Source organism: Halovenus amylolytica (genome assembly GCA_004015825.1).
Classification (GTDB): domain Archaea; phylum Halobacteriota; class Halobacteria; order Halobacteriales; family Haloarculaceae; genus Halovenus; species Halovenus amylolytica.
Genome location: SAYS01000001.1, coordinates 53,661 through 110,683, shown reverse-complemented (window position 1 = coordinate 110,683; position 57,023 = coordinate 53,661). Strand labels below are relative to the sequence as shown.

Annotated in this window: 55 protein-coding genes (2 of these 55 cut by a window edge); 29 read left to right on the top strand and 26 right to left on the bottom strand. The window is 61.1% G+C overall.

The features are described 5' to 3' along the window. The 4 genes from coaBC to pdxS form a co-directional block, all read left to right on the top strand. Positions 1–107: the 3' end of a bifunctional phosphopantothenoylcysteine decarboxylase/phosphopantothenate--cysteine ligase CoaBC gene (gene coaBC, locus EOW68_RS02565; protein ID WP_128223612.1), read on the top strand. 1,048 nt of this gene lie to the left of the window's left edge; 107 of the gene's 1,155 nt are visible here — the last part of the coding sequence; its start codon lies beyond the left edge, outside the window; its stop codon occupies positions 105–107. Between the two features lie 149 nt (positions 108–256). Then, complete coding sequence (locus EOW68_RS02560; RefSeq protein ID WP_128223611.1) at positions 257–763, top strand: type IV pilin domain-containing protein; 507 nt, start codon at positions 257–259, stop codon at positions 761–763. 136 nt (positions 764–899) lie between these two features. After that, positions 900–1,469: a hypoxanthine/guanine phosphoribosyltransferase gene (gene hpt, locus EOW68_RS02555; protein ID WP_128223610.1), complete on the top strand. Its 570-nt coding sequence runs from the start codon at positions 900–902 to the stop codon at positions 1,467–1,469. Positions 1,470–1,528: 59 nt separating this feature from the next. Continuing rightward, positions 1,529–2,437, top strand: a complete 909-nt coding sequence (gene pdxS / locus EOW68_RS02550; protein ID WP_128223609.1) for a pyridoxal 5'-phosphate synthase lyase subunit PdxS — start codon at positions 1,529–1,531, stop codon at positions 2,435–2,437. Here the strand turns inward: pdxS and EOW68_RS02545 are convergent. Continuing rightward, positions 2,434–3,057, bottom strand: a complete 624-nt coding sequence (locus EOW68_RS02545) for a halocyanin domain-containing protein (RefSeq protein WP_128223608.1) — start codon at positions 3,055–3,057, stop codon at positions 2,434–2,436. The genes pdxS and EOW68_RS02545 overlap by 4 nt on opposite strands. A 147-nt stretch (positions 3,058–3,204) precedes the next feature. Between EOW68_RS02545 and EOW68_RS02540 the strand changes: the two genes are divergently transcribed. After that, on the top strand, positions 3,205–4,425 hold the full coding sequence (locus EOW68_RS02540; protein ID WP_128223607.1) for a mechanosensitive ion channel family protein: 1,221 nt from the start codon (positions 3,205–3,207) through the stop codon (positions 4,423–4,425). Positions 4,426–4,450: 25 nt separating this feature from the next. Here EOW68_RS02540 and EOW68_RS02535 read toward each other — a convergent pair whose 3' ends face one another. After that, positions 4,451–5,056: a class I SAM-dependent methyltransferase gene (locus EOW68_RS02535; RefSeq protein WP_128223606.1), complete on the bottom strand. Its 606-nt coding sequence runs from the start codon at positions 5,054–5,056 to the stop codon at positions 4,451–4,453. Between the two features lie 42 nt (positions 5,057–5,098). After that, on the bottom strand, positions 5,099–5,524 hold the full coding sequence (locus tag EOW68_RS02530; RefSeq protein ID WP_128223605.1) for an NUDIX hydrolase: 426 nt from the start codon (positions 5,522–5,524) through the stop codon (positions 5,099–5,101). Positions 5,525–5,960: 436 nt separating this feature from the next. Here EOW68_RS02530 and EOW68_RS02525 point away from each other — a divergent pair, with 436 nt between their 5' ends. After that, a complete protein-coding gene (locus EOW68_RS02525) occupies positions 5,961–7,148 on the top strand; it encodes a sugar phosphate nucleotidyltransferase (protein ID WP_128223604.1) in 1,188 nt (395 codons plus the stop codon). Beyond that, complete coding sequence (gene glmS, locus EOW68_RS02520) at positions 7,148–8,965, top strand: glutamine--fructose-6-phosphate transaminase (isomerizing) (protein ID WP_128223603.1); 1,818 nt, start codon at positions 7,148–7,150, stop codon at positions 8,963–8,965. The genes EOW68_RS02525 and glmS overlap by 1 nt, the downstream gene beginning before the upstream one ends. A 478-nt stretch (positions 8,966–9,443) precedes the next feature. Here the strand turns inward: glmS and EOW68_RS02515 are convergent, their stop codons facing one another. The 3 genes from EOW68_RS02515 to EOW68_RS02505 all read right to left on the bottom strand — a co-directional run bounded on the left by EOW68_RS02515 (position 9,444) and on the right by EOW68_RS02505 (position 11,991). Beyond that, positions 9,444–9,872, bottom strand: a complete 429-nt coding sequence (locus tag EOW68_RS02515) for a DUF2391 family protein (protein WP_431358723.1) — start codon at positions 9,870–9,872, stop codon at positions 9,444–9,446. A gap of 240 nt (positions 9,873–10,112) precedes the next feature. Then, positions 10,113–11,069 (bottom strand): succinylglutamate desuccinylase/aspartoacylase family protein, encoded by a 957-nt coding sequence (locus tag EOW68_RS02510; protein WP_128223602.1) that lies wholly within the window; start codon positions 11,067–11,069, stop codon positions 10,113–10,115. 61 nt (positions 11,070–11,130) lie between these two features. After that, positions 11,131–11,991 (bottom strand): DUF63 family protein, encoded by an 861-nt coding sequence (locus EOW68_RS02505; protein ID WP_128223601.1) that lies wholly within the window; start codon positions 11,989–11,991, stop codon positions 11,131–11,133. Between the two features lie 79 nt (positions 11,992–12,070). Here EOW68_RS02505 and deoC point away from each other — a divergent pair, with 79 nt between their 5' ends. Then, positions 12,071–12,715 carry a deoxyribose-phosphate aldolase gene (gene deoC / locus EOW68_RS02500; RefSeq protein ID WP_128223600.1) on the top strand — a complete coding sequence of 215 codons (645 nt, stop codon included), beginning with the start codon at positions 12,071–12,073 and terminating at the stop codon, positions 12,713–12,715. Positions 12,716–12,718: 3 nt separating this feature from the next. Here deoC and EOW68_RS02495 read toward each other — a convergent pair whose 3' ends face one another. Next, on the bottom strand, positions 12,719–13,624 hold the full coding sequence (locus EOW68_RS02495) for a hypothetical protein (protein ID WP_128223599.1): 906 nt from the start codon (positions 13,622–13,624) through the stop codon (positions 12,719–12,721). Between the two features lie 146 nt (positions 13,625–13,770). Further along, positions 13,771–14,040, bottom strand: coding sequence for a hypothetical protein (locus tag EOW68_RS02490; protein WP_431358706.1), 270 nt, complete (start codon positions 14,038–14,040; stop codon positions 13,771–13,773). Between the two features lie 148 nt (positions 14,041–14,188). Here EOW68_RS02490 and EOW68_RS02485 point away from each other — a divergent pair, with 148 nt between their 5' ends. From EOW68_RS02485 to EOW68_RS02470, 4 genes are all read left to right on the top strand, one after another. Then, complete coding sequence (locus tag EOW68_RS02485; protein ID WP_128223597.1) at positions 14,189–14,581, top strand: DUF6276 family protein; 393 nt, start codon at positions 14,189–14,191, stop codon at positions 14,579–14,581. A gap of 59 nt (positions 14,582–14,640) precedes the next feature. Next, positions 14,641–15,273, top strand: coding sequence for a hypothetical protein (locus EOW68_RS02480; RefSeq protein WP_128223596.1), 633 nt, complete (start codon positions 14,641–14,643; stop codon positions 15,271–15,273). A gap of 168 nt (positions 15,274–15,441) precedes the next feature. After that, positions 15,442–16,914, top strand: coding sequence for a globin-coupled sensor protein (locus EOW68_RS02475; RefSeq protein WP_128223595.1), 1,473 nt, complete (start codon positions 15,442–15,444; stop codon positions 16,912–16,914). A gap of 87 nt (positions 16,915–17,001) precedes the next feature. Further along, positions 17,002–18,771, top strand: coding sequence for an excinuclease ABC subunit C (locus EOW68_RS02470; protein WP_128223594.1), 1,770 nt, complete (start codon positions 17,002–17,004; stop codon positions 18,769–18,771). Positions 18,772–18,918: 147 nt separating this feature from the next. On the opposite strand, the gene EOW68_RS02465 is transcribed toward EOW68_RS02470, so the two are convergent. Further along, positions 18,919–19,293 (bottom strand): hypothetical protein, encoded by a 375-nt coding sequence (locus EOW68_RS02465; RefSeq protein WP_128223593.1) that lies wholly within the window; start codon positions 19,291–19,293, stop codon positions 18,919–18,921. Between the two features lie 98 nt (positions 19,294–19,391). Then, positions 19,392–19,859, bottom strand: a complete 468-nt coding sequence (locus EOW68_RS02460) for a pyridoxamine 5'-phosphate oxidase family protein (RefSeq protein ID WP_431358705.1) — start codon at positions 19,857–19,859, stop codon at positions 19,392–19,394. 105 nt (positions 19,860–19,964) lie between these two features. On the opposite strand from EOW68_RS02460, the gene rimI reads away from it, so the two are divergent. The 6 genes from rimI (at position 19,965) to EOW68_RS02430 (ending at position 25,228) form a co-directional block, all read left to right on the top strand. Beyond that, the gene (gene rimI / locus EOW68_RS02455; RefSeq protein ID WP_128223591.1) at positions 19,965–20,432 is read left to right on the top strand and encodes a ribosomal protein S18-alanine N-acetyltransferase; all 468 of its coding nucleotides are present in this window, start codon (positions 19,965–19,967) and stop codon (positions 20,430–20,432) included. Between the two features lie 84 nt (positions 20,433–20,516). Then, on the top strand, positions 20,517–21,752 hold the full coding sequence (locus EOW68_RS02450) for an MFS transporter (RefSeq protein WP_128223590.1): 1,236 nt from the start codon (positions 20,517–20,519) through the stop codon (positions 21,750–21,752). Positions 21,753–21,830: 78 nt separating this feature from the next. Further along, positions 21,831–22,682, top strand: coding sequence for a YihY/virulence factor BrkB family protein (locus EOW68_RS02445; RefSeq protein ID WP_128223589.1), 852 nt, complete (start codon positions 21,831–21,833; stop codon positions 22,680–22,682). A 124-nt stretch (positions 22,683–22,806) separates the two neighbouring features. Continuing rightward, positions 22,807–23,910 carry a pyridoxal-phosphate-dependent aminotransferase family protein gene (locus EOW68_RS02440; RefSeq protein ID WP_128223588.1) on the top strand — a complete coding sequence of 368 codons (1,104 nt, stop codon included), beginning with the start codon at positions 22,807–22,809 and terminating at the stop codon, positions 23,908–23,910. Between the two features lie 95 nt (positions 23,911–24,005). Beyond that, a complete protein-coding gene (locus EOW68_RS02435; protein ID WP_431358704.1) occupies positions 24,006–24,644 on the top strand; it encodes an SOUL family heme-binding protein in 639 nt (212 codons plus the stop codon). Between the two features lie 53 nt (positions 24,645–24,697). Continuing rightward, positions 24,698–25,228, top strand: a complete 531-nt coding sequence (locus EOW68_RS02430; protein WP_128223587.1) for a Mov34/MPN/PAD-1 family protein — start codon at positions 24,698–24,700, stop codon at positions 25,226–25,228. Between the two features lie 4 nt (positions 25,229–25,232). Here the strand turns inward: EOW68_RS02430 and EOW68_RS02425 are convergent, their stop codons facing one another. Continuing rightward, positions 25,233–25,787, bottom strand: a complete 555-nt coding sequence (locus EOW68_RS02425) for an NfeD family protein (RefSeq protein WP_128223586.1) — start codon at positions 25,785–25,787, stop codon at positions 25,233–25,235. Positions 25,788–25,998: 211 nt separating this feature from the next. On the opposite strand from EOW68_RS02425, the gene EOW68_RS02420 reads away from it, so the two are divergent. Next, entirely contained in the window at positions 25,999–26,490 is a 492-nt protein-coding gene (locus tag EOW68_RS02420) for an RNA-binding protein (protein ID WP_128223585.1), read from the top strand. 224 nt (positions 26,491–26,714) lie between these two features. Continuing rightward, positions 26,715–27,407, top strand: coding sequence for an imidazole glycerol phosphate synthase subunit HisH (gene hisH, locus EOW68_RS02415; protein WP_128223584.1), 693 nt, complete (start codon positions 26,715–26,717; stop codon positions 27,405–27,407). Positions 27,408–27,412: 5 nt separating this feature from the next. Here hisH and EOW68_RS02410 read toward each other — a convergent pair whose 3' ends face one another. Further along, positions 27,413–28,651 carry a TrkA C-terminal domain-containing protein gene (locus EOW68_RS02410; protein ID WP_128223583.1) on the bottom strand — a complete coding sequence of 413 codons (1,239 nt, stop codon included), beginning with the start codon at positions 28,649–28,651 and terminating at the stop codon, positions 27,413–27,415. After that, on the bottom strand, positions 28,648–29,868 hold the full coding sequence (locus tag EOW68_RS02405) for a cation:proton antiporter regulatory subunit (protein ID WP_431358703.1): 1,221 nt from the start codon (positions 29,866–29,868) through the stop codon (positions 28,648–28,650). Before EOW68_RS02405 ends, EOW68_RS02410 begins: the two co-directional genes overlap by 4 nt. A gap of 87 nt (positions 29,869–29,955) precedes the next feature. On the opposite strand from EOW68_RS02405, the gene EOW68_RS02400 reads away from it, so the two are divergent. Continuing rightward, a complete protein-coding gene (locus tag EOW68_RS02400) occupies positions 29,956–30,981 on the top strand; it encodes an AI-2E family transporter (RefSeq protein WP_128223581.1) in 1,026 nt (341 codons plus the stop codon). On the opposite strand, the gene lpdA is transcribed toward EOW68_RS02400, so the two are convergent. The 5 genes from lpdA to EOW68_RS02375 form a co-directional block, all read right to left on the bottom strand. Next, positions 30,975–32,387: a dihydrolipoyl dehydrogenase gene (gene lpdA / locus EOW68_RS02395; RefSeq protein WP_128223580.1), complete on the bottom strand. Its 1,413-nt coding sequence runs from the start codon at positions 32,385–32,387 to the stop codon at positions 30,975–30,977. The genes EOW68_RS02400 and lpdA overlap by 7 nt on opposite strands. 18 nt (positions 32,388–32,405) lie before the next feature. After that, the gene (locus EOW68_RS02390) at positions 32,406–34,040 is read right to left on the bottom strand and encodes a dihydrolipoamide acetyltransferase family protein (protein ID WP_128223579.1); all 1,635 of its coding nucleotides are present in this window, start codon (positions 34,038–34,040) and stop codon (positions 32,406–32,408) included. 2 nt (positions 34,041–34,042) lie between these two features. Beyond that, a complete protein-coding gene (locus EOW68_RS02385) occupies positions 34,043–35,047 on the bottom strand; it encodes an alpha-ketoacid dehydrogenase subunit beta (protein WP_128223578.1) in 1,005 nt (334 codons plus the stop codon). Next, a complete protein-coding gene (pdhA, locus tag EOW68_RS02380; RefSeq protein ID WP_128223577.1) occupies positions 35,047–36,162 on the bottom strand; it encodes a pyruvate dehydrogenase (acetyl-transferring) E1 component subunit alpha in 1,116 nt (371 codons plus the stop codon). The genes EOW68_RS02385 and pdhA overlap by 1 nt, the downstream gene beginning before the upstream one ends. 251 nt (positions 36,163–36,413) lie before the next feature. Continuing rightward, entirely contained in the window at positions 36,414–36,659 is a 246-nt protein-coding gene (locus EOW68_RS02375; protein WP_128223576.1) for a DUF8151 family protein, read from the bottom strand. A 115-nt stretch (positions 36,660–36,774) separates the two neighbouring features. On the opposite strand from EOW68_RS02375, the gene EOW68_RS02370 reads away from it, so the two are divergent. Beyond that, positions 36,775–37,224 carry a pyridoxamine 5'-phosphate oxidase family protein gene (locus EOW68_RS02370; protein WP_128223575.1) on the top strand — a complete coding sequence of 150 codons (450 nt, stop codon included), beginning with the start codon at positions 36,775–36,777 and terminating at the stop codon, positions 37,222–37,224. 3 nt (positions 37,225–37,227) lie between these two features. On the opposite strand, the gene EOW68_RS02365 is transcribed toward EOW68_RS02370, so the two are convergent. Further along, positions 37,228–37,512 carry a DUF7967 family protein gene (locus tag EOW68_RS02365; RefSeq protein WP_128223802.1) on the bottom strand — a complete coding sequence of 95 codons (285 nt, stop codon included), beginning with the start codon at positions 37,510–37,512 and terminating at the stop codon, positions 37,228–37,230. Positions 37,513–37,654: 142 nt separating this feature from the next. Between EOW68_RS02365 and EOW68_RS02360 the strand changes: the two genes are divergently transcribed. Both EOW68_RS02360 and EOW68_RS02355 read left to right on the top strand, forming a co-directional pair. After that, positions 37,655–38,200: a diadenylate cyclase gene (locus EOW68_RS02360; protein WP_128223574.1), complete on the top strand. Its 546-nt coding sequence runs from the start codon at positions 37,655–37,657 to the stop codon at positions 38,198–38,200. Between the two features lie 61 nt (positions 38,201–38,261). Then, positions 38,262–39,065, top strand: coding sequence for a TrmB family transcriptional regulator (locus EOW68_RS02355; RefSeq protein WP_128223573.1), 804 nt, complete (start codon positions 38,262–38,264; stop codon positions 39,063–39,065). On the opposite strand, the gene mptA is transcribed toward EOW68_RS02355, so the two are convergent. Continuing rightward, a complete protein-coding gene (mptA, locus tag EOW68_RS02350) occupies positions 39,062–39,991 on the bottom strand; it encodes a GTP cyclohydrolase MptA (RefSeq protein WP_128223572.1) in 930 nt (309 codons plus the stop codon). The two genes, EOW68_RS02355 and mptA, sit on opposite strands and share 4 nt — an antisense overlap. 126 nt (positions 39,992–40,117) lie before the next feature. Here mptA and EOW68_RS02345 point away from each other — a divergent pair, with 126 nt between their 5' ends. Genes EOW68_RS02345 through EOW68_RS02335 form a run of 3 tightly spaced genes read left to right on the top strand, consistent with a single transcriptional unit; the run spans position 40,118 to position 43,071 of the window. Next, a complete protein-coding gene (locus EOW68_RS02345) occupies positions 40,118–41,053 on the top strand; it encodes a rhomboid family intramembrane serine protease (protein WP_128223571.1) in 936 nt (311 codons plus the stop codon). Further along, positions 41,053–41,781, top strand: coding sequence for an endonuclease V (locus tag EOW68_RS02340; RefSeq protein WP_128223570.1), 729 nt, complete (start codon positions 41,053–41,055; stop codon positions 41,779–41,781). The genes EOW68_RS02345 and EOW68_RS02340 overlap by 1 nt, the downstream gene beginning before the upstream one ends. A gap of 51 nt (positions 41,782–41,832) precedes the next feature. Further along, positions 41,833–43,071 carry a site-2 protease family protein gene (locus EOW68_RS02335; protein ID WP_128223569.1) on the top strand — a complete coding sequence of 413 codons (1,239 nt, stop codon included), beginning with the start codon at positions 41,833–41,835 and terminating at the stop codon, positions 43,069–43,071. Here the strand turns inward: EOW68_RS02335 and EOW68_RS02330 are convergent. From EOW68_RS02330 to EOW68_RS02315, 4 genes are all read right to left on the bottom strand, one after another. After that, the gene (locus tag EOW68_RS02330) at positions 43,068–44,972 is read right to left on the bottom strand and encodes a S9 family peptidase (protein WP_128223568.1); all 1,905 of its coding nucleotides are present in this window, start codon (positions 44,970–44,972) and stop codon (positions 43,068–43,070) included. The two genes, EOW68_RS02335 and EOW68_RS02330, sit on opposite strands and share 4 nt — an antisense overlap. A gap of 105 nt (positions 44,973–45,077) precedes the next feature. Then, positions 45,078–46,955 carry an asparaginase domain-containing protein gene (locus EOW68_RS02325; protein WP_128223567.1) on the bottom strand — a complete coding sequence of 626 codons (1,878 nt, stop codon included), beginning with the start codon at positions 46,953–46,955 and terminating at the stop codon, positions 45,078–45,080. Between the two features lie 389 nt (positions 46,956–47,344). Continuing rightward, positions 47,345–48,457 (bottom strand): OBG GTPase family GTP-binding protein, encoded by a 1,113-nt coding sequence (locus EOW68_RS02320; RefSeq protein WP_128223566.1) that lies wholly within the window; start codon positions 48,455–48,457, stop codon positions 47,345–47,347. Positions 48,458–48,517: 60 nt separating this feature from the next. Continuing rightward, positions 48,518–49,333 carry an AAC(3) family N-acetyltransferase gene (locus EOW68_RS02315; protein WP_128223565.1) on the bottom strand — a complete coding sequence of 272 codons (816 nt, stop codon included), beginning with the start codon at positions 49,331–49,333 and terminating at the stop codon, positions 48,518–48,520. A gap of 439 nt (positions 49,334–49,772) precedes the next feature. Here EOW68_RS02315 and ileS point away from each other — a divergent pair, with 439 nt between their 5' ends. After that, positions 49,773–52,994, top strand: coding sequence for an isoleucine--tRNA ligase (gene ileS, locus EOW68_RS02310; RefSeq protein WP_128223564.1), 3,222 nt, complete (start codon positions 49,773–49,775; stop codon positions 52,992–52,994). Positions 52,995–53,316: 322 nt separating this feature from the next. Then, positions 53,317–56,028: a phosphoenolpyruvate carboxylase gene (gene ppc / locus EOW68_RS02305; protein ID WP_431358702.1), complete on the top strand. Its 2,712-nt coding sequence runs from the start codon at positions 53,317–53,319 to the stop codon at positions 56,026–56,028. Here ppc and EOW68_RS02300 read toward each other — a convergent pair whose 3' ends face one another. Both EOW68_RS02300 and EOW68_RS02295 read right to left on the bottom strand, forming a co-directional pair. Further along, the gene (locus EOW68_RS02300; protein ID WP_128223563.1) at positions 56,029–56,709 is read right to left on the bottom strand and encodes a MinD/ParA family ATP-binding protein; all 681 of its coding nucleotides are present in this window, start codon (positions 56,707–56,709) and stop codon (positions 56,029–56,031) included. After that, positions 56,706–57,023 carry the final stretch of a DUF7857 domain-containing protein gene (locus tag EOW68_RS02295; protein WP_128223562.1) on the bottom strand. It continues 450 nt past the right edge of the window, so only the last 318 of its 768 coding nucleotides appear in the window; its start codon lies off the right edge, out of view; it ends in the stop codon at positions 56,706–56,708. Before EOW68_RS02295 ends, EOW68_RS02300 begins: the two co-directional genes overlap by 4 nt.

Genomic DNA, 57,023 nt, shown 5'->3' with positions numbered 1-57,023 from the left:
CCGAAACCCGGGCCGTGGTCGTTGATACTGGGACCGTCGAACAGTTCGACGGTTCGAAACGAGAACTGGGGGGGATCGTCGCAGACCGACTCGTTGCCGAGCTGTAGCGGAACTAACCATTATCAGATTCAAGAAATCGAAGAATGCATTTATATGTTAGTATGGTATTACTACGAATAACGAGCATCCTACTTCTGCCAGCACCGGTAGCTAAGACGGGGTGAGGCAGCCAGAGAGGGTGCCGTCAGAGGCAAACATGCAACTAAAACAGCTACTCAACGACGACGACGCGGTCAGCCCAGTTATCGGGGTTATCCTGATGGTGGCGATTACGGTCATTCTCGCGGCAGTAATCGCAACCTTCGTGCTGGGTCTGGGGGAACAGGTCAGCCAGACGACGCCGAACGCGAACTTCGGAGTGGATTACGAGAACAACAGCGCCGATCTCGTAGACGAAACCGATTCGTGGGATCACAACGAGACAGGCGATAGCGATAACAATGCCGACGGCCTGTTGACGATCAGTCACACCTCTGGACCGTCGATTGAAACGAGCAAATTAGGGCTGTCAGGAAGTAGTTACAATAATGCAACCGGCAATTATACTGACTGGTCGACCTCGAATGTTGGGTTCAATAACTCGGAAATGAGTGCTGGTGACAGCATCGACGTCTGGATCTCTGTCGACGATAGCGTCAGTGTGATCTGGGAGAACGAAGGCGATTCGGCGACCCTCCGGAACTACGACGCACCTGAAGCATAACGCCGTCGAATACCTTTTTTATTTTTGAGTCTCGGTAGCCACGGCTGTCTTCGACCCCGAGTAATCGTCCGAAGAGCACAGTCCACGACAGGATGGGAAAGGCAAATTTTTCTACGACGCTGCAAGTAGCAACCACATGGAGAAACTCACGGAGTCGTTGCACGAGGCTCCGATCGTAGAGAAAGACGGCTATCACTACTTCGTCCACCCGATCAGCGACGGTGTTCCAATGTTGCGCCCGGAGCTGATGCGGGAGATCGTCATCCGGATCATCCGGAAGGCCAACCTCGAAGACGTCGACAAGATCGTCGCACCGGAAGCGATGGGGATTCACATCTCCACCGCCGTCTCGCTGATGACCGACATCCCCCTCGTCGTCGTCCGGAAACGGAAGTACGGTCTCGAAAACGAGGTGTCGATCTCGCAGGTCACCGGCTACTCGAAAACCGAGATGTACATCAACGATATCCAGGATGGAGACCGGCTGCTCGTCTTAGACGACGTGCTCTCGACGGGCGGAACCCTCCGGGCACTGCTGACCGCGCTCGAAGATATGGGCGCGGAGGTCGTCGATACCGTCGCCGTCATCAAGAAAGTTGGCGGCGAGAACAAACTCGATTCGGTCGATTTCCAGGTCAAGACGCTGGTCAACGTCACCGTCGAGGACGGCGAACTCGTCATCGTCGACGAAGACGGCGACGGATAGAGGGGCCCCCGAGTCGCGGGGATAGCACCCGTTAAGTAATTCCACACCTATGGATAGATATGAGTGAGGCGACCGATCTCGAAGAGCTAGAGCGCGGGACTGAACTGGTCAAGCGCGGGTTCGCGAAGATGCAGAAAGGCGGCGTCATCATGGACGTCGTCAACGAAGAGCAGGCCCGAATCGCCGAGGACGTCGGTGCTGTCGCGGTGATGGCACTCGAAGCCGTCCCTGCCGACATCCGGAAACGCGGCGGTGTCGCACGCATGGCTGATCCGGCGGACGTCTCGGATATTATCGATTCTGTCTCGATTCCGGTGATGGGCAAATCCCGGATCGGCCACACCGCAGAAGCACAGATTCTCGAAGCGATCGGCGTGGACATGATCGACGAATCCGAAGTGCTGACGCCCGCCGACGACCGGTATCACATCGACAAACGTGACTTTACTTCGCCGTTCGTCTGTGGCGCGCGCAACCTCGGCGAGGCACTCCGCCGGATCGACGAGGGCGCAGCGATGATCCGGACGAAAGGCGAGGCCGGAACCGGCGACGTGAATCAGGCAGTCCACCACCAGCGCAACATCAGAGGCTCGATCCGGAAACTCGAAGGGATGAGCCACCAGGAACGCGAAAAGTGGGCCCGCGAACACGAAGCCCCGGCAGCACTCGTCCACGACGCCGCCGAACGTGCCCGGCTGCCGGTCGTCAACTTCGCAGCCGGCGGGATCGCAACTCCGGCCGACGCAGCGTTGATGATGCAACACGGCTGTGACGGGATCTTCGTCGGCTCGGGGATCTTCGGGGCCGAGAACCCACGCGAGATGGGCGAGGCGGTCGTCGAGGCAGTCAACAACTGGGACGATCCGGAGACACTCGCAGAGATCGCCTCGAATCTCGGCAAGTCGATGAAAGGCGACGCGAACGCGGATCTGCCAGAAGAAGAGAGACTGCAGGACCGCGGCGTCTAGTACTCCGACTCTTCGTCACCGAACATATCGCGGTAGGCCGCGACACCCAGCAGCGCGGCCACGCCGAACACCGCCGAGCCACCGAAGATAGCGCCGAGTCGAAGACTTTCCTCGGTTTGACCGAACGGGAAGGTGGCACCATCGACGTTATCCTCACCGACGGCGATCACACCTTTCATGCCCAGTGTCTGGTGGGGTTGACAGACGTAGGGGTGCGCGCCAGCATCCCCTTCCTCGAACGTGAAGCTGTAGTCGACACCCTCGGTATCGACCGCACTGCCACTGCTGAAAAGCGGCTCGTCTCCCTCGGTGTTGTGGACGTTGTGTGCACCACCGGCACCGGTCCACGACCAGTTGATCGTCGTACCCGGGTCGACGACAACGGCTGGCGGATCGAAGAGCAGCCCCTGGTTGCCAGCACCGACAGTGACAGTAACTTCCTCCATACCCGTCGCGTCGGCGGTTTCGCCATCGAAGTTGGACGCATCGCTGAGGAAGCCGCCGTACTGGTCCTGTGCGCTGGCCGAGCCAGTTGTCGCGGCCGCGACTGTGCCTGCCGCCCCGACACTCGCGCCTGTTTTGAGGAGTCCGCGCCTGGTGTACGTCTCTCCAGAGTCCATTATACTTCTACTCACAGTTTTGGAACTATAAATCCGACTGTTCGTGATCAGAGCGGAGAGACAGTTCCACTGGATCGACTGTCGGAACAGTGTTCTCAGGTGGAAGATTGGACAACGATGAAGTTAATCGATACCTAGAGCGAGAGTATGAGCGCGGTCGCGGCAGCTGTTGGACAGATTTCCTTCGGCGAGTTTCAAAGCTATATCGAGGAGTTAGCGACCACAGAGGGCCGACTCGTTATCAGTGGGGCCATCCTGTTTCTGACACTGCTGATCGCGGTGCTGATTGCGCCGACTATTATCCGGTGGACTGGAACCCAGTTTCGCAGCCGGTTCCCGGAGGGGCGAGCAGTCACCGCGATCGATCTGATCAGCGAGTACGTCCCGACGACCATCGGCGGATTCATCCTCCGATTGATCCAGGTCACGCTGTTCGGTGTGGCACTGCTGGCCTTGCTCGTCATCTGGGGGCTGATCGACGTCGCCGGCTCGGTACTGGAGTTCGTCGGCATCTCGATTCCAGTCGTAACACGAACCGGGCTCACAGGACTCATCGTTCTGTTTGCCTACATCGCGTCTGACCTGCTCAAAAACAGTATCAAAGAGCTCAGCAACGGCGCAAACCGGGTCACAGACCACCAGCAGGAGATCGTCATCCGACTCGGTACGCTTGCCGTCTTTGCTTTCGCCATCACCGCATCGCTCACACTGTGGGGGCTGGATCTGTCGGGGCTGCTCGTCGGGGCGGGCTTTCTGGGGATCGTCGTCGGGATGGCAGCCCGGCAGACACTCGGCTCGATGATCGCCGGCTTCGTGTTGATGTTCTCCCGACCGTTCACCATCGGCGACTGGGTCGAGATCGAGGGCGATCAGGGAATCGTCACCGATATCACGATCATGAACACGCGGATGCGCAACTTCGACGGGGAGTCGATCGTCATGCCCAACGACCGGGTGAGCAACGCGGCCGTGACGAACCGGAGCGAGCAGGGCCACCTCCGGATCCGCGTCGAGGTCGGCATCGACTACGACACGGATCCGGCGTTCGCGGAGGAAATCGCACTCGAAGAGATCGAGTCGGTCGATTCGGTCACGAACTCCCCGCCGCCTGCGGTCGTCCCGACCGGGTTCGGCGATTCCGCAGTAGTGCTGGAGATGCGGTTCTGGATCGACCGCCCGTCACCGCCGCGGCGGTGGCGGGCGACACGGGCCGTGATCCACAACGTCAAAGAACGGTTCGAAAAAGAGGGAATCGGGATTCCGTTCCCACAGCGAACGTTGTCGGATCGGTCCGAGGGCAGCAGTGTTCGGATGCCCGAGACCGAGACAGACATCGTGGCCCCAGGAGAACCCAGCACGGAGGATTGACGACACCGGGGGGTCGCCCGCTCCGCTAGATCGTCCGAAAGACCCGGACTGTGTCCCGGGACGTGGGTTCACAGATCAGCTCTGCGAACCCGATCCCGGTGAACACGTCCTTCCAGTCGCGGTGATACAGTGGAAACTCGTCGTCGACGTAGCTGACACCGTCGCGGTCCGGACTGTTCCCCTCGTTTTCGGCAGTGATGAGCAGATCGTCGGTGACGCGAGCGAGTTCTTCGAAGACCCACTCGTCGTCGGGATGGATGTGCTGGAGTGTCTCCACCGAGTAGATAGCGTCGAACTCGCCGTCGGCGAAGTCGGGAACGATCTCCTCGATCGCGCCGGTGTGAAAGGTACCGGTGTCCGCGAGTTCGGGATACTGGTCGGCCATCACATCGAAGGAGTCGTCGTTGATATCGATCCCGGTGAGATTCTCGAACCCCTGATCGAGGAGGGCTGCGAGATGGCGTCCGGAGCCACAGCCAACTTCGAGTACGGAAGCGTCGTCGTGGAGGTAATGCGAGAGCGCACTGGTGATCGTCTCGGTAACCTCGTTTGGACCGATGTGGGCGTAATAGGTCGGCGAGAACCGCCCGGAGCGTTCGGCCCAGTCCTCTCGGACGTCGTCCGGATTCATACCTCGTTCTCAGGACTGTGGCTCGTATAAACTACCGCATTGTCAGCGACAGCAGGTTTCGACGACGTGTCGGACCTGCAACAGCGTCGAGGCCGGCAGTTCTCCGGGCCGAGCCCACTGCATATCGTAGATCCCTTCTCCCAGATTCGGTGTCAGCGACGACAGCAACGAACAGTCGAAGACGGTACACAGCGTGAACTTGTCGACGCTAGTATGTGAGTACCAGAAGTGCGTGATCGATTGCCCGACTGTGGCCTGACAGCGTAGTTCCTCGGCCAGTTCCCGACGGAGCGCGGTCACCTTCGATTCGGCTCCTTCGACGCCACCGCCCGGTAACGTCCAGAACGGAGCGCCATCCGAGTGGCGCTCCTTGACGAGAAGAACCCGACTTCCTGCGGTGATCAACGCTTTCGCACCGCGTCTGAACGGCACCGCGTTTTGCGCCGGGACGGCAATCTGGCTCGACATGAACTTACTATTCCGGGTCCTGTAACATTAGTAAATACTGTATACTCCTCCGAGACGTGGGCCCGGATCTACTTCCAGAACAGACGAGAGGATACCGGTACTCCACAGAAAAGATGGCCACCAATCAGTCACTGGGGATTTTCTGGACGCAAAATACGATTTCTGGCGTGCGAGGATAAACATTCGTAGTATTTCTTAGGATATATATTCCCTTACAATTACTTTTTAGGAGTTTAGAACCTATATCGTATCATTTTTGATCGTTTCAATTCATTTTGTCCAGTGATAAGAAGAGTATAACAATAGTTACGCACAGGAATGGCCGGTGTATGAGAGAGACGAGAACCGAGCGGACATACGACACTGCTGGTCGGCGTGCAGTCGGAGAGAGTGCACGTAGCGACCAGCAGCGTGGGGATATCCCCTCCGGTTACCCATGACAGCACCCACAAGTGCAGTCGTGCTCGCGGCAGGAGAGGGGAGTCGGTTGCGGCCGCTGACGGAGTACCAGTCGAAACCGATGTTACCGGTCGCGAACCGACCGATTATCGACTACGTCGTCGATGCCCTCCGGAACGTCGGCATTACGAACGTCGTCGTCGTGGTCGGTCACCAGCGCAGACGGCTGCAGGACCATCTCAACAGACAGTATCCGGAGCTGGAGTTGAGCTACATCTACCAGCACCACCAGCTCGGGAGCGGCGACGCGCTCAAACAGGCTGTTGGCGAGGTCTCCGGTGAGTTCGTCGTCGTCAACGGCGACAACATCATCGACGCGGAGATGATTACAGGGACGATCGAACGGTACCAGCGTGCGGACGTCACGGCCGCCGTCGCGGTCGGACAGTCGGACAGATCGAGCGACTACGGGACGGTCTGTCTGGAAAACGACCGGGTAACGACGATCCTCGAACATCGGAGTGACGACGACCAGGCCCGGATCAACGTCGGTGTCTACGTCTTCGACGAGGAGATCTTCGATGCCCTGGAGCAGACGTCGATGAACGGTGGCGAACTCTCGCTGACGGACGCCATCCCGCATCTGTCGGGAACGGTCGCACCGGCAGTGCCCGACGGTGTGTGGTTCGATCCCGCCTACCCGTGGGATCTACTCGCGATCTGTGAACGACTCCAGTCGGCACACCCCGAACTGGTTGCTGGCTCCGAGAAGACACCGCTGGTCGCCGAGACGGCTCGGATCCACGAGACGGCGGTGGTCGGCGACGATACGATGATAGGCCCGGGCTGTGAGGTCGCGGCCGGCGCCGTGCTCCGAAACGGCGTCTGTCTCCAGTCGGATGTCAGAGTCGGCGCGAACACGGTGGTAAACCGGTCACAGATCGGTTCGGACAGTCGGATCGGGGCCAACGCCGTGGTTCGTGATACGGTCGTCGGCGCGGAGGTATCGGTCGGTGAAGCGGCGGCCGCACCGGGTGGCGCTGCGGATTTCGCGGTCAACGAACAGATCTACCGGAACAAACAGCTCGGCAGTGTCGTCTCCGATCGAGCGACGATCGGTGCGAACGTAACGCTGACGCCGGGGACGCGTATCGGGCCGGACGTGACCATCAGTCCCGGTACCACCGTTTCCGGCAGTCTTCTCGAAAACGGAGTGATCAGATAATGTGTGGAATTACCGTCCGGGTCGGCGACGGGAGTGCGGTCCCCGACCTGCTTTCCGGACTCGAAAACCTGGAGTATCGTGGCTACGACTCGGCCGGCATCGCGCTGCAAAACGGCACCGGCATCGACGTCGTCAAAAGTGAGGGCAAAATCGACAGGCTCCAGGAGGCACTCGCCGGGAAAGACCTCCACGGAGCCGTCGGCATCGGTCACACCAGATGGAGTACACACGGGCCACCGACCGACGAGAACGCACACCCCCACACTGACTGCACCGGCAAGGTTGCCGTGGTTCACAACGGGATCATCGAGAACTACCGGGAGCTACGCGAGGAGTTAGCTGCCGATGGCCACGTGTTCACGAGCGAAACGGATACAGAAGTGATCCCGCATCTCATCGAGTCACACCTCGCGAACGGCGCTGATTTCGGATCGGCGTTCCGGGAGGCAGTCGACCGACTGGCGGGTAGTTACGCGGTCGCAGCCATCGCTGCGGGAACGGACGCCGTCTACGCGACTCGAAACGGCTCACCGCTCGTACTCGGGCAGGACACCGACCGGTACTTCCTCGCCAGCGACGTGCCCGCCTTCCTCGACCAGACTGACGAGGTGGTCTACCTGCAAGACGGGGACGTCGTCCGCGTGACAGAGACTGGCTACACCGTGACCGATACGACCGGTACCGTGGTCGACCGCGAGGTCGAGACGGTCGACTGGAATGCAGAAGACGTCGGCAAGGCGGGCTACGACCACTACATGCGCAAGGAGATCCACGAGCAACCAACCGCGTTGCGACAGACGATCCGGGGTCGTATCGACTCCTTCAGCGGTGACGTCGATCTCGAAGGGTTCCCGCCGGGGACGTTTACCGGGATCGATCGGGTGCATCTGGTCGCGATGGGGACCTCGATGCACGCGGCGATGTACGCGGCAGCCCTGCTGACAGAGAACGGCGTCGATGCGGAGGCGTATCTCTCCGGCGAGTACGCGGTGTCGCCGCCGCCAGCCGACTCGAACACACTCGTGATCGCGGTCACCCAGAGCGGCGAGACGGCCGATACGCTGGGTGCGATCCGGGCCATTCAGGGCACCAACGTCCGGACGCTCGCACTGACGAACGTCGTCGGCTCCTCGATCACACGAGAGTGTGACGATTCGCTGTACATCCGTGCCGGTCCCGAGATCGGTGTGGCCGCGACGAAATCGTTCTCCTCACAGGTCGTTACCCTCTCGATGCTCACTCAGCGACTCGTACAGGATATCACAGGAACGTCCGTCGAGAACGCGGGGAGTCTCCTCGAATCGGTCTCACAGATCCCGGGGGACGTCCAGCAGATACTCGACAACTCGACCGCGGCAGCAGTCGCCGAAAAGTACCTCGACAGTGATGCGTTTTTCTTCCTCGGTCGCAACACCTGCTATCCGGTCGCACTCGAAGGTGCACTGAAGTTCAAGGAGATTACCTACGAACACGCCGAAGGCTTTGCTGCCTCGGAGCTGAAACACGGCCCGCTTGCGCTCGTCACCGAGAACACGCCCGTGTTCGTTCTCTTTACCGGCGAGGACGATCAGAAAATCATAAGCAACGCCAAGGAGGTCCAGGCCCGCGGTGCACCCGTGATAGCGGTTGCAAGCGAGGCATCGAGTGCAGCGATCGACCAGGCCGACGACGTCTTGTCGATTCCAAAGACCACCCCCAAAATGAGTGGGGTGCTCGGCAACGTCCAGCTCCAGCTCGTCGCCTACCACGCGGCGAAGGAACTCGGTCGGGAGATCGACAAACCACGGAACCTCGCAAAGAGCGTCACCGTCGAATGACATCCTCCTCGGCGTAAACGCCGAGGTTTCCACGCGGTTGGGGTCGGGCGTTCCGACACCAACGGTGGCAACATTCCCCTCGCGGGTACTCCGGTTTGCACGCAAGCCGTCAGTCCCGTGAGGGAGTGAGATGCTTGGGTATCTGCTTGGCCCGTGCGGGCGGTGCCATCCGCCTGACTGCGCCTTGCAGCGGAGTCTGACTCGGGCAGGCTCGCGTGTTTGATATCGGGTGAACGCCAACCCACACCCACTTTTCCCGAGTTATTGTCGTACTGTACGACCCCACCGAGAATAAATCCGGGGGTTTGCGGCACCAATCTTACGCGATTCACGCCCGCCGTGAACGGCGAGATTCTCTCGCTGTATCAAGATAGTGTCGAGTCCGATACGTCTAGTGTGACAAAGTGTGAATCTGCTGGGATTGGCGTAGAAGAGTTAGAGGATCACCTCAGAAACGATCGTTCAGCCGTGGGTTCGCTCACCCGCCGAAAAGGGAGTCTGCAGTCGCGGCGCCGACGACGCTGAAGATGGCTCCGATCGAGATGGCTTTCGCCGTCGTCGGCGGAGTCGCCCCGAAGGTCGTCGGCGCGTCGAACAGGACCGCGAGCATCGCCACCGAGAGATACGAGACGAGCAGTAACGAAATAAACCGGAGTGGGAGCCCGGCGATCGACTCCTCCCATCTGGCGTCGCGTTCGTCATCCGCCCGGTACAGGGCACCGTAACCGATTATGACCACCATGACGACCGTGATGATCCACTGTATCCAGTTCATCGACGCGGCGAGACTCCAGACCTCCTCGGTGACGACGAACGGCGCGGAGAGGACGATCCCACCGACGATCTGCTGGACCAGGTCGTCTAGACCGAAGACACGACGCGCTGACAGCCTGTCGAGGGTGCTGATCGTCTGTCGAATGACTCGGCGTTCTTTTTGCGAACCGACTGTCTCCTCGAGGTTTTCAAGTTCATCGAGTAGATCAGCGACATCCCTCTCGTCAGACTCTGTCTCTTCTTTCTCGAAGGGTCTCTTCCGCGACACTACGTTCTAGTGACGACGGCAGGAATAAAACAGTGTGCGGGATTCGAACAGGACAGGAGCGACAAAGGCCCATTCTGGCGCTCGACTGCGCCGTGTGGCTGTTCATCAGTAGCTGTCGAGATCGGTGCCGACAGAACAGACGTACTCACCGCTTGCGACCTGCGGGCGTCGACGGCTCCGCCAGAAGATCCCGTCCGAATCTGCGGAGACCGTGGCCTTGATCCGGCCGAAGACGTCGGTCACCTCGAACAGCGTCCGGTTTCGGCTGACGCGGTCGCCGAGTTCGACTTTGAAATCGACGATCCCACCCGACGGTGCGCCGTACTGCTCGAAGCCGCCGGCTCGCGTCTGCGTGTACACTCCGACACTCCCCGGGAGAAAATCGTAGTATTTCAGCACGTTGAAAACGCCCTCGACACCGATCTCGATGCTCTCCTGGTCGAATCCCACGGCGCCACCGAGCTCGGGATCGACAGTCGGAATCCCCTTGTCCGGGGCAGCACGGGCGAGCTGTCCTTCCGGCCCTTTCTGGTCGAGGATGTGGCCACAGCCGAAGACCTTCGCCAGTTCGAGACAGTCGTCGTGGATGCGGTGGCGTTTCCCGCACCTGACACGGACTTCGTTTATCATCCGCGAGGTCGAGCCCTGGTGGAGATCCAGGATGAGATCCGCCCGAGTTGCGGCGTCGAAGGTCGCTGCCGCGATGCGTTCGGTCGAGGTCCCGTTCTCGTCTCCCGGGTACGTTCGGTTGAGTTTGGTATCGTCGATCGGGTTCCGGTGTTCGCCGTGCTGGAATGCGAAGTAGTTGGCAATCCCGACGACCAGGATCGTTCCCGACAGCTCCTGGGGATCGAGCTGTGGGACAACCCGCCTGACGACACCGACACCGTTGAGTTCGTCGCCGTCGCTTGCCGCCTGTAGATAGAGCGTTTTCCCGTCGCCCACACCGTTGATGACCGCGACCGGCAGCCCGATAGAACCGCCATCCGGCCCTTCACCGACAGTTAGCCGTCCAGTATTGATCTCACCTGGATCGGCACGCGCAGTGCCCAGACTCGTCATTACTCCTATTCGGCAGCCCCACGCTCTTTAGGTGTTCGATATGCACGAATCCTGCCGACGCCTACAGCGCGAGCAGGAACAGAAAGAAGTTGTTGACTGCGGGACCGAGCCCGACAGCACCGATGATCGCGAACATGAGATTCCCCTCTGTGGGTTTATCGCTGACGTAATCGGCGAAGAGGATGACGATCGCCGACGCGAGCACCACTTTCACTGTGACGAACAGCCAGCCGGTCCCGAGTAGATCCGCCGTCGGCAAGTCGCCCGCGATGTCGAGAATCAGTCGGGGGAGCGCCGACCGTTCGCCGGCACCGAGCTGTTCGACGCCGATTGCCGTCGTCACGCCGTCGAAGGTGTGGGCAAACAGCACGAACGCCCCGACGAACCGGGCTTCTGCGATGACGTATGTCCGCCAGGAGCCGATCAGGATGTAGACGACGAAGGCGAGCACGAAGGAGATGATCAGTCCCAGTACTGGCCAGATCGGCTCCATCGGTGCCACTGCCTCGTCCATCCCCTGCCAGAGGAGGAGGCCGATCAGTGGAGTCATCACACTGATTCCTGCCGTCCCGATGTAGACCGCAATCCGATTGCTCTTCTCGTAGCTCGGGACGATCATCGCCGAAATAATCCAGATAATTCCAAGCGGGATGAACGTCGTCAGGTACACCGCCGGGGCAGAGAAGATCCCTGCAATCGCCTCCGGATACAGCTGTCGTTGTAGCACCTCCTGAAGCTGCCAGAAGACGTGGAGGATACTCCCGGAGATAATCCACGGAATAAACGAGAGAACGACTTTCTGTGTCAGCGGCGGCCGAAGCGCATACAGAAGGACGGAGACGGTGAGTGTGCCGACCAGAAGCGCCGCCCACTGCACCAGCCCAACCTCTGAAACCACGAAATCGGTAAATGGCGCTGCCATTTCGGTGAGATGATACCCCGCCACTCAAAACTGTTCCGGCCGACGGGAGAGATTTAACTACGGCGCTCCTGGCTGGCGTATGGACGATATACCGGGTCGGATCGAACACACTGTTCTCGGTCCGCTGACAGCGTGGGAGGATGTCACCGAGGTTCTCGACGCGGCAGTACACCACGGCATGCGAGCCTGTGTTCCACCGTGTTACGTCGACGAGGCGACCGACTACGCGTCTGGTGTCGCGATCGCGACGGTGATCGGCTTCCCCCACGGGCAGCACAGCCTCGAAACGAAATGTACGGAGGCCAACCAGGTCTGGAAAGCCGGTGCTGCCGAGATCGATCTGGTGCCGAATCTGGGGCGGGCAGCTGCCGGCGAGATCGAGCCCTTCGAAGCCGAACTCGAAGAGATCGCGGCGACCGTGCCGGTGCCCGTGAAAGCCATCCTCGAAGCACCGCTTTTCGACGACGACCAGCTCCGGGAGCTGGCTGCCGTCGCGGCCAGTACCGATATCGACTTTCTCAAAACCGCGACCGGCTTCACGGAGGGCGGTGCCACGGTCTCCGACGTCGAACTGCTCTCCGAGTACGACGACGTCAAGGCGAGTGGCGGTATCGGTTCCTGGGCGTTCGCGAAGGAACTGTTCGACGCCGGCGCAGACCGGATCGGCGCTTCCAGCGGGGACGTGATCGTCGACCAGTACCGCGAACAGACCGGACGCGAGTGACCGCTACTGGCTGCGCTCCGGCGCGCTCGTGTTCCCTTCTGCCGTACTCGTTCCAGTCTCACTCGACCCGCCCGTAGACGCGCTCGCGCTGTTTTCGTCCCACTCGAACCCGTGTGTCGTCTCTGGATGCTGAATCTGGGCGCGTTCGAGGCTGTCGATATTTTCGATCTCGATCGTGGCTTCGTAGTCGAGGAAGCCGAGTTCCTGGGTGCCCGCCTCGTCCTCGTCGAGTGTCGACTCAGTACCGATGGTCACCTGCAACGCTCGGCGCTCGATAGCTGTCTCTTCGAGGACGGCCTCGTAGTGGGGCGTCGAGGTCAGGATCGTCCCCTCGATCGTGACTGCCTCCTCACCGATGTCGAAGTCGGCCGTATCCGACTGCTCGTCTGTCCGGGACCCCGTCTGGGTCGTCTCGATCGACGAGGAGACGATCTCCGGGTAGCCGTCGACGAACGCCGACTGCTCGACAGTGTGTGTCTCGCCAGTCTCGTGTGTAACCGAGACAGTCTCGATCGACGCCCCGTCGGAGAGGTCGACTGTCGCCTCGTAGTTGACCTGTCCCTCGCATTCGATACACGTTTCACTCCCGTCTTCGACGACGTCGACTGTTAGCGAGAGCGTGCCAGCCTCGAAACTTGTCTCGACGAGTTCGGCCTCGTAACACGGCGTGGAGGCGGGGAGTGTCCCCTCGACGGTGTAGGTACTCCCCTCGGCGACGACTGCAACCGTATCGGGTTCCGGTCCTGCACAGTCGCTCCCGAGATGGGTGATCGAACTGTCGTCGATGCCACCAGTCTCGCCGCTTCCGTCGTCGCCATCGTCGCCGGTATCGCCGACACAGCCGGCGAGTCCGGCCGTCGCGAGTCCAGCTGTTCCGAGCAGTACCGTCCGTCGCGTAAGTTCGTTCATGTACGACCAGTGGACGCCCATATATAAATCCGAAGGGATGACTCAAATCGGTCTTTGAGCCATCTATGATACGCATAACCGACTGTACGCTCGGAAACTGTCAGCTCGTTTCTCCGGTCGACGCTGTTTTCGACAGCCGGACAATGTTACGATTCGCTGTGAGAATCCAGATTGAGATCGTTCTCTTCGGCGATATCTGCGAGAATACTGCCTGCGTGGTCGTCGCCGACGTCGTCGATCAGACACTCCACGAAGCCGCGGAGCAACTCCGGCCGGATCCGGAGGTCGACGTAGTTCACCTGCCCGTCGACCACGACGAAGTCGACGTCCCACTCCCTTTCTTCCGGATTGGTCATCCGAACGTCGACCCAGTCCTCTGTCGTCTCTTCGGGTTCCGTGAATATCTCTTCGGACATCATCTCCTGTACTGTTTGAATACGTATAACTCTCGCCCCTGTCTGGGGTATACACGACTCTTGCTACCACCAGGTGTGGGCCGTAACCTCTCAGATCCCATACTACAATAGACGAAGCCTGTTTCAGACCGGGAGCCAAAGCAGCCGTATGGACTGTCTGACCTGCGGCGCTGACACTGTGGCGTTCGCTATCCCTGACCGATTCGAGAATCACGTCCCCGGAGCGGAGTCGGCAGTCACACTTTGCACGCATTGTCTCTCGATGGAACCAGCCAAGAATCCACCGCCGGACGACCCCGACTTCGACCGGATCAGCGACGCCTTTCCGACGAATCCCGACGGTGCTGTTGCCTTTGCGCTCCTGCTCGGGTTGCTCGACAACCTCGCACTGTATCGGGAGGAGATCACCGAACTGTTGGAGGCAGTCGAACGGGCCGGCACCGATCCACTGCTGGCGCTCGACCGGCTGGCAGCCGATCCCGATATCGAGACCGAACTGGATCTCTCCGGCCGGCGTCGGCAACTCGAACAGCTACTCTGATTTTCTCTCCTGAGAATGTGGCCCGAGCACTCTTGATTGCTGATTCCCTACCAGTCGGTATGACGGGGTGGCAAAACCGTGTCGAGGAGCTTCTCTACGAGAGCGAGTCGGTCTCGGAGGTCCTCGATATCGACAGCTCGCGGGTCGTCGTGACGAGCCACCGCGTACTCACGTTCACCCCCGAGATGGACGGCGAGAACTTCCGGCAGGTCGAGCGCCCGAACGTCAGTGGTGTCGAGACGAGCGCCCAGGGACGGACCACACTCGCAGGCAGGAGTATCCGCTACGGGGTCTACAGTCTCATGCTCATTCTCGCGGGGCTTTTCATCGACTTCGAGGCGCTGATCGGCGACGTCTCGTTCGACGCCGAAGCGACGAGTCAGACCGGGGCCGGTGGCATCGTGAGTATCGCCGACGGGATGTTGCGCTTCATGACCCAGCTCGACCAGATCATGCAGGTCGTCGGCGCGCTCGTCTTGCTCGCTGCTGTCGCCATGTTTGCGGTCTACTGGCTGTTCCGTGTCCCCACACTCGCGATCCGGGTCGCAGGCGATGGACGGGATATCCACGTCCAGCGACCCGACGACGTCGACGGCGCGATCAGACGGCTCGAATCGGCGATCCTGCCCGACGACGAGATCGGTGGGGGCTCGGAGGGGTTGTCCTCGCTGCTGCCAAACGATCTGTTCTGATTTTGCTGTCGCAAACGTCCCAGACCTGCTGGCCTGCGACCTATATCCCTTCTGATACGACGATTCTCCACGACGACGATCGATTGAGTCGGTAACTCACAAACTATAATTATTACATTTGAGTTTTAGTGGGGCGAATATTTATGATATAACATAATTGGTCGGGGTATGGCAAAAGCTAATAGAAAAATAACTGACGAGAGACGTCGGATGGTCGATGGCTCACGGTTGACTGGGGAGATCGGGATCGACCGGGAGGAGATCAGCTGGCGGAAGGAGTACACCCAGTTCAGTCGGCAGGATAGTGACGCTCTCGAGTCGATCAGTCATCTGTTCGAGGAAATCGCAGACGAGCTGGTCGAGGAGTTTTACGATCATCTCCAGAGCTACAGCGAGACTGTCGCGATCATGGATTCCTCGTCGAAACCGATCGAGGCGTTGAAAAAGGACCAGCGGCAGTACCTGATGGATCTCGGGCGTGGCGAGTACGACCAGCAGTACTTCGACAGGCGTGCCCGGATCGGCAAGATCCACGATATGCTCGATCTCGGGCCGAAAATCTACTTCGGGGCCTACAGCATCTACTACCGGGGGATCATGGAGGCCGTCGCCGAGGATGTCAAATCGAATCTCGACGATCAGGAGCCAGCCGACGCCGTCGATACAGTCACCGAGCGGATCCTCGCGGTGCAGAAACTCATCAATCTCGACCAGCAGGTGGCGATGGATACCTACATCCACTCATACAGCCAGGAGATCGAGGACGCGCTCTCGGAACAGAAACAGCTGACGAGCCAGGTCGAATCCAACCTCCAGACGCCGATCACCGAGGTGTCGTCTGCGGCCCAGAACGTGACCGAGAGTACGACTGTGGTCAGCAACACGATCCAGCAGCAAGTCGAGGCAGCCGAAAACGTCTCCGGCGAGGTCGCGACGATGAGTGCGACGATCGAGGAGATCGCCTCGACCGCACGGGAGGTCAATCAGACGAGCGACGCGGCGGAGTCCCTCGCCGAGGAAGGGCGTGACTCGGCGGGTGACGCACTGACCGCGATGAAAGATATCGATTCGGCAGTCAGCGAGGTGTCCGAGCAGATGGACGGCCTCCAGTCCCGGATGGACGACGTCAACGAGTTCACGACAGTTATCAACGATATCGCCGAGCAGACGAACATGCTCGCGCTGAACGCCTCGATCGAGGCAGCCCGTGCCGGCGAAGCAGGCGAGGGGTTCGCGGTCGTCGCAGACGAGATCAAATCACTCGCCAGCGAGTCCAAACAGAACGCCACGGAGATCGAGGAGACCATCGAGGACGCACAGACAGATACTGAAGAGACAGCCGAGAGTCTCCAGAAGACGACCGAACAGGTCTCACAGGGAATGGCCCAGGTCCAGACTACGATGGAGAACCTGGACGAGATTCTCGACAGCGTCAGGGATGCAGCACAGGGGATCCAGGAGGTCTCTGACGCGACTGATGATCAGGCGGCGACGACCGAGGAGGTCGCCAGCATGGTCGATTCCTTCGTCAGCGAACTCGACGAGATGGCCGACGAGATGGACTCGATCGCCGAGGCAAACGAGCGCCAGACAGCGAAGATCCAGGAGATCGGTGAGGCGGCCGCACAGCTCACTTCGTAGTAGCCGCGTCTACCTCGCCGTCGGGTGTTCAGTTCGCATGGGGTGCGAACAGCACTCTAAAACGGTCTCGTCCCATACTGTGGGATGATGCATATCGAGACACTCCGCGAGCGTGCCGGGTCGCTCCCCCGGGAGCCCGGAGTGTACCAGTTTCTCGACGGCGAGCGGGTGCTCTACGTCGGCAAAGCCGTCGAACTGCGCGACCGCGTTCGCTCCTACGCAGATCCGCGCAGCGAACGCATCCGCCGGATGGTCGACCGCGCGGAAGAGATCGACGTCGCGGTCACGGACACCGAATCGCAGGCGCTGTTACTGGAAGCGAACCTCATCAAACGGCACCGGCCGAAGTACAACGTCCGGCTGAAAGACGACAAATCCTACCCGCTCGTCGCGCTCACGGACCACGAGTTTCCACAGATCCGGATCACCCGCGACCCCGAGAGCGGCTCGACTGTGTTCGGCCCCTTTACCGACAAGGGGACCGTCGAGACGGTCTGCAAGGCCCTGCGGGAGATCTACGGGGTGCGGGGCTGCTCGGATCACAAGTTCGCCAACCGGGACCGGCCCTGCCTCGACTACGATATCGGGCTCTGTACGGCCCCCTGCACTGGCGAGATCGGCCGGGCAGCGTATCTCGACGATGTCGAGTCCGTCGAGCGGTTTTTCGGCGGTGAAACGGGCGTGTTGACCGACCCGCTCCGCCGGCAGATGGAACAGGCCGCGAGCGAGGAACGGTTCGAGCGGGCCGCGAACCTCCGGGATATGCTCGAATCGGTCGAGCAGTTCCGCCAGAGCCACGACGAGGCCGTCAGTACGGCCAGCGACCAGCAGCGTCGGACCGACGTCCTCGGCGTCTCACTCGTCGGCTCGGAGCCCACAGTCGCGGTGTTGCGAGCCGAGAACGGACAGCTGGTCGACCGCGAGCAGCACACGCTGGCAGTTCCCGAGGACGGTGGGCAGTTGACGATCGACCTGGCGGGAGAGACCGACGCGGGTGTCGTGCTTGGTGCGTTCATTCCGCAGTACTACGCCGGGACGGAGCTTCCCCAACGCATTCTCTGTCCGGAACAGCCGGTCGGCGAGGGCCTCGACGAGTGGCTTTCGAGTGCGGGCGTCGAACTGGGGGTTCCCGGTGCCGGCCGTGAGGCGACACTGGTCGATCTCGCGATGAAAAACGCCCGCAAGCGTAACTCGAAACGCGACGGCGGTGCGGCGCTGGCCGATGCGCTCGGTCTCGACAGTGTCGACCGGATCGAGGGATTCGACGTCAGCCACGCCCACGGGCGGTCTGTCGTCGGGAGTAACGTCGCCTTTCTCGACGGCAGCCCGAACAAACCCGGGTATCGCCGGAAGAAACTGCCCGAGGAAAACGACGACTACGCGAATATGAAGGCGCTGCTCACCTGGCGGGCCGAGCGAGCAGTCGAGGGCCGGGACGACCGCCCCGACCCCGATCTGCTGTTGATCGACGGCGGCTCTGGCCAGCTGGCGGCTGCGCGGGACGCTCTCTCGGCGGTCGGCTGGGACCGCCCTGTGGTCGCACTGGCCAAAGCCGAGGAGCGTGTCGTCACACCCGACCGGACGTACGACTGGGCGAGCGAGGAGTCGAAACTACAGCTGCTCCAGCGTGTCCGCGACGAAGCACACAGATTTGCCGTACAGTATCACGAAACGATCCGTGACGAGGTGTCGACACCGCTAGACGAGATCGAGGGTGTCGGGCCGGAGACACGGAGACGGCTGCTCGGCAGATTTGGCAGCGTCGACGGTGTACGCGAGGCTTCAATCGACGAACTATCGGAGATCCGTGGGATCGGTAAACAGACGGCCACAGCGATCGATCGACAGCTGTCCTGATACTGGTGGCTGTAAATTCGGAAAGATATGTGCCACCACCGGTAGCCGTTTGGCTACCGAGAATCGCCTCGCGCTGCTCGGCTCATCCCGGGGTGGCGCAATTTGTCAGTTTTGTACAGCCGGCAGTATGAGTCGGGGACCCCGAACTCACGCTCTCGAATCGAGTTCCTCTCTCCAGATTCGGTCGATTTCGGCTTCGAGCCCCTCGGTATCGAGCGCATCGACACCGGAGAGGTACATCTTCGCCTCGGAGAGATGCTCCTTGACCTGTGCGATGCTCTCGACAGCTCTGGCAGACTGCAGTGAGACACGCGCCCGGTTGATCTCCAGGCGTTCCCCGAGTGCCTGCTCGAGTGATACGTCGTGTTCTGCGCCGAGGTCTGCCATCCGATCGACGAAATGTCGCGGCACCTCGAGCTGGGCGATAATCTCGCGAGACGGAAGCTCTACAGTGAGAATCTCCGTCTCCGAGCCCTCGGTTTCGAGCGAGGTGATGACGTACTTCTGGTCCTCGGCTGTCATACATAGCTGGTCGAAGTACGGTCGTATATTTATACAGCTCCTACGACTGACGAGTGCCGTCGGCTACTCTCCTTGTGAGTGGGTGTTATGAGGTAGTATCACTCTAGTTGCTCTTCCTTTCGCTGTAAGCCCTGGAGTTCGTCGATCTCGAGTCGCCACGCCTGCATCGAACTAATCGCGTCACTCCGTTCGAAAGACCGCATGAACCAGCCATTATCGACGAGTGTCTCGATGAACTGTTCGTAGGGCTCGCTCTGGGGATCGATCGCGTGAACGGGGCCCGTAACTGCAACGCTTTGCCAGTCGAACCGACCACGGATATCGGTCACCAGTAGACGCGCCCGCGCTCCTTCCGCGATGAACTCCGTTTTTTTGCTGTCATCGCTCTGGATGAGAAACGGGAAGTAGATATCGTCGCCGTCGTATCCGAACGAGACGGGAATACTGTACGGTTCGCCGTCACGACACAGTGAGAGGATCCCGTATCCCTCTGACGTGAGCAGCGTATCGACATCGTCGCTGTCCATCGGCGTCCCAGTGAACTGAGCGTACAGGTTCGATGACATATCTATCTCTTGTATGTCCAGTGATTTGAACTGTTTGGCCTGGGGAGACTCTCCGGAGCCCGCTCGCCCAGTACACATATCTGTCGCTATCGCGTATCTGTGGACGTGACGACGGCATCGTCGGACGATCGTCCCACAGTTTCGGTTCGGCCAGCGGAGCGAGCCGACCTCCTCGCTGTCTACCGGATCGAAACAGACGCCTTCCCACAGCCGTGGCCGTTCGGGGCGTTCGAACAGTATCTCGGCCAGCCTGGCTTTCTCGTCGCTGCTGACGACGCTGTCCACGGCTACATCGTCGCCGACCGTGTCAGAGATCGCGGGAGACTCGTTGGCCACATCAAGAATCTGGCTGTCCACGAAGCGCACCGCCGCCAGGGGTTCGGGAAACTCCTGCTTACTCGCGGTATCGATCTCCTGCGCAGCCAGGGTGCCGAGTTGGTAAAACTCGAAGTCCGGGAAAGCAACGGACCTGCGCTCGATCTTTACCGATCCTACGAGTTCGAACACCGGGCGACGGTCGATGGCTACTACAACGACGGCGAGGATGCCCTCCTGCTCGTCCGGGAGCTCTAATACTGGTGGATATGAGACGCTGAAGAATTTCGACTCACCAGGACAACCAACAGTTGCTTGTCAGCTCTGGTTCTATCTGTGTTCGTGAACGCTGTCGACCGGGACCGGCTCGTCCTCGGAACGGTCGTGTTCGCCGTCCTCTTCGCCCAGGTGTTGCTCTATCCGGGGATCCCGGATCTCGTCGTCGCCCTCGGTGCGAGCCCGGCGGCGTGGGGTGGTGATGTCGGTGCCGTCCTCGATGCCGGCAAGTGGTTTCTCACGGCCGAGTTTCTGGGATTCATCCTCTTTGCGGGCGTCTGGGGCGCGATAAGCGACAGTGTCGGCTATCGCGTCCCACTCGTCGCCGCCGGCGGTGTCTTCGGTGCGATCGGCTATCTCGTGCTCGCCGTCGCGCCGACGCTGTTTGCAGTGCCCTACGAGGCGATCCTCCTGCTCAGGTTCGTCCAGGGGATCGCGACGATCGGTGCCTTCTCGCTCGCGATGACGACGCTGATGGATCTCGGCGGCGGCCACGGCCGGAACATGGGGACTGCCGGACTCGCAATCGGGCTGGGGACCGCCCTCGGCTCGCCGATCGGCGGCCAGCTCTACGGGCTGGGACCGTTCGTCCCGCTGTACGCTGCTGCTGTCGCGTTACTCGTCGCTGGCGTGCTCGCTACCCTGGCGACCGACCGCACACCGGGTGCCCAGTCGACCAGCCCACTGGCGATCGCCGGCACACTCCGCGAGCAGTGGTCACTCGCGGTCCCATTCGCCTTCGGCTTCGTCGACCGGCTCACGGCCGGGTTTTTTGCCCTCGTCGGCACGGTCTACTTCCAGTCCGAACTCGGCCTCGACGCCGCCGGGACTGGGCTGTTACTCGGTGCCTTCTTCGTCCCGTTCGCACTGTTTCAGTACCCAATGGGCCGTCTCTCCGATCGAATCGGTCGGATTATTCCGGTCGCAGCGGGCTCGCTGGCCTACGGTGTGGCCGTTATCAGCGTCTTCTATGCGCCGTCTGTCCCCATTACTGCCACGGCGATGGTGTTCGTCGGCATCCTCGGTGCCTTCGTCGCACCAGCCACGATGGCGCTGGTGACCGATCTCGCTGCGGAGAACAGCCGCGGCGTCGCGATGGGTGGGTTCAATATTTTCGGAAGTCTGGGATTTTTGAGCGGGATCATCGGCGGTGCGACTGTCGCAGGTGGTGTGAGCTTCGAGGCCGCGTTTCTGGTCGTCGGTCTCGCCGAGGTGTTCATCGCGATCGTCGCACTGCCGCTTCTGTTCCGACTCGACGTTCCTGTCGTGCCGTGGATCGAGAAACAGGAACGTCTCCGATGATCGGGACGCTCCGTCAGCTACTGCCCGGTGCAAAGCATTCATCTATCTGTATCTACATGTAACTGCAGGCACAATTAGATGAGTTCAGACCGTCGCCACTGGGCACAGGGCCATCTCCGCCGGATCGGATCGGTCGTTCGGGAGATTGTCGAACTGGCGGTCGAAAAGGAGATTCATTTTCTGGCTGCGAGCATCGCCTACTACACGTTCGCTGCGTTGATTCCACTGTTTCTTTTCGCGTTCGTCGCGATTTCGGCCATCGGCGGTGACGAGCTGGCACTGCAGGTCGTTCTGATGACCCAGGAGTTTCTGACACCCACCAGCCAGGAGTTTCTCCGGGATGCAATCGGACAGACGGAGGGGCGGACAGGCGTCATCTTCGGTGCAAGCCTGGTGTTCGCCTGGAGTATGTTCCGGCTGATCCGGAGTCTCGAGATCGCGATCTCGATGGTGTACGAGACGGAGCTTTCCCCGCCGATTCTGGCACAGATCTCGACGGCTGCGACGCTGTTTTTTTCGATCCTCATCGCAGGCTCCGGCCTGGCCAGTATCAGCCTCTTTCTGACGGTGCTCCCGGGAAATCCGCTCGTTGGCCTCCTCACGTCGGGGGTAGTCCCCGTCGCGCTCGTCTTCGTGTTCTGGCCCATCTACTATCTGCTTCCGGCCGTCGATCATTCCGTGGTCGACGCACTGCCCGGGACGATCGTCGCGTCGGTGAGCTGGCTCCTATTGAATCTCCTGGTTGCGCTCTATCCGGTGATCGCAGTCCGGTATCAGATCTACGGCTTGCTCGGGGGTGTGTTGCTGTTGCTCGTGTGGTTCTACGTCAGCGCCATGATAATCGTCTTCGGTGCTGTGATCAATGCGGTTCTCTACGACGCATCTGATGGAACTGACCACGCCTCGGACTCCGCCCTCTCTACACGATAGCATCCAATATCGTGATCGTTCGAGTCCGGGCGGGATTTCTTTCGGGGTCAGATCGTCGACGGAACAGTACCAAAACTCCCATATCCTCCCATCCCGACCGTAGGCATACCATCAGGTGGTTTCCGTGACAAAAAAAAGCGAATACACAGACGATTACCGAGACAAGACGCTGTATCTCCCGGGTCCAACCGAAGTCCGCGACGACGTCATCGAGGCGATGGCCGAACCGATGTTCGGACACCGGATGGACCGGATGACGGATCTGTACACGACCATCGTCGAGGATACGAAAGAGTTCCTCGACACCGACCAGGACGTGATCATTCTCACGGCCTCCGGCACCGAGTTCTGGGAGTCGACGACGCTCAACCTCGTCGAGGACGATATGCTCGTGCCGACCTCCGGTGCGTTCAGCGAACGGCAGGCCAACGTCGCCGACCGCCTCGGAAAAAACGTCGACCGCATCGAGTACGAGTGGGGCAAGGCGGTCAAACCCGAGGATATCCGCGCAAAACTCGACGAAAACGACTACGACGCCGTCGGCGCAGTGATGAACGAAACCTCGACCGGCGTGCGTAACCCCATCGAGGAGATCGGTGACGTCGTCGACGAGTATCCGGACACCTACTTCGTCGTCGACGCGATCTCCTGTCTCGGTGGCGATTACATCGATATCGACGAACACGGCATCGATGCGATCTTCACCTCGACGCAGAAGGCCTTCGCGATGCCACCCGGACTCGCGGTCTGTACCGTCAGCGAGGAGGCTTACGAGCGCGAACTATCGAAAGACTCCGCTTCGTGGTACGGTGGCTTCCAGCGCTGTCTGGATTACTACGACCGGAAGGGCCAGACCCACTCGACGCCGGCCATTCCGATCATGCTCGCCTACCGCAAGCAGATGAAACACATGCTCGAGGAAACCCACGAAGAGCGTGACAAACGTCATCAGGAGATGGCCGAGTACACCCGCGACTGGGCCCGCGAGCATTTCGGCCTGTTCCCCGAGGAGGGCTACGAGTCCCAGACTGTGACCTGTATCGAGAACACGCAGGGCATCGACGTCGCCGAGACTGTCGAGACTGTCTCCGAGGAGTACGATATGGTCTTCTCCAGTGGCTACGGCGACCTCAGCGAGGAGTCGTTCCGGATCGGCCACATGGGCGAACACACCGTCGAGAGTATCACGGAACTCACGGACGCCATCGAGGACGTCGCCGGACTCTGAATTCATCCACTATTTCCAGACGCGGTGTTCAGACTGTTTGCCGACGAGGACGACGCCGACGGTTCGTTAATGACACTGGCCGATGAATATATCGTATGAGAGAGTTCACGAAAGCGCTCCTCGTCGGAGGCGGCGTGTTCCTCGCTGGCTGGATCGGCTGGGGGCTCTACTCCGCACGAACGGCAAAACCGGTCCCCTACGAGCGACTCCAGCGGCTGGATGGCATCGAACTCCGTCGGTACCCGGAGCTCACTCTCGCCGAGACGACCGCACCGAACCAGACGACGGCGTTTCGACGACTCTTCCGGTACATCTCGGGTGCAAACAGGAGCAGTGAGTCGATCTCGATGACTGCACCCGTCGAAACACAGGGCGGGACCACGATCCCGATGACTGCGCCCGTGCGATCTGACTCGGACGGGAGCGAAGATGCGGTCCGGATGGCATTCTATCTGCCGCCGGAGTACAGCCCCGAAACTGCCCCCGAACCGACAGACTCGACTGTCGAACTGGTCACAGAGCCGCCGAAAACCGTCGCGGTCGACCAGTTTTCCTGGTACGCACCGGCGTGGCGGGTCAGACGACACGAACGAACCCTCCTCTCGACGCTCGAACGTGAGGATATCGAGCCGCGTGGTGAACCGTCGTTGCTCCGGTACAACGACCCCTGGACACCGCCGTTTATGCGACGGAACGAAGTGGAAATCGAGGTTGCTTCCGGGACTGTCGAGTAAGCAAGCTGAAAGACGGAATACTTAGGAGTCGATAGCACCAAACTCACGACAGTATGGGACTGTTCCGGTCGGACGAGCTCCTGGGCATCGCGCGGGAGACGATGGATTTCGTTCTCTCGGCCTCCGAGGAGACACACCCGAACGAGTATATGGGATTTTTGCGAGCCGACGATGCGAGCCGACTCGGACTCGACCGGGATGGACAGGTCATCACCGACGTGCTCGTCCTCCCGGGCACTGAGTCGGGGCCGACGAGCGCGAAAGTCAAGGAGATGATGCAGCCCAACAACGTCCAGTCGGTCGGCTCGGTCCACTCACACCCCAACGGTGTCCTCCGGCCCAGTGATGCCGACCTCCGGACCTTCGGCAAAGGGAAGGTCCACATCATCGTCGGCGCACCCTATCGCAGGGGTGACTGGCAGGCCTTCGACAATCAGGGCGAACCGACGACGCTCGACGTCCTCAACGTTCCACTTCCCGAGGAGGAGTTTTTCGATATCACACAGGACGAGATCGATCAGGAACTCCGCGACGAAGAGTGGGAGGAGAAACAAAACGGCGGACTGTTCTCCTGGTTCCGGTAGTCGATTAACTCACTGTCTCTGTCTCTTCGGCATCGCGTTCCAGATCACGTTCGAGTTCACGGTCGATCTCGTCCTGGACGTCGGACATCGATTCGACAGTGAGGACGTTCCCGCCGCCGGGGTCGATGACGATCACCTCCTCGCCTTCCTCGATTTCGCCGTCGAAGCTCCGCGCCTTGTAGTAGGGGTTGAATCCACCCTCGTCGAGTTTGATCTCGCCTGACTGCGTGGTGACACGCTCGACGACACGGCCGGATTTCCCGCGCAGCGAGGCCGAGTCGCTCGTCTTTCCTTTGCTGTCCCCACCGTAGAGATCCAGCTCCCGGTAGACGTACAGCGTCCCGACGGAGGTGACGAGGACGACCGCTGCCATAATCGTGAGCACGAGTGGATCCGGAATCGCGTCTGGCAGGAGCACCCCGACCAGCCCGGCCGCGAAGATCCCGGTCCCAGCGACGAAAAAGTGTGCCCCGGGGGCGAACGCCTCCGCGATGATGAGCCCAGCGCCAGCTATCAGCATAAAAAGGGCGATGCTCCCCATCAGCGTGCCAAGGACCATATACCATATTAGGCTGCTCGGCAGATAACAGTTCGGGGTGGTTTCCGGGCTGGATACTTATTATTGCGAGTCTTTCCCGCCGGGTATCGAGAGAATAAGTCTGAGCGCCGAAACAGCCTCGTTTTCGCTACCGTGCCGAAAATGACCGCAATCATCACGAACTGTCTCTCCGAACGAGTCGTTTATGCGGCGGGCCATCGACACCACAGATATGGACGTGAAGTCACGCCACCACCTCCGGTCGGACGCGATCAGCGAGATCCAGGATGGGATCGAGGAGCAGCTCGGAGTCACGGTCGCTGCTGACTCCTTCGAGAAGGTCGAACTGACTGGCGGGGACTGGAACGTCGTCCTGGTCGACGGCGAACCGCTCGTGCTCTACGTCGAAGGCGACGGCGAGGACGAACCATTCCTCACTGTCAGGGGGGCAAACGAGTTCCCGCCGACGAAACGGATCGTTACCGTCGACACTGGCGCGATCCAGTTCGTCTCCGACGGGGCTGACGTGATGCGCCCCGGCATCGTCGAGGCCGGCGACGAAATCGAGGCGGGCGATCTGGTCGTCATCAACGAGGAAGCCCACGGGAAGTTCCTCGCGATCGGTCGCGCGAAGACTGACGGCTCGGATATGGTCGGCGACGAGGGCCGTGTCGTGGAATCGATCCACCACGTCGGCGACGATCTGTACGAACTGACTGTCTGAGAGTCGAGTTTCTGTTGGGTGCTGTCTAGTTTGACCTGCGTACTGCGATTAGAACAACAAGAAAGCTCCGAGACTTCTTGTTGTTTCGAGAAATAATTCTCGTTCAGTTTTCTTCTCCCGGGATTTTCTTCCTGTTTTGAACCACGACGGTTCAATTTTTCACAATAGACACCAGTTGCGACGGAAAGCGAACCCACTTAGTAGGGGAAACCGAACGCTCCTGTATGAGTGGACAACGCCAGACGGCCGCGGAGATCGCAGTCGTCGATTACGGACTCGGGAACTTGCGGAGTGTCACTCGCGGGCTAGAGCGTGCCGGCGCAGCAGTGGAAATATCCGACGATCCCGCGGTAATCGAAGACGCCGACGGCATCGTCCTGCCGGGTGTCGGTGCCTTCAGCGAAGGCATGGAAAACGCCGGCCCCTTCCGGGAGCTGCTGATCGAGGAGGCCGAGGCCGGGAAACCCCTCTTCGGGATCTGTCTCGGGATGCAGATGCTCCTGAGTACGAGCGAGGAGGCCAAACACGCCGGCGAGGGGAGTGCAGAGGGACTCGATCTCATCCCCGGCACGAACGTCCGGTTCCCCGACGATGTGAAAGTGCCACAGATGGGCTGGAACACGCTGTCGGTAGAGCGCGATCACCCGCTCGTTGGCGGACCCGCGCTCGCAGACCCCGACGGCGAGCCAGATCCGGACCGCTCGGTCGACGGCGAGTACGCCTACTTCGTCCACTCCTACTACGCGAAACCCGACGATCCGAACGCTGTCGTCGCCACGACGGATTACGGCACCGACTTCGCCAGTATCGTCGCAAACGAGGCCGGCAACGTCTTCGGTACGCAGTTCCACCCCGAGAAATCCGGCGAGACCGGGCTGACGATCCTCCGGAACTTCGTCGATATGTGCGAGCCGTAACCCGATCAGTTCCGTCCGTTTCGTCTCCAGAACCGCAGCCGTGAGCCGCTGCCAGTCTGTTGTTTCGGTCTAGCACTCGTCGTCGGCTGGTCGTAGCTCGCCGGTCCGGTCGCAGCCGCCTCGACCCGTCGAAGTTTCGTCGGGTGGCCGATAACGAAGATGCTGTCACCGGGGACGAACTCCCGGTCTCGGTTGGGGATCGTTTCGATGGCTCCGGTGCTGTCTTCGATGGCGATGACCGACAGCCCGAGTTCACCGACGGTCATCCCGACCAGCGTGGCTCCGTCCGCGACTTCGGCGATGTCCATCGTCTCGTCGGCCCGGCGGAGCATCCCCATGAACGTCCGGTCGACGCGCTCGTCTGCTGCGAGTGTCATCAGTCGGTAGCTCGTCCGCGGATCGAGTTTGGTCACGATATCGCTACGGGCACTCACCGTGACAGTCTGCCCGGCCGTCGCGCGCAACTCGGCGGTCCCGATCCGTTCGCTCTCGTTCCAGATCTGGATCGTATCACCGGGACTGGCGCTAAAGGCCGGATCCGCCTGGATTGCCGTCGCGTTCATGCCGGGCGGCAGCGCAGGACCGATTCCGGATGCGCGCCGGCCGACCGCCAGATACTCGACGGTCCCATCGACGGTCAGATCGATGTCGACGTGGGCGATATCGTAGTCGGTCCGCAGCCGTGTCGCGAGTGCCTCCTGTAGCCGCTCGACGGTCAGCCCTCGTGAGAAGTTGTACGTCTCCCCAGCGAGTTGCTCCTTGGTCTCTTCTGTCACCGGATCGTAGCCGCTGATGTCGTTGATCTCTGTCGGAATCTCGACAGTGATCAGCCGCCCGGTCGCCCGGACGAAGGGGCTCAGATCCGGCCTGAGTGTCCGGTTGACCTGCTCTGTGGCACCGAACCGGTCGCCGACCCGCCAGCCGGCACTCGCGGCAAACGCGCTCGCGATCAGGATCAACAGATTGGTCACGATCGCCGTCCGCGTGAGCAAACCCCCGTTGTCGCCGAGAAACTCGACGAGGGCGATCCGCGTGTTGAGATAGATGCCGACGGCACCGAGACCGAGCAACAGCGCGGGCCCCTCCGGGAGCTGGATTCCGGCCCGCCACCGAAACAAGAAGGCAGCCGATCCGGCGACGAACCCCGACAACAGCGCGAGGCCGACGACTCGAAACAGCAACACCAGAATCGGTGTCTCGATGGCGCTGTGGATCGTGCTGATAATCGTCCCGACGAGCGTCATGCTGTCTCCTCCCTGAAAGACCTGATCGCGTTCGGTTTGCCGGTGATAATCAGCTCGTCACCGGCTTCGAGCCGTCTCGATCCGCGCGGGGCGACGATCCGTTCGGTCCGCCGTCGGATCGCGAGAATCGCAACTCCGTACCGATCCCGTATCGCTGATTCGCCGATTGTCACACCGTCGAACGGACCGTTCGCTTCGAGGCTGACGAGTTCGAACTGGTTCCCGTCGCGCTGGAGGATATCCAGCGCCTCGTACTCCCGGCTTTTCCCGCGGGACTGGACGGTGATCTTCGCGAACTCCTCGCCGAGGAGCCGCCGTGCCTCGTCCGCGGAGAGTGCAACGGTTACAGATCCGTCGCCGCCGTCGGTCGTGGGTGCCCGAACTGGTTTCTCGTCGGTTCCCCCGTCCGTCTCCGGCTCCCCATCGGGACCAGCCGGCGTCGAATTCGACTCGGTGCTGGCCGTTCGGGCGCTGACGACCTTTCCTGTCACCGGGCTCTCCGCGAGATCGATGCGTACCCTGTCACCGATTGCCAGTCCGGTCGGGAGCAGTGTTTTGATCGACGCGGCCCGCTTGCCCGACGGGACGCGCCGTGAGAGCCCGGCCCGTCCGGGCGCGGCACGGATCTCCGCGAGTCCGTCGGCGTTGATCGATATTTCGACCTCGGAGAGGCCGTACTCTTCGAGCAGTTTCTCCGACAGCCGCATCTCCAGTTCGGGCAGCGACAGGTCGGCCGAGAACTTCCAGGAGTCCGCCCGGATCGACTCCCGTGTTTCCTCCGACAGCGGCGGGTAGCCCTCGATATCTTCGATCGAGCCGATCGGTTTGATCCGGATCTGGCCGTAGGAGTCGACCCGCTCCAGAATATCAGCAGACAGTCCGACCTGGCGCAATCCGGAGAGTGTGAGCTGGCGTGGGACCGCGGCACCGAGTTTGTCGCCCTGGCTGTGGGCCCACAGCGAGAGCATCAACACGATCAGGAAGGCCGCCATCCCGGCGCTGCTCTGTGCGACCTCTTCGTCGAGCAACCCGACCAGCCCACCCGAGATACCGGCGAGACCGCCTGCGAGAACGACGACACCGAGCCCCGGAATACTCACGCCGGTCAGATACCGGAAGCTGAACCCGAGTGCGAATGCGACGACGGCCGGGAAAATACCAGCGAGCAAACCCAGATAGACACCCAGTCCGATATCGAACAAAATATCCGAGACCATACACACTCTGTCGAACCAGCGTACTTGAAAGATCCGGATAGTTCACTGGCCGAACGATTATGATCCGTGATCGAAATATCTCTGTCTATGGACCAACATAGGCAGATCGCGCTCGGTGGGCTGTTGCTCGCATTGCTGGTACTGACGGGTGTCGTTCTCCGGGCTGTCCTCCAGACGGTGGTGTTTGCAGTGACTGTCGCGTACGTCCTCTATCCCGTTCGTCAGTGGTTCGCCAGACGGACCACAGACCGGATCGCGAGTGCGATCGCCACGCTGACGACGTTTTTCGCTGTTGTACTGGTTTTTTCGCCACTGGCCTTTCTTCTCTACGAACGGCGTGACGAGGCAATCTCGGTGATCCAGCAGCTTCCGGATACGATCTCTGTGACAGTCGGGGAGCCTGTCTACGATGTCGAGACCGCACCTGCTGTCGATGCCGCGACAGACTGGATCAGTGATTTCGCGCTGAATACCGCCGTTGCTGCGCCGGAGATCGCACTCCAGTTGACTCTGTTTACGCTCCTTCTGTACGGCATCCTGTATAAACCACACAAGGCACAGAGCGCGATTCTCGCTGCTGTGCCGGCGAAGTATCACGATATTCTCCGTCGCCTCCACGAGCGGACCCGGATGACGCTGTTTGCGATCTACGTTCTCCAGGCACTCACAGCGATTGCCACATTCATCATTGCCGTGATCGTCTTCTGGGGACTCGGTTACGAAGCGGTGCTGACACTCGCTGCTATCGCCGGCATTCTGCAGTTTATTCCGATTGTCGGTCCGAGCCTGCTCGTCTTCGTGATCGCGGCCAACGACTTCCTGGTCGGGTTTCCGGTCCGGGGTATCGCTGTTCTGGCGGCCGGGCTCTTGCTTATCTCGTTTATGCCCGATGCGATTATCAGAACGCAACTCGCCGGATACACCGGCAAACTCCCGGCGACGCTCTATTTCGTCGGTTTCGTCGGCGGCATTCTCACGATCGGTGCCATCGGGATCATCCTCGGCCCGCTCGTGGTCGCGCTGCTCGTCGAGGTCGTCCAGTTACTCTCCGAGCGGACTGAATCGGAACAGCAGTCACTGTCCGAAACAGCACAAAAAGAGTCGTCTCAGTAGTGGATACTCTCGTCGAGCGCCCCTTTGACTGCCTCGTGGACTGCCTCACCGAGTGTCGGATGGATGTGGATCGTCGCGGCGACATCTTCGAGTGTCGCGCCGAGTTCGATCGCGACGGCGAGTTCGGCGACGAGTTCGGAGGCCTCTGGCCCGACGATCTGTGCACCGAGCAGAAAGCCCGTCTCGTCGTCGGCGACGACGCGGACGAACCCCTCACGCTCGTTCAGTGTGAGCGCGCGCCCGGACGCCCGCAGGGGCATCTGACCCACGACTGGGTCGTAGCCGGCTTCCTCGGCTTCCGTTTCCGTCATGCCGACGTTGCCGATCTCGGGATCGGTGAAGACGGCCGCGGGGATCGCCTGGTAGTCGAGTGCCGAGGGCTCGCCGGCGATGACCTCCGCGGCGACTTCTCCCTCTTTGAACGCCTTGTGTGCGAGCATCGGATCACCGGCCACGTCGCCGACGGCAAAGATGTGATCGAGCGATGTCCGCGCCCGGTCGTCCGTCTCGATGACGCCCTCCTCGATCTCGATATCGACGGCATCGAGATTGAGTGTGTCCGTGACGGGTCGGCGGCCGACCGCGACGAGACACTTTTCGCCCTCGAACTCCGCCATCTCGTTGTCGTCGCTTTCGGCCCGGACGACGACTCCTTCGTCGGTCTCCTCCCAGTTTTTGGCTGTCTGGCCGAACTGGAAGTCGATTCCCAGTGTTTCGGCCCGCTCGCGGACGACTTTCGTCACGTCGTCTTCGTAGGTCGGCAGGGCGTTATCCAGCTGTTCGACGACGGTCACGTCACAGCCGAGCTTCTGGTAGACCGTCGCCAGCTCCATCCCGATGTAACCAGCACCCACGACCAGCAGACTCTCCGGCACAGTGTCGAGTGCGAGCGCGTCCCGCGAGGAGAGGATCTGCTCGCCGTCGAACTCGAAGTTCGGGATCTCGATCGGCCTGCTGCCGGTCGCGACGATCGCGTGTTCGAACTCGATCGACTCCGAGCCCTGGCCCTCGCCGCTCTGGACGATCCGCGCTCTGTTCTCGCCGTCGAACTCGGCGCGTCCCTCGATCAGCGTCGCGCCCGCTTGCTCGCACAGCGATTCGACACCTTTCGTCAGTCTCGTCACGAGCCGATCTTTCCAGGAGACCATCCCCTGCATGTCGACCGCCGGATCGGCGTAGATCCCCATTCGCTCGGCATCGCCAGCCGTGTGTGCGATGTCCGTCGCGGAGATCAGTGCCTTCGAGGGGATACAGCCGTGGTTCAGGCAGGTCCCGCCGTAGGCGTCCATCTCGACCAGTGTCACGTCCAGATCGAGTTGTCCGGCGCGGATCGTCGCCACGTAGCCACCCGGTCCGCCGCCGATTACCAGTACATCAGTTCCCGTAGTAACGTCTCCTACAACCATTGTTATGTATTTCTCTGTTTACTCCAAAAGCAGTAGCGATGGCTCTTCAAGATACTCGATGACCGTGTTCGTGAACTCCGCCGCCTCTGCGCCGTCGATGACGCGGTGGTCGATCGACAGCGAGAGGGGGAGGGTGTGCCGTGCAACCACGTCGGCATCCGTACCAGAACCCTCGACGACGGGTCGCTGTTCGAGTTCGCCGATGCCGAGAATCGCCGTCTCGGGGTGGTTGATGATCGGCGTCGCGAACTCCCCGCCGATCGCGCCGAAGTTCGTGACGGTGAACGTGCCGCCCTGCATCTCCTCGCGGCTGATCTCCCGGTTGCGCGCCCGCTCGATCAGTTCGTTTATCTCCGAGGCCAGCTCCAGCAGTCCCTTCTCGTCGACATCCTCGACGACCGGGACCATCAGCCCCGCATCTGTCGCGACTGCGATGCCGATGTTGTAGTACTCCTTGTAGCGAATCTCTTCGTCGTCCTCGTCGAGTTCCGTGTTGAGGATGGGATGCTGTTTCAGCCCGGCCACGATGGCCTTCATCACGAACGGCATGTACGTGAGCGAAATGCCCTGCTCGGCCGCTCGCTCTTTCAGTTTCTCTCGGCTCTGGACTAACTGCGAGGCGACGGCCGTGTCGTGGTGTGTCGCGTGCGGGATCGTCGACGAGGAGGCCTGCATCTGGTTGCCAATCGTCCGACGAATCCCCTTGTAGGGCTCCGTTCGGACTGGTCTGGCCTCGCTTTTGGCCGCTGTCTCTGCTTCCGTCGCTTCGACAGCTTCCCGGGTTTCGACGTAGGCCTCGATATCCTCCGGTTCGACGAAGGCCTCGCCGTCGCGGGTTTTGTCGGTGGGAACCTCGTCGAGATCGACACCGTGTTTCTCGGCGAGCTTTCGCGTCGCCGGAGCCGCGACTGTCTGCTCTCTGTCCGTGGAGTCGGCGGCACTCGCTGCCCCGCTCTCTTGGCTGTCACTGCGTTTTGTCACCGCAGACTTTGGGCCATCGGAATCACTCCGTTTGCTGACGGCCGATTTTCGCTCTGAGTCCCCCGAGTCGCTTCGTTTGCTGAGGGCGGATTTACGCTTCTCTTCCTCGCCGGCCTCGGATTCACCAGTACCCGATTCGGCGGCCGACCGAACGTCTGCCTCGGTGATCCGGCCGCTCGGGCCAGACCCGTCGACAGCAGTAATATCCACGCCGAGTTCGCGTGCGAGTCGGCGGACGTTCGGCGGTGCGAACACGCGCCCGCTCGCGACCGGTGTCTCGCCGTCCGCATCTGTCGTCTCGCCGTCCGCATCTGTCGTCTCGCCGTCCGCATCTGTCCCGTCGACCGCCGGCTCGCTGGTCGCGGCGTCGGCTGCGGCCGCATCTGGTTCCGCCGCTACTGCGTCCTCTACCTCTTCGTCTTCTGGTGTGTCGCCGTCGACGTCGATCGTGACGACGACGGTTCCAACCTCGACGACTTCGCCTTCCTCCGCGTGGAGTTGCTTGATCGTTCCTGCGACGGGGGAGGGGAGATCGACGATCGCCTTGTCGGTCTCGACGTCCGCCAGCACCTCGTCCTCCGAGACGCGGTCGCCGGGGGCGACGTGCCAGGCGACGATCTCGCCTTCGGCGACGCCCTCGCCGACATCGGGTAGTTCGTACTCGAATGCCATACTCAGAACTCGACTGTCTCCCGGATACCGTCTTTGATCCGCGCCGGCTCGGGCATGTAGTAATCTTCCAGCGCGTACAGCGGGAACGGAACGTCGAACCCGGTCACGCGGTTGATCGGTGCCTCCTGGTACAGCAACACGTCCTCCTGGATCGTGGCGATAACCTCACCGGCCAGTCCCCCGGTTTTGGGGGCCTCGTGGACGACGACGCCCCGGCCTGTCTTCTTGAAGGACTCTTTGATCGCCTCCTCGTCGAGCGGTGAGAGCGTCCGGAGATCGATCACCTCGCAGTCGATTCCCTCCTCGGCGAGATCCTCGGCAGCCTCCAGCGTCGGTCGTGTCATCGCCCCCCAGGTGTACACCGAGACGTCACTGCCCTCGCGGCGAGTGGCCGCCTCGCCCAACTCAACTGTGTACTCGTCCTCGGGCACGTCCTCGCGGAACGCCCGGTAGATCAGCTTCGGTTCGAGGAAGATCACCGGGTCGGGGTCGCGGATCGACGCCGCGAGCAACCCCTTGGTATCGTAGGGTGTCGACGGGATGACGACTTTGAGGCCGGGCTGGTGGACGAAAAACGCCTCCGTGGATTCGGAGTGGTGTTCCGGCGCACGGATCCCGCCACCGTAGGGTGCCCGGATCACCATCGGACAGGCAAAGCGGCCGTTCGAGCGCGCACGCAGGCGGGCGGCGTGGCTGACGATCTGGTCGAACGCCGGGTAGATGAAGCCCATGAACTGGATCTCCGGCACCGGGCGCAGCCCGTAGGCGGCCATCCCGATCGCTGTGCCGACGATCCCCGACTCGGCCAGCGGCGTGTCGATCACGCGGTCGGGAAACTCCTCGACGAGTCCCTGTGTCGCGCGGAAGACACCGCCGTTCTCGCCGACATCCTCGCCCATGACGATCACGTCCTCCTCGCGCTCCATCTCCGAGTGCAGTCCGTCTCTGACTGCCTGTACCAGCGTGAGATTCTGCGCCTGGCTCGTGTCGACTTGCTCTTTGCTCATTAGAGGATCGCCTCGTCACCGTGTCTGTCGCGGAGTCGCCGGAGGTAGGCGAGCTGGTCGTCGAGTCGATCTGGCATGTCGGCGTAGACCTCTGCGAACATCTCCGCTGGATCGGGTCGTTCCCGGCTCTCGGCTTCGCCGATCGCCGCTGCAACCTCGTCTTCGATCTCCCGATCCATCGTCTCGATCTGCTCGTCGTCGAGCAGTCCACGGTCGCGGAGGAACGCCTCCATCCGTGGAATCGGGTCCTTTCGCCGCCAGCGTTCGACCTCTTCGTCGTCGCGGTAGACGCTCGGGTCGTCTGCGGTCGTGTGCGCGCCGAATCGGTACTGCACGGCCTCGATCATCGTCGGCCGCGTCGCCCGACCGATCTCCTCGTCGGCACCGTCGGGATCTTTCGCTTTCTCGATGGCCTCCCGCGTGACGGCGTACACCGCGAGCGGGTCCATCCCGTCGACCTGCACGCCCTCGAAGCCGTAGGCGTGGGCCTTCTGGGCGAGTGTGGCACTCGCGGTCTGTCGCTCCCGGGGCATCGAGATCGCCCACTGGTTGTTGTTACAGAAAAACACTGCCGGGACGTCGTAGACGCCCGCGAAGTTCATTCCCTCGTGGAAATCACCCTCCGAGGTCGCGCCGTCACCGAAATAACAGAGGAAGGCCCGGTCCTCGTCGCGGAGCTTCGCGGCCCAGGCCGCGCCGGTGACGTGCGGAATCTGCGTCGCAATCGGCACGGAGACGGTGAACATGTTGGTCCCCTCGGGTGGTGCGCCCGACGCCCCCATCCAGTACAACATCACGTCTTCGAGCGGCCAGCCCATGTGGTAGCTGACGGCGTGTTCCCGGTAGCTCTGGAACACCCAGTCCTCGTCGTCGAGCGCGAACGCACTCCCCACCTGGGCCCCCTCCTGCCCCGACATCGGCGGGTAGGTGCCGATCCGGCCCTGCCGTTGCAGACTCACCGCGCGCTTGTCGAAATGCCGGCCGAGTTTCATCGTCCGGTACATCTCCAGCAGTTCGGCGTCGTCGAGATCCGGCACCTCGGCCCCCGCACGAACCGATCCATCCTCGTCGAGGATCCGAACCCGATCAGTTGGATCGCGCTGTATGACGCTCACGAAACACCCCACCTCGCTGAGAGCAGCATACCTGGTAGTTCATCTGCCTGGGGTAAATTGTTTTCGCGGAAAGTTTCCACTGTTACCGATTCTCGACTGTGTCGTTTCCAGTCTGCTCACTCTCCGCGCCTGGTTTGTGCGTTTTTTGAATCCCGCCTCTGACCCCCCTGCTGGATGACAACCTGTGTCAGAAACCTGCTACTCGATGACGACGCGTTCCATCGCGTCGAGCTGTGGGATCGCAGTCGTCGTTACAGCTGTGTCTGCAGTTCACCGAACGCGACAGTGGCCTTGTCGGTGACGATGAGATACGACAGGCCGAGCATCACGAGCCCGAGGAGACCGATCCACGCTGCGACGAACGTGTCACCGCCGAGTATCGAGAGATAGCCTCTGTACTCGAACAGCACGCCGAAGCCAGCAAACAGGGCGCTTGCGACCGTGTAGCCGACGAACACGACGGCGTGTAAGATCACGTCGAGGAGCTCTTCTTGCATACCTCCGCTATCTGGCCGATTCTGATAACCGTTCCGGTTGGACGGCAGATTTGTCGACGTTGTACCCTTCCGGGTGGACAGTAGATATTACTTGATAGCTGTCCAAACGGGGCGTATGAGTCTCTCACAGACCAGTCGCGAGATGTCCAGGGAGGAAACCGACGAGTTCCTTCGGTCACAGGGTCACGGCTTTCTCTCGCTTGCAAGCCAGAACCGGGCGTACGGGATCCCGATCGTCTACGGCTACGATCCCGACACCGGACTGTTCACCACCGAACTCCTCTTCGAGGAGCCGAGCCGAAAACAGCAGTTTCTGGCCGATACCGAGGAGGCCACGCTCTGTGTCTACGAGTGGACGGATCTCACCGAGTGGCAGAGTGTCATCGCGACCGGGGAACTCGAACGTGTCGAGGATCGCGACCGGATCGCCGATCTAATGGCGCTGCTCGCGGAGAACCCTGCGGATGTGGTCCCGTGGTCGTACCGCAGTCCGCTGTCGGATCTCGACGACCGGGTCTGGTACGTCCTCGATCCCGACACCCTGACCGGCTACAGCGCCGAGTGAGCCTCAAATCGGATCGTCCGGATCGTGTTTCTCGGCCATCCGCTCTGCCTCAGACCGGTACTGTGACCGCAGCTCCGGCTCGTCGACGCTGCCGAGATTCTCCACGCCGACGTCGACCGCGGCAGTCGTTTCGCGCTGGTCGGTAAAGGAGGTCAACGCCCGCTCCTTGCGGAAGTATCGCTCGCCATCTGGCGTCGCGTAGGTGAGAATAATCAGGTTCTGTTCGTCGTCGGAGTAGGTTCGTTCGACGAGCCAGACGCGGACAGTATCGTCGGCTGTATCCGACATAGATGGCTCTTGGAGTGGCAGCGGGATAAAGCCCTGACTGGAAGGCATCTCTCACCTCGTTCTCCGTCCAACAGCGTGTCACTCTCACGTCCTATCAACCAGGCAGGGGGTTCAAGCAGGTGTAGTCCGTAGCGATAATCACATGGGGAATACCGCTTCAGTTCAGGTGAACTACGAGAGCAGCCAGGAACTGATGGATCTCATTCGGTATACCGCCGAAACGTTGAGTCTCGAATTCGCGCGGTGGGACGAGGAGTACGTCTCCGGCCCGAGTCTGTACTTCATCGTCGTCGCCGACGTCAACTTCGACAAGTACACCGATCCACTGGGGGCGAACTACTGGCCGACGGAGCGGTGTGCCGTCGTCTCCGAGTCGGCGGAGAACTTCATCGAGGCCGCCCGGCACGTGGCGTTCAACTGTGACGGGGCGGTCGTCGTCGCCGCGGACGGCACCATTCAGCGACAGATGGTCCGCGTTCGAAGCCACAACATCGAGGACTCGCATACGTTGACCTACCCCGACTGGATGGGGACGAAACATCTGAGCGCACTGGAGGTCTCGACCCGCGAGGAAGTTCTCTGGGCGGTCACGTTGAGCGAGGAAAACGGCCGTGTCACGACGTTTCTGGACGGTACGTATCAGGATTACCCGCGCGAACAGATCGGTGGCCGCTGGCGACCCGACTGATAGTGATTATTGCGGTAAACCATCGGTGAGTTTATACTAGCCCGCAGAGAGATGCAGACAAATGGCGACGTTGAGGGATCTCGGGTTGTCGGAGTACGAATCGCGCGTGTACAGATCGCTGCTCGAAATGGGGCCGACAACGGCCAAGGAGTTGTCGGCCCGTAGCGACGTCCCGATGGGTCGGATCTACGACGTGCTCAACGGACTGGAGACGCGGAATCTGATCCGGAGCCAGACTGCGAGCCGCCCGAAAAAGTACGTCGCAGTCGAGGCCGATACGGCCCTCGACAGGTTGCTCGAAACGAAACGGGAGGAACTCGAACAGAAAGTCTCCCAGTACGAGGAGATCGCGAGCGAACTCAAGACGAACCTCGAACGGGCTGATCCGGTCGACGAACCGTTCTGGACGGCCGCACTCGGCGAACAGGAGGCTGCAGATCTGCTCGTCGAACGGATCGCCACCGCGGACGAACGGATCGTGCTCGTCACCGCGACGACGGCGCTGTACATGGATCTCGACACCGTCGGCGAGCGGATCGTCGACGAACTCGAAGACGCGATCGAACGCGGCGTCTCGGTGTCGGTGCTGATGGATCCGGACGTCGTCGATGGCCTGCCACAGAGCGTCGGCCGACGCTACCGGTATCACCTCCAGAATCACCGCAACTTCGAGGTCCGTGTCGGTGCGAATCTAACTGCGACGTCGGCGTCGATCGACGGCACCGAACTCTGTCTCGAAGTCCCACATCCGACGGATGCAGCCGAGCTATTCGGTGTCATAAATCTCAAAGATCCGGGCTTCGTCGCGAACGTTCGCGAGGCGGTCGACTCCTCCTGGGAACAGGCAGACAGACTCGAACTCTAGTTCCCGTTGACTTCGGAGCGCAGCGTTCCGACCTCGGCGACCCGTTCCGCGTGGGCGTTGTGCTGGTGGATCGACTCGTCGTTTGACTGTTTCATCGTCACGACCGCATCGTCCGGCAGATCGGGGAACTGCTCGACGACACCGTCGGCCATCGCACGCACGCAGTCCTCGACGAACTTCGCGTCCTTGTGCGACTCGTAGGTCATGTGATCTTCGTCCGGCCGTTTGGCCATGTTGTAGATCCGCGCGCTCATCGAATCCCGCGCGACCTCGATCAGGTCGTGGAGATCGACCTCGGGTGCGCCGTCGCTTTCGATGGTGAGCGTCGCGTGCCCACGCTGGGAGTGACCGGGCTGGGGAACCGCTTCGAGGAACTCGTCGATCGTCTCCTCGTCGATATCGAGCCCCCGCATCGTCTCCCGGGCACGACTCGCCGACATCCCCTGCGAGCAGGGACAGACTGTCATCCCCGTCACACGGGTTCCGATCTTCTCTGTCGTTCCCTCGTCGGTCGCTGTCGCGGCGGCGATAATGTCCGCGGAACTCTGTGTCATGCGCTGGGAGGCGGGCGTCTCGTCCCGAATGATATACTCCGCCTCCATCTGGACCTCGGCTTTCGTCGTGTAGTCGTGTTTTTCGAGGAGCCGTTCTGCGGTGTCGCCACAGACGTCCTCGACACGGTAGGTTGGCTCGCTGACTGCTTCTTCGAGCGTCTCGTCGACGACCTCCATATTCCGGCTCATATCCGCTCCTTTTCGCCAGGAGGGGAGGTCGACGAAGACGTCGAACTCGGCCATCAGAATGATCGGTCGCTTCTCCGGGCGGGCCACTTTCACCAGTTTCTCGACACCAGTGACACCGACGCGGTTCAGTCCGACACGTACGTCCGGGCTGGAGGCCTGCACATCCGGCAGTTGCTGACTCATCGAACACGTTTAGGGGAGAATGAGGGTTATTGCTTTCGATATCTCAATTTTTCTTCGGAGTTCGGAAACGCGGGGCTGTTGCAGACAAACACAATTCATTTGCGACCCCCGGTCCAATGTGAGCCAATGGCAGAGTGTGACATCTGCGGTGAGGAAGAAAGCATGCCGTATCACTGCCGGCACTGTGGCGGCACGTACTGCGGTGATCACCGACTGCCCGAGGCACACGACTGCTCCGGACTCGACAACTGGGAACAGCAGGGGCCGGTGTTCGACAGTGGCTTCGAGGAAACTGTCGGTGGGTCGGGGACGACAGACAAAGGCGTCGCTGCCAAACTGGGCATCGATACCGGCCCGGGCGGCCCGCTCGCTTACTTCCGGAACAACATGACCTACGTCTTTCTCGGTCTCATGTGGGTGACCTTCGGACTCCAGCTCGTCGTCAGTATCGTTGCTGGCGAGCAGCTTATGGAGACGATTTTCGTTCTTACGCCCGAGAACCCCCTCTACGTCTGGACGTGGATCACCTCTATTTTCGCCCACGGCGGCTTTCTGCACATCCTCTTCAACAGTATCGTCATCTACTTTTTCGGCAGCCTGGTCGAGCAGTACATCGGCTGGAAGAAATTCTCCGCGCTGTTCATCGTCAGCGGTGTCACCGCCGGACTGGCACAGATCGCCCCCGAGGTTCTCGCAGGTGAGGGGCTCGGTGTCGGCGTCGTCGGTGCGAGCGGCGCGGCACTGGCGCTGATGGGTGTGCTGACGATTCTGAACCCGAATCTGACGGTCTATCTCTACTTCATCATCCCGATGCCGATCTGGGTACTGACCGGCGCAACTGTCGTCATCTCTGCGGTTCTCATCGCGGTCGGCGACCCCAGCGCCGGCGGGATCGCCCACACGGCCCACCTCGTCGGTGTGTTGATCGGGCTGGTATACGGCCAGCGGGTCAAAGACCGGATCCGCGTGCCAAAGCAGGTCCGGTTCGGTGGCGGCGGTCCCGGCGGCGGGATGGGTGGCCCCGGTGGACCGGGTGGCCCTGGCGGCCGCGGACCGTTCTAATGGAACCCGTCTATCCCGATTTCGTCCCCGATCCGGCCGACTCCCACTCGGAGATGGAGTCTCTCCAGGTCGACATCGCCGACACCGCGATCTTCGCGGACGCTTTCGAGACTGATATCTTCGACAGCCACGCGCTCGTTGCCGGTGTCGATCAGGGCTTCGACGGCGACGACGCGATCAGCGCGATCGTCGTGATGCGCGACGGCCACGTCGTCGAACGTGTTCACGCGAGCGTCCCGACACAGATCCCCTACATTCCGGGACTGCTCTCCTTCCGGGAAGGCGAGGCGATCCTGGCCGCGTTCGCCAAACTGGAGACCGAGCCTGACGTGGCGCTGTTCGACGGGAGCGGCCGGATTCACTTCCGGGAGGCCGGGCTGGCGACACACATCGGCGTGACACTCGATCTGCCATCGGTCGGTGTCGCGAAGAGTCTGCTCTGTGGTCGACCCACAGAGTCGCTGGACGATCCACTACCAGTGGGCAGTCGGGTTCCGATCGTCGCAGACGGGAACGTGACTGCACCTGACGGGACAGTCATCGGCTACGCTCTCCAGAGTCGCCAGTACGACTCCGGGAACCGGTACATCAACCCCCTCTACGTGAGTCCCGGTCACCGGATCAGTGCCGAGACGGCGGCGGATCTCGTCGAGGGGTGCTGTGCTGGCTACAAGCTCCCCGAACCCACGCGTCTTGCAGACAGCTATGCAGCCGAACTCACCGGGTAAGCTGGTCCCGGGACCCAGTAGTTGAAACCGCAGTATCACGTAGGGGTAGATATGTTCCGAAGCTACCGGGTCGGGACAGTGTTTGGCATCCCATTCAGGCTGGATATCACGTTTCTGTTCATCCTGCCGGTGTTCGCCTGGGTGCTGGGTGCACAGATCAGCGTGTTGATCCCGCGGTTGAACGAGACGTTCGGAACGACGATCGACCCCGGCCCGCTGACGCAGGGTGTCAGGCCGCTCGTAATCGGAGCTATCGCCGCCGTCTCGCTGTTTGCCTGCGTCGCCCTCCACGAACTGGGTCACTCGGTGGTTGCACGCCACTACGACTACGAGGTCGAATCGATCACGCTGTGGCTGCTCGGTGGGCTGGCGAAACCAGCCGAGCTCCCGAAAAACTGGCTCCACGAGTTCTGGATCGCCGTCGCCGGCCCGCTGGTCAACGTCGTCATCGCCACTGCCTGTGGCCTGGTGCTCCTCGTGGTCCCCTCGGTCGACGTCGTCGTCTTCCTGCTTCTGTTCCTGGGGCTGCTCAACGTCAGCCTCGCTGTCTTCAACATGCTTCCGGCCTTTCCACTGGACGGCGGACGCGTCCTGCGGGCATTGCTCGCACGGAATCGGAGCTACGTCGACGCGACCCGGACGGCCGCGACTGTCGGCAAGGGGTTCGCCATCCTCCTCGGTCTTGGTGGCTTGCTGATGGGCAATTTTTTCCTCCTCGCAATCGCACTGTTCGTCTACATCGCGGCAACGTCAGAGAGCAGACAGATGATGCTCGATGCAGCGTTCGAAGGTGTCGAGATCGAGGACGTGATGACGCCTGCAGACGAGCTAGTCACCGTCGAAGCGGATACACCGATCTCGGATCTGCTCGATGTCATGCTCGAAGAACGCCACAGTGGCTATCCCGTGCTCGATACCGGGGACTTCGTCGGGATCGTTACGCTCGAAGATATCCAGTCGGTCGACAGGAAAGATGCTGTCGCTGCAGAGCAGATGACCCCCGTCGAACAACTGGCGACGATCGATCCCTCTGCCGAGGTCATGGCGGCGTTCCGGATGGTCGGCGAGACCGACATCGGGCGACTCCCGGTAGTCGACTCCGGAGAACTGCTCGGGATCATCACCCGGACGGATCTGATGCGAGCGTTCAAAATCGTCACAGCCAGAGATCAGTTCGAGGGCGAACGCCTCAACGAGGAACAGACACCGCCGGGGCAGCCACCCCGCGACCGGCAGCGCACCCCATCGGACGAACGGCAGTCCGAGTGGGAGTTCCAGCAGAACCGTTAGTCGTCACCGGCGGCGGCCAGTTCGCCCCGCTGGGCACCGATCCGGCGGTCGAGGAACTCCGCGAGTAACTCGAACATCCGGAGTTTCTGCTGTTGGTCCGAGGAGGCGTGGCCCTCCTCTCCGAGTTCTTCGTACTCGAAGTCACCGTCCTCTCCTGCCTCGTAGCCGTGTGCTTCGAGTGCCTCGCGGAAGATCCGGGCCTGCGAGACCGGAACGCGGCGGTCGTTCACGCCGTGGACGATGAAAAGAGGTGCGTCGACGTTCTCGACGTGGGTCACTGGTGAGCGCTCTCTGTACAGGTCGGGATTCTCCTCGGGTGTGCCGAGATACTTCTCCATCAGTTCCGTCCGGAAGTGTGGCATCGTGTTCTCGAACATATCCGCCAGATCCGTGAGTCCGATCCATGCGATGCCCGCCTCGTACAACTCCGGATACTGCACCAGCTGCCAGTAGGCCGAAAAGCCGCCGTAGGAACCACCGAAGACGATGACGCGGTCGTCGTCGACCCACTCTTTCGTTTCGAGGACGTGCTCGGTGGCAGTGACGACGTCGCCTTGCTCCGCACCGCCCCAGTCGTCGATCAGCAGTTCGGCGAACTCCCGGCCCTTCCCGGTCGAACCACGGTAGTTCACCTGCAACACCGAGTAGCCAAGCGAGATCAGTACCTGCGTGTACAGATCGAACGATTTCGTATCGCGTGCCCGCGGCCCCCCGTGTGGATTGACGATCAGCGGCGACGGCCGAACGCCGGAGTCGTACAGCAACGCGCCGATCTCGACTGCTTCGTACGGGTCGTGCTCGACGGCCGCCTGTGGTGTCTCCGGCACGCCGTCCGAGGTCACTGTGAAGTACTCCGCGTCGGCGAAATCCTCGGGTTCGAACGGGCCGTACTCTGCTTCGACTAGCGTCTCCGAGTCGTGTCCAGTCACGTCGTAGGCGAGCAGATCGGGGCGTGTCGTCGGCGTCGTGTGAGTCAAGATCACCTGGTCGTCGTCGACGACTGGATCCCCGCTGCGGCCGAAGCCCGCGACGCCCGCCGGCAGATCGAACTCCTCGCTGTCGCCCGTTTCGAGATCGTAGATGACCGGGATGGTCTCTGCATCGCGCTGGCGCGTTCCGATGACACGCTCGCCATCCGGAAGGAAGGCTTCGGGGGCTTCCTCGTAGCTCCCGTCACCGAGCCACTCCACAGTGTCGGATCCGAGGTGGTAGATCCCGATCCGGCCGAGATCCGGTGTGTTGTCGGCGACGAGGAGTCGGTCCCCGTCCGGTCCCCAGTCGACCGGCGCGCTCTCGGCACCAGTCTCGCCGATCGCCAGGTTTCGGGCGTTCGAGCCGTCCGCGTCGGCGACGTAGACGTCCCTGTTGTCGAAATCGTCGGTCTCGTTCGTCGAGTAGGCGATCTGGTTGCAGTCCGGCGAGAGAATCGACCCCCAGACGGCCCGGTCGTACTCGGTCAGTTTCGTGGTCTCGCCGGTCGGCAGGTCGTGCCGGTAGACGTTCATCTGGCCGTCACGGCTGGAGCCGACCAGGAGTGTCTCGTCGTCCTCGCCGACGTCGTGGATGGCGACCTGTCCGTCTATCTCGACGACTGGTTCGACCTCGCCGTCGCGAGAGATGCTGTAGATGTCGTTCTGTTCGTTGCCACCCTCGTCGAGATGGAAGTAGATCTGTTCGCCGTCGGCCCCCCACTCGACGAACCAGCGTGCGTTTCGTGGAACCTCGCCGTCGCTCCACTGGTTCATCTCTCCTGTCTCCACGTCGAGGACGTGCAACTCGTTGCGGCCGCTGACGTCGTAGTAGAAGGCGACCTCGTTACCGTCCGGCGAGACCGTCGGGTGTGCGAGTGTCGGCAAGCTTGCGAGTTGTTCGAGAACGTCTCCGTCTGGCGGAGCTGGCATACTGCTGACCTTCTGTCGGACCGAACTTTATTCCCCGGGAACCGGTGAAATCCCCTGTCGAGACGATTGAAGCGAATTAATCCCGGCAGTAATTCGACTCGGAGATTAGTGCGTGTGGAAGACTTCTTGATACTGGTCGACCCTCTCTCGGATCGCATCGAGTTCGTCTTCGCTTGGATTATCCGGATTTTGCGGGACTGGGTACGATCCGAATTTCATCATCGATGCCATCAGGAGCAGTCTGGCCTTCGTGGACGTCAGGTTGCCGCCCTCGATCAGAAGGTTGGCGGTGTTTTCCTCCGTGAAGCCACCACTGCTCGCTCGTCCGACAGAGACGACCGGGAGACCCCGGATCGCTGCCTGTCGGAGGCCCTCCATGACCGACTCGTGTACCGAGCCGTACGGGGCGGTCCCTTCGAGGACGAACCCTGCGAGCGGTTCGGTCGCGAGTTTCCGCTGCACCTGCTCCATGATTATCTCACTTGGTTCCCCATCGTTTGGCATACTGTCCGACATATATTCGCCGAATTTCGTGATACTAACGTCCGGGATTGCGGGCAGGAGGTTCCCCTCGGAATCTTTGATTGCGACCTCGACGGTCCTGATCGTTCCGTTGGTCCGCTGGACGCCCGTCACTGTCGATGGCAGGCTAGTGATGTTCACTTCGGAGTTCCAGGTGTGTTGTTTGTTGGGGACATTAGTCAGCACTGGTGGGGCTGTACTCCCGATGATCCCGCCGTGGCCGCCTGATGGGGAGTATCCACCCGGTCGGTCGTCCATCTTCTGCACATTTCTGGACGAGAACACCTGTTCTTCCTGAATGTTGACCGCTCCGACTCGGTCCCGGCCGTTGCTGTCTTCCCAGATGCTGGACGTGATGTACGTTACGGAGTCGAATATATTTCGGTCACCCCTGTTCCCGAGATCGCCGTGAGACTGCTGGGAAGCGTTCGCGGCGATCGGTTTCGTGGTATCGACCAAGAGGTTCAACCAGTAGCAAGTCTCCTCGATAGTCGGGCTTCCTTCCGTCCAGATTGCGCCGGCGTACTCTTCTGACTCCATTGCATCCTGAACGGAGTTCGTGATCTCGGTTAGTGTCCGTCGAGTCGGGTCTTCTGCGATCGGTGTGTAAGTGAAGAAATCCTCCCCCCACGTCTCCGGTTCGATATCGCCCGCACCTTCGTCCGTGCGTTCGTCTTCCGGGAGCCCATCCCGGTACCCTGCAGATGGCGCAGCCCTGTAGTGATCGAAGTTGGCTTTCGACTTCAGAGAATTGTTGACACCGTAGACGATTCCGAACCGATCGATCTCCTCGAATAGCCGCGAAGTATCCGGGAAAAACGGTATTCGACTTTCGTCTTTCTGTGGGTCGTCAGAGTCGAGACTGTCACTGTCCCAGGCCTCACCGTTCGATTTCCGTGCCATGTATGGCAACTGGTACAGTCCATCGTCGGGCTGTAATGTCACTTCGTAGGCTGGAACACCATCCTCGGCTTCTTCGTCGAACTCACCCGTTTCTGGATCGACGTAGCCATCCGGCGGAGCGTACAGTTCCGTGTCCTGGCTGTCGAGTGGATGCGAACTGTGTGCATCGATGTACACTGTCACTGGAGCAGCCAACCGCTGGGGACGTAGCGGTCCCGAACCGAGTTTCTCCCCGTCCGGCCCCGTCAGAAGGTCCAGATCGTACTTTTCTCGTGCCTTGTTACTCGTGATCCGCGTCCCGGAGTTCAGGATTGTCGCTGTCGGACCGGCGAATACTGCGATTGTTGGTTTCGAACTCTCTTCCTGGCTGATATTCGACACCGCCTCGCTCCCGGAGGTGACTGTTTCGGCGGTCGTCTCGCGAGCGTTCGACCCCGAAGCGAGTCCGAGCGCACCCATTGCACCAAGGAACTGCATCATTGACCGGCGTTCAACTCCGCTTTGCTCGGTTTCTTGGCTTTTTTCGATACAATCGTCTGGTTTTTCACCATCACTCATGTAGGTTGTCCAATCATCATGGGCGTAATAAGTATTGTGTGAATATCACTTATACGTTGTTGCAGGAATATAAGGGAATACTGAGAAGATTTTCTATTAATCATAATTCTGATATTTCAGTATTTACCGACTGAAAACGAGGTGTCTGTGCTTTTGCTATTAGTCAGTACACAACATATATAAGAAATTACACAATGTCAAAAATTTCTTATTTCACATATACTGTCGTATCATCTATGTATCTCTACTTATTTAGCTACATTCCAGTAATTAATCGTATGTAGTTGACTGTTCGAGTTACTATGCGATGTCGGATCATTGGAATGTAGTGGTGGTGTGGTTTCGAGGACGGCGATACCAGCCAGTGGTCGTTACTGTCCAGCGACCGGTCACTTCGTCGTCAGAATCCGCAGTTCGTCTTCGTCGGCGAGTTCGTGGTCCAGTCCGACCTGCTGTTCGTCGTGTTTCGCGCTCGGGCCGCTCACCCGCGCGAAGCGGAACCGGTTCTCGAACTCGCCGCCGAGTTTCTCGCAGGCGTCTTCGACTGTTTCGCCTTCGAACAGCATCAGCGGCTCCTCGTAATCCACGCCGCGGCCGGGTTTGTCCATGTAGATGCGGATCAGACCGAGCTCCTCCCAGATCCGCTCTTTGAGCGCGTCGAGTCCCTTCTCTTCCTCGGCGCTGATGAAGATCGCGTCGTCGGGATCGATCCCGCGCTCCCGGAGGTTCTCGTTGACCGTCTCGGCGTAGTCGCGTTCGATCAGATCGACCTTGTTGACGGTCACCAGCGAGGGGAGATAGACGCGGTTGTCGCGGATGCCGTCGATGAATTCGTCGAGATCGACCTGTTCACCGATCGTGACGTTCGCGTTCGCGTGGCCGTGCTCTCGCAGGATGGTCGTCAATGTCGACTCGTCGAGATCCAGATCGACGCTGGCGTTGATCGAGATGCCGTCCTTTCCTTTCGGCCGGACGTCGACCCGCGGTGGCTCCTGATCGAGCCGGATGCCGTTCTTGTACAGTTCCTCACTCAGTCGGTCGTACTGCTGGATTTCGAACGCCGAGAGCACGAAGACGACGAGATCGGCCGTCCGGACGACCGAGAGCACCTCCTGGCCGTCACCGCGACCGCTGGCTGCCCCCTCTATCAGTCCGGGCACGTCGAGAAGCTGGATGTTCGCACCCCGGTATTTGAGCATCCCGGGGTTGACATCGAGCGTCGTGAACTCGTAGGAGCCGACCTCGCTGTCTGCGTTGGTGAGTGCGTTCAGCAGCGTCGACTTGCCGACGCTCGGGAATCCGACCAGCCCCACAGTCGCGTCGCCGTGTTTCTCGACGGCGTAGCCGGGGCCACCGCTGCCGGAGGCCTGCCGTTTCGCGAGTTTCTCCTTCATCTCGGCGACTTTGGCTTTCAGCCTGCCGATATGGGCCTCTGTGGACTTGTTGTAGGGGGTCTCCCGGATTTCCTCTTCGATCTCCTCGATTTCCTCTTCGAGCCCCATTACCCGTTTCTCTGCCGTCGATACGCAAAAGCGCTTTCGTCCGGTCCGATGATGGTGATCTCACTCACGGTTCGATTCGAACCACTCCACTGCGAAGTCGACGAGCGCTCGCTGGGACATGCGCTTCGCGTCCCCCACGCCGACGGTGCCCGTCTCGACGGCGTCGGGACGGGCACGCTCGAAGGCCGTGCCACAGTCTGGAAAGTCCTCGTCGTCGATATCGATATCTTCCCACTCGATCCACTCCCGTTCACCGTCGACGAGCATTGCCGCACCGTTGGTTTCTGTGCCGATATCGATGTCCGCTCGATATTCGGCGAGGTGCATCGAGGTGTTCGTCTCGTGGCTGGTTCCGAGAAAGAGAACGTCTCCATCGAGTTCGTAGATGCGAGCCAGCGGTGACTGCTCGCCGAGGGAGTTGTCGATGCTGTGGTCTCTGGTGACGAATCCGGCGTCTGCTCCCCACGCGGCCACGGAGTGCTGTGGGTGCTGGCTCCGGCGGACACCAGGACAGGAGCGAAAACATTCGCCGATCGCGCCCATCCCCTGTGTTGGTGTGACGTCCGGCCGGTACGGGGGCATCTGTTCCCGGATGGTGTCGTACCACGACTCGGGGACCGGCGGATTGCCCATGTTTGCAGGGTCCATGTTCCCGGCAGAGTTCGCCGGCATAGCGATCGTTCCCTCTTCTGTGATGACGTTCTGGAGTGCATCGATGACTGCTGGCGGGCCGCCGCAGACCCACCCGAGCGCGGAGAGCGAGCTATGGACGAACACTGCCTGGCCGGCTTCGAGCCCGAGACTACGGAGATCGCTGGTCATGGAGTCGACGGTGACCGGTTCCGGCGATCTGTCCTCTGGGAGGGTATCGCTCATGCTGGTGACTGTCCGGGGTCCGGAATAAGTTTTCTTGATCGCGGAAGGGTTGTCACTGGTCTTGTTTGAGGTGCCGAGATTAAGACAGCAAGAAAGCCCCCAGTCGCTCGATGGCTGCGACTCGCTGTGCTCCTCGCTTCGCTGCGGTGCTTGCTTCGTCTCGCTCATCGAGCGACTGGCCCCTTTCAGTCCCACCCCTATCGGCTGGCCAGCCAAGCTACGTGGGTGGGACTGAAAGGGGCGAGGCTCTGAACGACGGCGGACGACGCAAGCACTGCAGGGCCGGAGGCCCGAAGGGCGCAGCGAGGCCCCCGAGTTCAGAGCCTCGGGGCTTTCTTGCTGTTGTTAATGCTACTCGGAAATCACATGACACAAAATACCCAAACCCCCCATCTCGCAACCGAGTTGCCTTTAATCCCGGCCGTCGGATACGATAGATATGAGCGACGAGGATACGCCTGGCGGTCACGAGCGGTTTCAGGAGGTGACCGACCAGTACGACCCCGAGGAGGTCGAAGACCGGGTCTTCGAGCACTGGGATGCAGTCGACGCCTACGAACAGACAGTCGAACACCGAGCAGGGGAGGAGACGTTCTTCTTCGTCGACGGCCCGCCCTACACCTCCGGTGCGGCCCACATGGGCACCACCTGGAACAAGACACTCAAGGACGCCTACATCCGCTATCACCGGATGCAGGGGTACGACGTCACCGACCGGCCAGGCTACGATATGCACGGGCTGCCTATCGAGACGAAAGTCGAGGAACGCCTGGACTTCGAGAACAAACAGGATATCGAGGATTTCGGTGTCCACAACTTCATCGAGGAGTGCAAGGACTTCGCCAACGAACAGCTAGAGGGCCTCCAGGAAGACTTCAAGTCGATGGGCGTCTGGATGGACTGGGACAACCCGTACAAGACGGTCTCGCCGGAGTACATGGAGGCCGCCTGGTGGGCGTTCTCGCAGGCCGACGACCGCGATCTGGTCGAGCGCGGCAAACGACCGATCAACCAGTGCCCCCGCTGTGAGACCGCTATCGCCAACAACGAGGTCGAACGCGACGAGGTTTCCGCACCGTCGATTTATGTCAAATTTCCCCTCTCTGACCGCGAGGGGAACCTCGTCATCTGGACGACGACGCCGTGGACGATCCCCGCCAACACCTTCGTCGCTGTCGACGAGGATCTCACCTACGTCGGAATCGAGGGCGAGAAAGGTGGCGACTCCGAGCGCATCTACGTCGCCGAGGCAGTCGCCGAGGAGGTCGCCGAGTGGGCCGAGTACGACGACTGGGAGATCGTCGAGGAACTGACCGGCGAAGACCTGATCGGCTGGGAGTACGAACACCCACTGCAGGAAGAAGTCCCCGACTATGCCGACTTCGAGGGTGCCGGGCAGGTCTACACCGCAGAGTACGTCGAAGCAGACCGCACAGGACTGGTCCACTCCGCACCGGGCCACGGTGAAGAGGACTTCGAGCGCGGGACCGAACTCGATCTGGATATCTTCTGTCCCGTCGGCTCCGACGGTGTCTTCACCGACGAAGGTGGGGAGTACGAGGGACAGTTCGTTACGGACGCCAACGACGACGTGATCGCGGATCTCGACGCGAGGGGCCATCTGCTCGCCAGCGAGGAGGGCCACACGATCAACGACGGACACTGCTGGCGGTGTGATACCGGCATCGTCCGGATCGTCACCGACCAGTGGTTCATCACGATCACCGACATCAAAGACGAGCTGATGGATAACATCGACGACAGCACCTGGTACCCCGAGCAGGCCCGCGAGGAGCGGTTCAAGAACTTCGTCGAGGACTCGCCGGACTGGAACGTCTCCCGCCAGCGCTACTGGGGCATCCCGATCCCGATCTGGACACCCGAGGAGGGTGCGCCGGGCGAGGGCGATCGGATCGTCGTCGGCACGCGCGAGGAACTCGCAGAGCGCGTCGACCAGGATGTCGATCCCGAGGATGTGGATCTCCACAAACCGACCGTCGACGGACTGACGATCACCGAAGACGGGACGACCTACACACGCGTTCCCGACGTCTTCGACGTCTGGCTCGACTCCTCTGTCGCGACCTGGGGAACACTCGATTACCCCCAGGAAGAGGACGCCTTCGAGGAACTCTGGCCGGCCGATCTCATCATGGAGGCCCACGACCAGACGCGGGGCTGGTTCTGGTCACAGCTCGGGATGGGGACCGCCGCACTCGGTGAGGTTCCCTACAAGGACGTCCTGATGCACGGCTGGGCGCTGGCCGAGGACGGCCGGAAGATGTCCAAATCCATCGGCAACGTCGTCACGCCACACGAGGTCATCGAGCAACACGGCGCGGATCCGATGCGCCTGTTCTTGCTCTCGGTCAGCCCACAGGCCGACGACATGCGCTTCTCGTGGGACGAGATCGAGAACATGCAGCGCGATCTCAACATCCTCTGGAACGTCTTCCGGTTCCCGCTGCCGTATATGCGCATCGACGGCTACGATCCGTCGGCAGCCAGCATCGACGACGTGGAACTGGAGACGGTCGACGAGTGGGTTCTCTCCCGCCTGCAGGCGGTCGAAGCCGAGATGACCGACCACTACGACGAGTACCGTCAGGATCGGGCACTCGACGCCTTGCTCGAATTCGTCGTCGAGGACGTCTCCCGGTTCTACATTCAGGTCGTCCGCGAGCGCATGTGGGAAGAGGAAGATAGCGAGTCGAAGCAGGCCGCCTACGCGACCTTCTACGAACTGTTGACGGAGATCGTCCGCCTGTTCGCACCGTACGCACCGCTGGTCTCCGACGAGATCTACGGCACGCTGACCGGTGACGACGAGTTCGATACGGTCCACATGTGTGACTGGCCGGAGGCCGACGAAGACCTGCGCGACCCGGAACTCGAAGACGACATCGAGGTCCTGCGCGCCGTCGAGGAGGCCGGTTCGAACGCCCGTCAGCAGGCAGAGCGCAAACTCCGCTGGCCGGTGTCGGAGGTCGTCGTCGACGTCCCCGACGAGCAGGCTGCCGAGGCTGTCACCCGCCGGAGTGAACTGATCGAGGACCGACTCAACACCCGAACCGTCACCGTCATCGGGCCCGGCGAGGGTGGCTGGGGTGAACTCCGCTACTCGGCCGAGGCAGATATGAGTGTGCTCGGTCCGGAGTTCGGCGACGACGCCGGCCGGATCATGAACGCGCTGAACGAGGCCCGCGTGAGCGATCCCGACCTCACCGACCTCGAAGCCACTGTCGAGGAGGAAACTGGCCTCGATGTCTCCCTGACCGAGGAGATGGTCGAGTTCGTCACCGAGACGCCAGAAGGTGTCTCCGGCACCGAGTTCGAGGTCGGCGAGACTGCGGGTGTCGTCTACGTCGACACCGAACTCACCGAAGATATCGAGAGTGAGGGCTACGCCCGCGAGGTCATCCGCCGGGTGCAGGAGATGCGGAAGGATCTCGATCTGGATATCCAGGCAGCGATCCGGCTGGATCTCGATGTCGGTGACGACCGCGTTGCCGAGCTCGTCGAACAGCACGAGGACCTCATCGCAAACGAGGTTCGTGCCGCGGAGTTCGGCGATGTCGACGACGGCTACCGGAAAGAGTGGGATGTCGAGGGCGTCGAGATGGAGATCGCGATCGAGGAAGTCGTCGAAGCAACAGCGTAGAAGTCCGCGCCGGAGGCGGGGTTCCCCGGAGCCGAGCGATGCGAGGCTCCGGGCTTTTTGGCCACCGGAAGGCTCGCACTGCTCGCCTTCCGAGCCCTCTTTCGCTTCGCTCAAGAGGACCACGTTTTTCGAGCCGAGCGAGACCGGCGGTCTCGCTGACCATGCGAACGGGCCTGCGACCCGTGAGCAGAGAGTGGTCGCCGGAGGCGCGGGTCGTGTCCGAAATAGCTGTGTCGATCGTTCTGTTCGTATTTCACCGCCCAATCGGTAAAAAAATCGTGTGAAAAAAGACCTTTTAGTCAGGGGGTGAAAATACGGCCGAATGACTGATCAGACCACGAAGGAAATGTTACATGAACGGACAATTAGTCAGGATGTTCGTGACTTTGGGAACCTGCTCGGTGAAATAATTCAGGAGCATGCATCGACCAAAGAGTTCGAGACGGTCGAGGAGATGCGGAAAACGTCGATCCTCTACCGCGAGGGAGAGATCGACTCGCGCGACCCCCTCTACGACCAACTCGACACGATCGACGAGGAGACAAAAAACAGCCTCGCACGGGCGTTTACTACATATTTCGAGCTGACGAATATTGCCGAGGAACGCGAGCGTGTCCGGAACCTCCGATGTGGTTCACAGGATGGCACACTCGACGATGGTCTCGAAGCTGCGGCGGCGGAGCTGTCTGATTCTGATCCCGAAACTGTCGAGCGGATTCTCGAAGACGTCCTGATCCAGCCGACCTTTACAGCACACCCGACGGAGGCACGCCGGAAAACGATCAAGGCCAAACTCCGATCGATCGCGGAAGAACTCCAGCGACTCGACGAGTACCGGCTGACAGACAAAGAGAAACAACAGGTCAAGCGGGATATCGAAGCCGAGGTACTCGGGCTCTGGCAGACCCCACAGGTCCGCCAGCGCCGGCCGGAGGTCGAAGACGAGGCCCGCAACGTCCAGTGGTATCTGACCAACACGCTGTTCGATATCGTTCCGGAGGTGTACGACGAACTCGACGATGCCATCGATGCGGAAATCGATTACGACGTCGACATTCCGAAACTGTTCGAGTTCCGCTCGTGGGCCGGCAGCGACCGCGATGGGAACCCATACGTCACACCGGAGGTGACGACGGCGACACTCGAACGCCAGCGAGAGGTCGTCCTCGAACGGTATCTCGACCGCCTCGCGGAGATGTCGAGTGTGTTGAGCCAGGATGGCCGGCGACTCACACTCGACGAGGGCGTACAGGACCCACTTACCGATATCGAGGAGACGCTGCCCGAGGTCCGCGAGGAGGCCGCAAAACGGTATCCAGACGAGCCCTACCGCCGCGTGCTCATGCTGATGCGGGCGAAACTCCAGCGAGTCGGTGGCATCCGACCGGGTGGCTACGATACGGCCGATGAGTTCTACGACGATCTGGCCACACTCGCAGAGAGCCTCCACGCGAACAACTGCGATATCATCGCCGAGGCCCACGTCGAACAGCTCATGCGCCAGGTCGAAACCTTCGGCTTCACACTCGCCAGTCTGGATCTGCGCGACCACCAGCAACAGCACACAGAGGCCGTCGACGAGGCACTCGGCCGTGAAGGTATCGAGTACGCTGACCTCTCTGAAAACGAGAAAGTCGACGTCCTGACCGAGGCGGTTCTCGAAGACGACGCGATCATCGATCTCTCGAACCACGAGAACGTTTCGAGTACGGCCGCCCGCGTCATGGAGCGGTTCGACCGGCTGGCCGACTGGCAACGGGAGTACGGCCAGCAGGCGATCGATACCTACTGCATCTCGATGGCGGACGAACCGAGCCACGTGCTGGAAGTCCTTTTCCTGGCCGACCAGGCGGATGTGGTGAATCTGCCCGGTCACTGTGGCCTCGACATCGTGCCGCTGCTCGAAACCGAGTACGCACTCTCCGGTGCCCGGCGGATCATGGGGACGCTGTTCGAAAACGAGGCCTACGAGCAGGTCCTCGAAGCCCGCGGGAACACCCAGGAGATCATGATCGGCTACTCCGACTCGAACAAGGAAAACGGCTTCCTGGCGGCCAACTGGTCGCTGTACGAAAATCAGCGCATGCTCGCGGATATCACGGACGACTTCGATATCACGCTTCGGCTGTTCCACGGCCGCGGGGGATCGATCTCCCGCGGTGGCGGACCGATGAACGACGCGCTCAAAGCCCTGCCGAACAGCACCGTCACCGGCGACGTGAAGTTCACCGAGCAGGGGGAGGCCATCGCCGAAAAGTACGGCAACGTCCGGATCGGCGAGCGCGAACTCGAACAGATGCTCAACGCACAGCTGTCGGCCCGGAAGCAATCCATCGAGCACCCCGAAGAAGACATCGAACAGGAGTGGGTCGATGCGATGGAGACGATGTCGACCGCTGCCCGTGAGGAGTATCGCGGACTGCTGGAAACCGACGGCTTCGTCACCTACTTCGGCCAGGCGACGCCGATCAGCGTCATCGAGAACCTGAATCTCGGCTCGCGGCCGGCCTCGCGCTCTGGCGAGCGGAAAGTCGAAGATCTGCGAGCGATCCCGTGGGTGTTCTCGTGGACCCAGTCGCGGTGTATCCTCCCCGGCTGGTTCTCGCTGGCCTCGGGGATCGACGCCTATCTCGACGACGGCGGCGAGATCGAAACCCTGCGGGAGATGTACGAGCAGTGGCCGTTCTTCCAGACCACACTGGACAACGCCGCCCAGGCACTGGGTCGGACGGACATGACCATCGCCGAGGAGTACGCCGATCTTGCAGACGAAGAGCTTCGATCCGACTTCTTCCCGTGGATCAGAGGTGAGTACGAGCGCGCAGTCGAACTGGTGACGACGATCACCGGGCGCGAGGACCCGATCCGCCGCGAGTGGCTCCGTGAGAGTCTCGACCGGCGAAACCCCTACGTCGACCCACTGAACCTGCTCCAGAGACAGCTACTCGCACAGGACGAACGAAGCGAGCGCGACGAGCAGACGCTGCGGATCACGGTCAAAGGGATCGCTGCCGGAATGAAAAACACCGGCTAATCACGACGAGACGGCTCTTTCGACAGCAGTTGCGAGTGTTTCGAACTGTGTGACAGCCCGAGTCGCCGGTGCGACTGAACGAACGGGGTGGCCGGACTGCTGCGCCTGCGCGAGCGCTGGCGATTCTGGAACTGGCACGACAGGTGCGCCCAGCGTGGTTGCCAGCCGTTCGTCCCGTGCATTTCGATCGAGTTTCTCCGGCTCGACACGGTTCAGTGCGACCCTGACGAGCGGTGTCTCGATCACCCGCGCGAGCTCCCGGATGCGGATCGCATCGGAGATCGCTGCCGGGGTGGGTCTGGTCACGAGCAGGCAGGCGTCCCCGGCTAGCAGGGGAATTCCAGCGTCACTCCGCATCCCCGCTGGCGAGTCGATGACGACCCGGCCGTACTGGCTGGCCACCCGCTGGACGGTCTCGACGAGCGCTGTCGAGTCGGCCGCCCGCGCACCGGCCAGCGAGCGACCACAGGGAAGAAGCTTGACCGGTCCGCCCTCTCGGACGGCTTCCGTCGCCGATGCACGGCCGGCGAGGACGTCGTGCAGATCGGGGCCTCGACTCGTCGGCAGATCAGCCATCCCGAGATCTGCGTCGACGACGACAGCATCCAGCTCCGCAGCGAGGTTGTAGGCGACTGTCGATTTGCCGACGCCACCTTTGCCTGCAGTCACTGTCAGAATCATGCGACGCGTTCGAGAACCCCCGTGGGGATGTCGACTGTCTCCAGCCGGTTCGAGAGCTGTTGCTGGCGATCCGACAGCCGGGCGAGCTGTTCGCGGTCGGCCGCAAGTTGGGCCTGTAACTGCCTGACGCCGCCGATCCCGCCGACAGCGTCCAGTTCGGCTGTCGCCTGGTCTGCAGATTCGATACTGGCCAGCTGCTCTGCTTTCGCCAGCCGCTTTTCGACAGCACTGAACCACGACTCCAGCGCCCTGATCGATTCGTCGTCTGTCTGGCCTGGATGGCCCGCTGTCCGCTGGCTATTCGCCGCTGTCCG

Coding starts and splice junctions, on each gene's coding strand:
- EOW68_RS02560 (WP_128223611.1), top strand. CDS start 257: ATGCAACTAAAACAGCTACTCAACGACGACGACGCGGTCAGCCCAGTT.
- hpt (WP_128223610.1), top strand. CDS start 900: ATGGAGAAACTCACGGAGTCGTTGCACGAGGCTCCGATCGTAGAGAAA.
- pdxS (WP_128223609.1), top strand. CDS start 1,529: ATGAGTGAGGCGACCGATCTCGAAGAGCTAGAGCGCGGGACTGAACTG.
- EOW68_RS02545 (WP_128223608.1), bottom strand. CDS start 3,057: ATGGACTCTGGAGAGACGTACACCAGGCGCGGACTCCTCAAAACAGGC.
- EOW68_RS02540 (WP_128223607.1), top strand. CDS start 3,205: ATGAGCGCGGTCGCGGCAGCTGTTGGACAGATTTCCTTCGGCGAGTTT.
- EOW68_RS02535 (WP_128223606.1), bottom strand. CDS start 5,056: ATGAATCCGGACGACGTCCGAGAGGACTGGGCCGAACGCTCCGGGCGG.
- EOW68_RS02530 (WP_128223605.1), bottom strand. CDS start 5,524: ATGTCGAGCCAGATTGCCGTCCCGGCGCAAAACGCGGTGCCGTTCAGA.
- EOW68_RS02525 (WP_128223604.1), top strand. CDS start 5,961: ATGACAGCACCCACAAGTGCAGTCGTGCTCGCGGCAGGAGAGGGGAGT.
- glmS (WP_128223603.1), top strand. CDS start 7,148: ATGTGTGGAATTACCGTCCGGGTCGGCGACGGGAGTGCGGTCCCCGAC.
- EOW68_RS02510 (WP_128223602.1), bottom strand. CDS start 11,069: ATGACGAGTCTGGGCACTGCGCGTGCCGATCCAGGTGAGATCAATACT.
- EOW68_RS02505 (WP_128223601.1), bottom strand. CDS start 11,991: ATGGCAGCGCCATTTACCGATTTCGTGGTTTCAGAGGTTGGGCTGGTG.
- deoC (WP_128223600.1), top strand. CDS start 12,071: ATGGACGATATACCGGGTCGGATCGAACACACTGTTCTCGGTCCGCTG.
- EOW68_RS02495 (WP_128223599.1), bottom strand. CDS start 13,624: ATGAACGAACTTACGCGACGGACGGTACTGCTCGGAACAGCTGGACTC.
- EOW68_RS02490 (WP_431358706.1), bottom strand. CDS start 14,040: ATGTCCGAAGAGATATTCACGGAACCCGAAGAGACGACAGAGGACTGG.
- EOW68_RS02485 (WP_128223597.1), top strand. CDS start 14,189: ATGGACTGTCTGACCTGCGGCGCTGACACTGTGGCGTTCGCTATCCCT.
- EOW68_RS02480 (WP_128223596.1), top strand. CDS start 14,641: ATGACGGGGTGGCAAAACCGTGTCGAGGAGCTTCTCTACGAGAGCGAG.
- EOW68_RS02475 (WP_128223595.1), top strand. CDS start 15,442: ATGGCAAAAGCTAATAGAAAAATAACTGACGAGAGACGTCGGATGGTC.
- EOW68_RS02470 (WP_128223594.1), top strand. CDS start 17,002: ATGCATATCGAGACACTCCGCGAGCGTGCCGGGTCGCTCCCCCGGGAG.
- EOW68_RS02465 (WP_128223593.1), bottom strand. CDS start 19,293: ATGACAGCCGAGGACCAGAAGTACGTCATCACCTCGCTCGAAACCGAG.
- EOW68_RS02460 (WP_431358705.1), bottom strand. CDS start 19,859: ATGTCATCGAACCTGTACGCTCAGTTCACTGGGACGCCGATGGACAGC.
- EOW68_RS02445 (WP_128223589.1), top strand. CDS start 21,831: ATGAGTTCAGACCGTCGCCACTGGGCACAGGGCCATCTCCGCCGGATC.
- EOW68_RS02435 (WP_431358704.1), top strand. CDS start 24,006: ATGAGAGAGTTCACGAAAGCGCTCCTCGTCGGAGGCGGCGTGTTCCTC.
- EOW68_RS02430 (WP_128223587.1), top strand. CDS start 24,698: ATGGGACTGTTCCGGTCGGACGAGCTCCTGGGCATCGCGCGGGAGACG.
- EOW68_RS02425 (WP_128223586.1), bottom strand. CDS start 25,787: ATGGTCCTTGGCACGCTGATGGGGAGCATCGCCCTTTTTATGCTGATA.
- EOW68_RS02420 (WP_128223585.1), top strand. CDS start 25,999: ATGGACGTGAAGTCACGCCACCACCTCCGGTCGGACGCGATCAGCGAG.
- hisH (WP_128223584.1), top strand. CDS start 26,715: ATGAGTGGACAACGCCAGACGGCCGCGGAGATCGCAGTCGTCGATTAC.
- EOW68_RS02410 (WP_128223583.1), bottom strand. CDS start 28,651: ATGACGCTCGTCGGGACGATTATCAGCACGATCCACAGCGCCATCGAG.
- EOW68_RS02405 (WP_431358703.1), bottom strand. CDS start 29,868: ATGGTCTCGGATATTTTGTTCGATATCGGACTGGGTGTCTATCTGGGT.
- EOW68_RS02400 (WP_128223581.1), top strand. CDS start 29,956: ATGGACCAACATAGGCAGATCGCGCTCGGTGGGCTGTTGCTCGCATTG.
- lpdA (WP_128223580.1), bottom strand. CDS start 32,387: ATGGTTGTAGGAGACGTTACTACGGGAACTGATGTACTGGTAATCGGC.
- EOW68_RS02390 (WP_128223579.1), bottom strand. CDS start 34,040: ATGGCATTCGAGTACGAACTACCCGATGTCGGCGAGGGCGTCGCCGAA.
- EOW68_RS02385 (WP_128223578.1), bottom strand. CDS start 35,047: ATGAGCAAAGAGCAAGTCGACACGAGCCAGGCGCAGAATCTCACGCTG.
- EOW68_RS02375 (WP_128223576.1), bottom strand. CDS start 36,659: ATGCAAGAAGAGCTCCTCGACGTGATCTTACACGCCGTCGTGTTCGTC.
- EOW68_RS02370 (WP_128223575.1), top strand. CDS start 36,775: ATGAGTCTCTCACAGACCAGTCGCGAGATGTCCAGGGAGGAAACCGAC.
- EOW68_RS02365 (WP_128223802.1), bottom strand. CDS start 37,512: ATGTCGGATACAGCCGACGATACTGTCCGCGTCTGGCTCGTCGAACGA.
- EOW68_RS02360 (WP_128223574.1), top strand. CDS start 37,655: ATGGGGAATACCGCTTCAGTTCAGGTGAACTACGAGAGCAGCCAGGAA.
- EOW68_RS02355 (WP_128223573.1), top strand. CDS start 38,262: ATGGCGACGTTGAGGGATCTCGGGTTGTCGGAGTACGAATCGCGCGTG.
- mptA (WP_128223572.1), bottom strand. CDS start 39,991: ATGAGTCAGCAACTGCCGGATGTGCAGGCCTCCAGCCCGGACGTACGT.
- EOW68_RS02345 (WP_128223571.1), top strand. CDS start 40,118: ATGGCAGAGTGTGACATCTGCGGTGAGGAAGAAAGCATGCCGTATCAC.
- EOW68_RS02340 (WP_128223570.1), top strand. CDS start 41,053: ATGGAACCCGTCTATCCCGATTTCGTCCCCGATCCGGCCGACTCCCAC.
- EOW68_RS02335 (WP_128223569.1), top strand. CDS start 41,833: ATGTTCCGAAGCTACCGGGTCGGGACAGTGTTTGGCATCCCATTCAGG.
- EOW68_RS02330 (WP_128223568.1), bottom strand. CDS start 44,972: ATGCCAGCTCCGCCAGACGGAGACGTTCTCGAACAACTCGCAAGCTTG.
- EOW68_RS02325 (WP_128223567.1), bottom strand. CDS start 46,955: ATGAGTGATGGTGAAAAACCAGACGATTGTATCGAAAAAAGCCAAGAA.
- EOW68_RS02320 (WP_128223566.1), bottom strand. CDS start 48,457: ATGGGGCTCGAAGAGGAAATCGAGGAGATCGAAGAGGAAATCCGGGAG.
- EOW68_RS02315 (WP_128223565.1), bottom strand. CDS start 49,333: ATGAGCGATACCCTCCCAGAGGACAGATCGCCGGAACCGGTCACCGTC.
- ileS (WP_128223564.1), top strand. CDS start 49,773: ATGAGCGACGAGGATACGCCTGGCGGTCACGAGCGGTTTCAGGAGGTG.
- ppc (WP_431358702.1), top strand. CDS start 53,317: ATGACTGATCAGACCACGAAGGAAATGTTACATGAACGGACAATTAGT.
- EOW68_RS02300 (WP_128223563.1), bottom strand. CDS start 56,709: ATGATTCTGACAGTGACTGCAGGCAAAGGTGGCGTCGGCAAATCGACA.